Annotated in this window: 36 protein-coding genes; 12 read left to right on the top strand and 24 right to left on the bottom strand. The window is 71.6% G+C overall.

The genetic code is table 11. The annotated features are described in order from the left end of the window. The 4 genes from VF139_02810 to VF139_02795 form a co-directional block, all read right to left on the bottom strand. Positions 1-783: acetyl-CoA C-acyltransferase (locus tag VF139_02810; GenBank protein ID HEX6850312.1), on the bottom strand; the 783-nt coding region annotated here is incomplete at its 3' end. A gap of 4 nt (positions 784-787) precedes the next feature. Further along, positions 788-2,938, bottom strand: a complete 2,151-nt coding sequence (gene fadB, locus VF139_02805) for a fatty acid oxidation complex subunit alpha FadB (GenBank protein ID HEX6850311.1) — start codon at positions 2,936-2,938, stop codon at positions 788-790. Between the two features lie 71 nt (positions 2,939-3,009). Further along, positions 3,010-3,759 carry a hypothetical protein gene (locus VF139_02800; protein HEX6850310.1) on the bottom strand — a complete coding sequence of 250 codons (750 nt, stop codon included), beginning with the start codon at positions 3,757-3,759 and terminating at the stop codon, positions 3,010-3,012. 1 nt (position 3,760) lies between these two features. Continuing rightward, the gene (locus VF139_02795; GenBank protein ID HEX6850309.1) at positions 3,761-4,174 is read right to left on the bottom strand and encodes a bacteriohemerythrin; all 414 of its coding nucleotides are present in this window, start codon (positions 4,172-4,174) and stop codon (positions 3,761-3,763) included. 55 nt (positions 4,175-4,229) lie between these two features. Here VF139_02795 and VF139_02790 point away from each other — a divergent pair, with 55 nt between their 5' ends. Further along, entirely contained in the window at positions 4,230-5,627 is a 1,398-nt protein-coding gene (locus VF139_02790) for an RtcB family protein (GenBank protein ID HEX6850308.1), read from the top strand. Positions 5,628-5,914: 287 nt separating this feature from the next. Here the strand turns inward: VF139_02790 and VF139_02785 are convergent, their stop codons facing one another. From VF139_02785 to VF139_02720, 14 genes are all read right to left on the bottom strand, one after another. Further along, positions 5,915-6,886, bottom strand: a complete 972-nt coding sequence (locus VF139_02785; GenBank protein ID HEX6850307.1) for a sigma-54 dependent transcriptional regulator — start codon at positions 6,884-6,886, stop codon at positions 5,915-5,917. A 64-nt stretch (positions 6,887-6,950) separates the two neighbouring features. Next, on the bottom strand, positions 6,951-7,169 hold the full coding sequence (locus tag VF139_02780) for a hypothetical protein (GenBank protein HEX6850306.1): 219 nt from the start codon (positions 7,167-7,169) through the stop codon (positions 6,951-6,953). A gap of 7 nt (positions 7,170-7,176) precedes the next feature. Then, positions 7,177-9,834, bottom strand: coding sequence for an amidohydrolase family protein (locus VF139_02775; protein ID HEX6850305.1), 2,658 nt, complete (start codon positions 9,832-9,834; stop codon positions 7,177-7,179). After that, on the bottom strand, positions 9,831-11,519 hold the full coding sequence (locus VF139_02770; protein HEX6850304.1) for an amidohydrolase family protein: 1,689 nt from the start codon (positions 11,517-11,519) through the stop codon (positions 9,831-9,833). The genes VF139_02775 and VF139_02770 overlap by 4 nt, the downstream gene beginning before the upstream one ends. Positions 11,520-11,620: 101 nt before the next feature. Next, complete coding sequence (locus VF139_02765) at positions 11,621-13,285, bottom strand: hypothetical protein (protein HEX6850303.1); 1,665 nt, start codon at positions 13,283-13,285, stop codon at positions 11,621-11,623. Between the two features lie 190 nt (positions 13,286-13,475). Beyond that, positions 13,476-14,621: a PP2C family protein-serine/threonine phosphatase gene (locus VF139_02760; GenBank protein ID HEX6850302.1), complete on the bottom strand. Its 1,146-nt coding sequence runs from the start codon at positions 14,619-14,621 to the stop codon at positions 13,476-13,478. Continuing rightward, a complete protein-coding gene (locus VF139_02755; protein ID HEX6850301.1) occupies positions 14,618-16,723 on the bottom strand; it encodes a sulfatase-like hydrolase/transferase in 2,106 nt (701 codons plus the stop codon). Before VF139_02755 ends, VF139_02760 begins: the two co-directional genes overlap by 4 nt. Next, the gene (locus tag VF139_02750) at positions 16,669-16,995 is read right to left on the bottom strand and encodes an iron-sulfur cluster assembly protein (protein ID HEX6850300.1); all 327 of its coding nucleotides are present in this window, start codon (positions 16,993-16,995) and stop codon (positions 16,669-16,671) included. Before VF139_02750 ends, VF139_02755 begins: the two co-directional genes overlap by 55 nt. 4 nt (positions 16,996-16,999) lie before the next feature. After that, entirely contained in the window at positions 17,000-17,440 is a 441-nt protein-coding gene (locus tag VF139_02745) for an SUF system NifU family Fe-S cluster assembly protein (protein HEX6850299.1), read from the bottom strand. Then, positions 17,437-18,690, bottom strand: a complete 1,254-nt coding sequence (locus VF139_02740) for a cysteine desulfurase (protein HEX6850298.1) — start codon at positions 18,688-18,690, stop codon at positions 17,437-17,439. Before VF139_02740 ends, VF139_02745 begins: the two co-directional genes overlap by 4 nt. Next, positions 18,669-19,937: a Fe-S cluster assembly protein SufD gene (gene sufD / locus VF139_02735; GenBank protein ID HEX6850297.1), complete on the bottom strand. Its 1,269-nt coding sequence runs from the start codon at positions 19,935-19,937 to the stop codon at positions 18,669-18,671. The genes VF139_02740 and sufD overlap by 22 nt, the downstream gene beginning before the upstream one ends. Continuing rightward, on the bottom strand, positions 19,934-20,683 hold the full coding sequence (gene sufC, locus VF139_02730) for a Fe-S cluster assembly ATPase SufC (protein HEX6850296.1): 750 nt from the start codon (positions 20,681-20,683) through the stop codon (positions 19,934-19,936). The genes sufD and sufC overlap by 4 nt, the downstream gene beginning before the upstream one ends. 2 nt (positions 20,684-20,685) lie before the next feature. Next, on the bottom strand, positions 20,686-22,131 hold the full coding sequence (sufB, locus tag VF139_02725; GenBank protein HEX6850295.1) for a Fe-S cluster assembly protein SufB: 1,446 nt from the start codon (positions 22,129-22,131) through the stop codon (positions 20,686-20,688). A 9-nt stretch (positions 22,132-22,140) separates the two neighbouring features. Beyond that, positions 22,141-22,602 carry an SUF system Fe-S cluster assembly regulator gene (locus VF139_02720; protein ID HEX6850294.1) on the bottom strand — a complete coding sequence of 154 codons (462 nt, stop codon included), beginning with the start codon at positions 22,600-22,602 and terminating at the stop codon, positions 22,141-22,143. A 79-nt stretch (positions 22,603-22,681) separates the two neighbouring features. Here VF139_02720 and VF139_02715 point away from each other — a divergent pair, with 79 nt between their 5' ends. Together VF139_02715 and VF139_02710 are read left to right on the top strand one after the other, a co-directional pair. Then, positions 22,682-25,822: a hypothetical protein gene (locus VF139_02715; GenBank protein HEX6850293.1), complete on the top strand. Its 3,141-nt coding sequence runs from the start codon at positions 22,682-22,684 to the stop codon at positions 25,820-25,822. An 82-nt stretch (positions 25,823-25,904) separates the two neighbouring features. Then, entirely contained in the window at positions 25,905-26,390 is a 486-nt protein-coding gene (locus VF139_02710; GenBank protein HEX6850292.1) for a peptidylprolyl isomerase, read from the top strand. Positions 26,391-26,414: 24 nt separating this feature from the next. Here VF139_02710 and VF139_02705 read toward each other — a convergent pair whose 3' ends face one another. The 4 genes from VF139_02705 to VF139_02690 form a co-directional block, all read right to left on the bottom strand. Then, positions 26,415-27,659, bottom strand: coding sequence for an arginine deiminase family protein (locus VF139_02705; protein ID HEX6850291.1), 1,245 nt, complete (start codon positions 27,657-27,659; stop codon positions 26,415-26,417). Positions 27,660-27,836: 177 nt separating this feature from the next. Next, entirely contained in the window at positions 27,837-28,868 is a 1,032-nt protein-coding gene (locus tag VF139_02700) for an ABC transporter permease (protein ID HEX6850290.1), read from the bottom strand. Between the two features lie 3 nt (positions 28,869-28,871). Continuing rightward, on the bottom strand, positions 28,872-29,801 hold the full coding sequence (locus VF139_02695; GenBank protein HEX6850289.1) for an ABC transporter ATP-binding protein: 930 nt from the start codon (positions 29,799-29,801) through the stop codon (positions 28,872-28,874). Between the two features lie 11 nt (positions 29,802-29,812). Next, the gene (locus VF139_02690) at positions 29,813-30,415 is read right to left on the bottom strand and encodes a DUF2238 domain-containing protein (protein HEX6850288.1); all 603 of its coding nucleotides are present in this window, start codon (positions 30,413-30,415) and stop codon (positions 29,813-29,815) included. A gap of 21 nt (positions 30,416-30,436) precedes the next feature. Here VF139_02690 and VF139_02685 point away from each other — a divergent pair, with 21 nt between their 5' ends. The 6 genes from VF139_02685 (at position 30,437) to VF139_02660 (ending at position 37,226) form a co-directional block, all read left to right on the top strand. Next, positions 30,437-31,762: a hypothetical protein gene (locus VF139_02685; GenBank protein HEX6850287.1), complete on the top strand. Its 1,326-nt coding sequence runs from the start codon at positions 30,437-30,439 to the stop codon at positions 31,760-31,762. Positions 31,763-31,824: 62 nt separating this feature from the next. Further along, entirely contained in the window at positions 31,825-32,268 is a 444-nt protein-coding gene (locus tag VF139_02680; protein ID HEX6850286.1) for a DoxX family protein, read from the top strand. A 14-nt stretch (positions 32,269-32,282) separates the two neighbouring features. Continuing rightward, the gene (locus VF139_02675) at positions 32,283-32,738 is read left to right on the top strand and encodes a MarR family transcriptional regulator (protein ID HEX6850285.1); all 456 of its coding nucleotides are present in this window, start codon (positions 32,283-32,285) and stop codon (positions 32,736-32,738) included. Between the two features lie 17 nt (positions 32,739-32,755). Beyond that, on the top strand, positions 32,756-33,805 hold the full coding sequence (locus tag VF139_02670; GenBank protein HEX6850284.1) for a radical SAM protein: 1,050 nt from the start codon (positions 32,756-32,758) through the stop codon (positions 33,803-33,805). Positions 33,806-33,834: 29 nt separating this feature from the next. Further along, positions 33,835-35,181, top strand: coding sequence for an MATE family efflux transporter (locus VF139_02665; GenBank protein ID HEX6850283.1), 1,347 nt, complete (start codon positions 33,835-33,837; stop codon positions 35,179-35,181). A 26-nt stretch (positions 35,182-35,207) separates the two neighbouring features. Then, positions 35,208-37,226 (top strand): M13 family metallopeptidase, encoded by a 2,019-nt coding sequence (locus VF139_02660; GenBank protein ID HEX6850282.1) that lies wholly within the window; start codon positions 35,208-35,210, stop codon positions 37,224-37,226. A gap of 22 nt (positions 37,227-37,248) precedes the next feature. On the opposite strand, the gene VF139_02655 is transcribed toward VF139_02660, so the two are convergent. After that, positions 37,249-38,229, bottom strand: a complete 981-nt coding sequence (locus tag VF139_02655; protein HEX6850281.1) for a nitronate monooxygenase — start codon at positions 38,227-38,229, stop codon at positions 37,249-37,251. 6 nt (positions 38,230-38,235) lie between these two features. Here VF139_02655 and VF139_02650 point away from each other — a divergent pair, with 6 nt between their 5' ends. After that, positions 38,236-38,877 carry an RDD family protein gene (locus VF139_02650; protein ID HEX6850280.1) on the top strand — a complete coding sequence of 214 codons (642 nt, stop codon included), beginning with the start codon at positions 38,236-38,238 and terminating at the stop codon, positions 38,875-38,877. Here VF139_02650 and VF139_02645 read toward each other — a convergent pair. Beyond that, a complete protein-coding gene (locus tag VF139_02645) occupies positions 38,874-39,335 on the bottom strand; it encodes a hotdog fold domain-containing protein (protein ID HEX6850279.1) in 462 nt (153 codons plus the stop codon). The two genes, VF139_02650 and VF139_02645, sit on opposite strands and share 4 nt — an antisense overlap. 305 nt (positions 39,336-39,640) lie before the next feature. Between VF139_02645 and VF139_02640 the strand changes: the two genes are divergently transcribed. Both VF139_02640 and VF139_02635 read left to right on the top strand, forming a co-directional pair. Next, the gene (locus VF139_02640; protein HEX6850278.1) at positions 39,641-40,132 is read left to right on the top strand and encodes a hypothetical protein; all 492 of its coding nucleotides are present in this window, start codon (positions 39,641-39,643) and stop codon (positions 40,130-40,132) included. Beyond that, the coding region (locus VF139_02635) for a hypothetical protein (protein HEX6850277.1) at positions 40,129-40,925 on the top strand (797 nt) is incomplete at its 3' end. The genes VF139_02640 and VF139_02635, both read left to right, overlap by 4 nt.

Below are 40,925 nucleotides of genomic sequence, written 5' to 3'. Positions count from 1 at the left end.
GCAGCCGAGGGCCTTCGCCTTCTCCGCGGACATCACGAGCATCGCCGCCGCGCCGTCGGAGACGGCCGAGGCGTTCCCCGCCGTGATGGTGCCGTGTTTCGGGTCGAAGGCGGGCTTGAGGGCCGACAATCCCTCGAAGGTCGTGTCGGGGCGGATGACCTCGTCGTAGTCGTACGCCTTGAGGGCGCCCGCCTCGTCGTGCCCCTCCATCGGGACGATCTCGGCCTTGAAGGCCCCCGACGTCGTCGCGGCATGGGCCTTCTGGTGCGAGCGCAGGGCGAACTCGTCCTGCCGCGCCCGATCGATCTTGTGGATCCGCGCGAGGTACTCGGCGGTGAGCCCCATCATCCCCGCCGCCTTCGCGTTGTACTTCGAGCTTCTCGGGTTGAAGTCGATGCCGTGCATCATCGGGACGTGCCCCATGTGCTCGACGCCGCCGACCACGAACAGGTCGCCGTAGCCGGCGAGGATGTGCATCGCGGCGGTGTGGAGCGCCGTCATGGACGAGCCGCACAGGCGGTTGATCGTCTGCGCGGGGACTTCCTTGGGGATCGGGGTCATCAACTGGGCGAATCGGGCGACGTTGAACGCCTGCTCGAGGGTCTGCTGGACGCACCCCCAGAGGACGTCGTCGATCTCGGCGGGGTTCACCTCGGGGTTGCGGGCGAGCAGGCCCTTGATGACTTCGGCCGAGAGATTCTCGGACCTCACGTTTCGGAACATGCCGCCCTTGGAGCGGCCCATCGGGGTGCGGACGGCGTCGACGACGACGACTTCTCTCATGGCGCTACGCTCCGTGGAAGCCGCGCCCGGCGGCGGCGAGATCGTGCATCTGCTTCGTGGGGACGTACAGGCCGCCCAGGCGGCGGTGGTGCTCCGAGGCGTGGAGCAGCGCGTCGATCCCCGTGACGTCGGCCCAGTGGAACAACCCGCCGCGGAACGGCGGGAACCCGAGGCCGTAGAGGAGGGCGATGTCGGCCTCGACCGGCGACGCGACGATCTTCTCCTCGAGGCAACGCGAGCCCTCGAAGAGCATCGGCAGCATCGTCCGCTCGAGGATCTCGCCGTCGGTCGGATTCGACGACCCCTTCACGATCGATGCGACGATCGCCTTCGCTTCGGGGTCGGATTGCTTCTTGGGCGGCCCCTTCTTCTCGGGCTTCCAGGCGTAGAACCCCGAGCCCGTCTTCTGGCCGAAGCGGCCGGCCTCGACCATCGCCTCGATCGCGCTCTTCCCGTCGTGTCGCATCCGGTCGGGAAACGCCTGCGCCATCACCCTGTCGGCGTGCACGGCGGTGTCGATCCCCACGACGTCGAGCAGGAGCGCCGGGCCCATCGGCCAGCCCCACGTCTCCATCACCTTGTCGATGCGCTCGTAGTCGACCCCCTCCGCGAGCAGCCCCATGAACCCCGCGAAGTAGGGAAAGAGAAGCCGGTTCACGAGGAACCCCGCGCAGTCGCCGACGACGATGGGGGTCTTCCCCATCGCCTGCGCCCACGCGACGGTCGTCGCGATCGCCTCCTCCCCGGTCTTCTCGCCGCGGATCACCTCGACGAGGGGCATCTTCGGCACCGGATTGAAGAAGTGCATCCCGCAGAAACGCTCGGGACGCTTCAGCGCCGTCGCCAGGCGCGTGATCGAGATCGTCGAGGTGTTCGAGGCCAGCACGGCCGTCTCCGGGAGATTCCCCTCCACCTCGGCGAGGACCTTCTTCTTGATCTCCTCGTTCTCGACGACCGCCTCGACGACGACGTCCACGGTCCCGAAGTCGCCGTACGACATCGTCGGCGTGATCGCGGCGAGCACGCCGGCCATCTTGCCGGTCGTGAGCTTGCCTCGCTCGACCTGCTTCTCGAGAAGCTTGACCGCCTCGGCCATCCCCGACTCGAGCGCCTTGGGGGCGATGTCCTTCATCAGGATCGGCGTCCCGCGCGACGCCGACTGGTAGGCGATGCCGCCCCCCATGATCCCGGCGCCCAGGACCGCGGCGCGCTTGACGGGGCGTGCGGCCTTCGATGCCTTCTTCCCGACCTTCTTCACCGCCTGGTCGCCGAGGAACACCTGCACGAGCGAGCGCGCGGTCGCGCTCTTGGCGAGCTTGGCGAACGCCGCCGCCTCGATCGGCAGAGCCTCGTCGCGCGCCTTTCCCGCCCCCTGCTCGATCACCTCGATCGCCGTCACGGGGGCGGGGTAGTGCGGACCGGCCTTCCCGGCGACGAACGCCTTCGAGCCGACGAAGACCATCCCCGCCTCGATCGCGTCGAGCCTGAGCGGGGCCTTCTTCTCCTCGCGCCGGCGTTTCCAGTCCAGCTTCCCGTCCGCCGCGTCGTGGAGCATGCGCACGGCCGCGTCGCGGAGGGCCTCGGGGGCGACGACGGCGTCCACCGCACCGACCTTCAGGGCGGTCTCGGGGGCGTGGTGCTCCCCCCCCGCGATCCACTCGATCGCGTTGTCCGCGCCGACGAGGCGCGACAGGCGAACCGTACCGCCCCAGCCGGGGATGATCCCGAGCTTGGTCTCCGGGAGGCCCACCTTCGCCGACGTGGACATCACGCGGAACGAGGCGGCGAGGCACAGCTCGAAGCCGCCGCCGAGGGCGACGCCGTTGATCGCGACGACCGACGGCGCGTCGAGGTCCTCGAGCGCGTTGAGCGTCTTGTCCATCTCGAGCAGCCACGCGGCCATCTCGGCCTCGGGCTTCTTGAAGTGCTCGAGGAACTCCATGATGTCCGCGCCGACGATGAAGACGTCCTTGGCGCTGGTGACCAACACGCCGCGGAGGTCCTTCTCGCGGGCGATCGCGGCGACCGCCTCCGCGAGCTCGCGCAGGGAGAGCGCGTCGAACTTGTTGACCGACTCGCTCTTGAGGTCGAAGCGAAGCTCGACGAAGCCGTCGCCCAGTCGCGTCGCCTCGATCGCCATGCCGTTGTAGATCATGCGGAAGGCACCTCCACCGGCGCGGGTGGGGCCTGCGGACGCCGGAGGCGCACTATAGCGCCGGGGGCCCCTCAGCGCTGCGCCACGCGCTCGTGGAGAAACGCCCGCGCGGCGGCCTGCGCGTGCCGTTCCTCGACCAGGAACCGCGGGTCGGGGATCGCGGCGACGACCCCCTCGAGGATCGCCTTCGCCTCGGCCCGGCGCTTCCTGTCGATCTCCCAGAGCGCCTCGCCGAGGTACTGCCGGTTGACGAGGCTTCCCGGGGCGAGCTCGACCGAGCGACGCAGGTGCTCGAGAGCGAGTTGCTTGGAGGCCCAGCCGGTGAGGAAGGGGACCGACGGCGTCTGGTGGTGGAGCCGCCCGAGGACGCGGTCGCCGGCCGCGCCGTCGTAAAGCGGGTCGAGCCTCACCGCCGCGGCGGCGTGGTCGCGGATCCTGGCCGCGGCCCCCTGCCGCACCGCCGCGAGTTTCCCCTCGAGCAGCGCCCACTGGCCCCAGGCGTACGAGGCCCAGACGTGGGAAGGGAGTCGTTCGGCGTCGTCCTTCGCGAGGGCGACCGCGCGTTCGCCGGCCTCCCGGGCCTCGCGCAGCACCGTCTTGCGTTCGTCCTTCCGGTTCGGGTCGAGGGCGTATTCGCCCAGGAAGAACAGTGCGCGGCACAGCCGCCACTGGAGCGCGGAGGCGTCGGGGTGCGCCGCGGCGGCGCGTTTCACCTCGGCGACATGGGCCTGCGCGCGGTCGAGGTCGGCCCGGAGCGCCCACGAGGCATCGATCTCCGCGATCGGGAGGAGTGCCGCCAGCAGGAGCGCCGCGGCCGGCACGTCAGGGCATCTCCTTGCCGCGCGCGAGGAGGAAGCCGGCGAGCGCACGGTCGGCGCGGTCGATGTGCGAGACGAGCCACCCCTTGAGGGCCGACAGGACCTCGGCCGAGGCGGCCGCGTCCCCGGAACGCACGCGCGTCTCGAGGTTGCGCAGCATGTCGATCGCGGCGTCGTGTTCGCGCAGGTGCGTCGCGTACTCGGGGTAGGCCTGCTCGCGCATCAGGATCTGCTCGGAGGTGAAGTGGGCGTCGATGTAGTCGGTCAGGCTCTCGAGGTCGTCGGCGATCGTCTCCGGATCGCCGCCCCCGAGGATGGCGCCCTGAAGGCGCGCCATGCGATCGAGCTGCTCGCGGTGCTCCGCGTCGACGGTGGGGATGCCGATCTCGAGGGAACGCGGATCGCCGGCGTGGCTCACGGGGCCTCCTGATGGGAACCGTGGGATTGTAGCGGGTTCGCGTCAGAATGCCGGTATGAAAGCCCGCGAGCTCCTCAACCTCGGCGTCCCGCGAGGCGCCCCCCTGCACGCCGCGCTCGCCGCCGTTGGGGCGGCCCGGAAGTCCGGCACGGACGTGCGCGACATCCGGCGGGACGTCCGCGCGCTCGTCGAGGATCCGGAGTCGTTCCGGGACGACCCGGCCTACGGCGAGCTCGCCCGCGCGATCCTCAACCGCGCCGAGTCCCGCCGGAGCTTCGTGCCGCGGGAATCCCCGGCGCCCTGGCGAAGCTGGGGCCTCGACCTCGAGCCCGAGTCGCTGCGTCAGATGGCGAACGCGTGCGCCCTCCCCGTCTCGGTGAAGGGGGCGCTCATGCCCGACGCGCACCCGGGGTACGGCCTTCCGATCGGCGGCGTGCTGGCGACCCGCAACGCGGTGATCCCGTACGCCGTCGGCGTGGACATCGCCTGCCGGATGAAGATGACCGTCCTCGACCTCCCGCCCCGGCTGCTCGCCGGCGAGTCGCAGCGCCTGAAGAAGGCGATCGAGTCGGAGACGCGCTTCGGGGTCGGCGCCCACTTCAAGGACCGTCGCGAGCACGACGTCCTCGACGACGACTGGACCGTCTCTCCGGTCACGCGCGAGCTGAAGGACAAGGCGTGGTCGCAGCTGGGGACCTCGGGGAGCGGGAACCACTTCGTCGAGTTCGGCACCTTCGACGTTCCCGACGACGCGCTCGGGATCCCGCCCGGGACCTACCTCGCGCTCCTCACGCACAGCGGAAGCCGCGGCACGGGCGCGTCGGTCGCCGACCACTACAGCAAGCTCGCGATGACGAAGCGCGCGGAGCTTCCGCGCGAGCTGCTCCACCTCGCCTGGCTCGACCTCGCCTCGCACGAGGGGCAGGAGTACTGGGCGGCGATGGAGCTGATGGGGAAATACGCCGCCGCCAACCACGCGTGCATTCACCGCGCGATCGCGCGCCACCTCGGCGCACGCGTCGTCCTCGACCTCGAGAACCACCACAACTTCGCCTGGAAGGAGGAGCATTTCGGGGAAACGCTGATCGTCCACCGCAAGGGGGCGACCCCGGCGGGGGCCGGCGTGCTCGGGATCATCCCCGGTTCGATGGCGAGCCCCACCTATGTCGTGCGTGGCCTGGGCAACGCCGAGTCGATGCGGTCGGCGGCGCACGGGGCGGGGCGGGTGATGAGCCGAGCCGCGGCGAAGCAGCGGTTCGTGTGGGGGGAAGTGCGGCGCCTGCTCGACGAGCGCGGGGTGGACGTCATCTCGGCAGGGCTCGACGAGGTTCCCGGAGTGTACAAGGACATCGACGTCGTGATGGCGGCGCAGTCCGACCTCGTCGAGAAGGTCGCCCGGTTCTTCCCGAGGATCGTGAAGATGGCGCCGCCCGGGGAAAGGCCGGAAGATTGAAGGGGGCACCCCCGAGCCGCTCGCGGCCTTGGAGCAGTGCGCGGAGCGGGCGATCTGGCGATGCGCCGCACAGGCCGCAAGCCCTGCCGCGACCGGGACGAGGAGGCGAAGCGGGACGGACGCACGCGTTCGACGGGGTGGATGGGCCAGCGCATGGTCCGGACCGGGGCAAGACCCGGGCCCGGCGGGAACTCAAGGAAGTCGCGACTTGCGAAAGCACTCCCGTCCGCCGGAGGACAGGCCGGACACCCGGAGACTCAACAAGCTCGAGGCCACCGTGGGCGCGCTCAGTCGGTGTCACCGCGCCGCTGCCGCTGCCGCCGGAGCATCTTGTAGAGGCTGCGGGGCGCGAGCCCCGCGGCATGCGCCGCTTCCCGTACGCTCCCGCCGAAGCGGCCGAGCAGGTGACTTGCGTAGGCGGACTCGAACTTCCAGCGAGCGTTCTTCCAGTCCTCGTCGAGCAGCGCCCGCAGGCCGATCCGGCCGGCGGAGACGGGGTCGAGGTCGAGCACGGATCCGTCCACCAATCCGTCCAGACGGAACGAGAGCGCACGCTGCACCACCGACCGTAGCTCGCGAACGTTCCCCGGCCAGGGGTATCGCGAGAGGGCCTGGATCGCCTCCGGCGAGAATCCGCGGAACGGCTGATTCTGGCTCGAGGCAACGTGCCGGGCGAACCGTTCGGCGAGCAGCGGGATGTCCTCGCGCCGGTGCCGCAGCGGCGGGACCCGGATCTCGATGACCCGCAGGCGGTAGAGCAGATCCGCGCGGAAGCGGTTCTCGACGGACATCCGGTGCAGGTCGTGGTTCGTGGCGGCGATCACGCGCAAGTCGGAGCGCCGGGGCTGCTCGCCCCCCACGCGCAGGAACTCTCCCGATTCGAGGGAGCGGAGCAGCTTCGGCTGAGCCGACGGGCTCAGGTCGCCGACCTCGTCCAGGAACAACGTCCCCCGGTCGGCGAGCTCGAACGCGCCGCGCCGGAGGCTCCGGCCGTCGGTGAACGAGCCGGGCTCGTGCCCGAACAGCTCCGACTCCACCAGGCCGTCCGGGATCGCGGCGCAATTGAGGGCGATGAAGGGCCCCGGCGCGCGGCGGGACCGGTCGTGGATTCCGCGGGCGACGAGCTCCTTGCCTACGCCGCTCTCGCCGACCACGAGGACGGGGGCGTCGACCGACGCCGCTCGGACGATCTGCTCGCGCACGGCGGCGGCGGCGCGACTAATCCCCAGGAACTCCGAGGCCGGAGCAAGGACCGTCACGATGTTCCCCTCGACGGGAACCATACGGGCCGCAGGGGAGTCGTGCGCTCCGATTTCTGTGCGGCTAGCTTCCGCACCCTCCGCCACACTCCGGATGCCGCGTCGCGAACACGTCGATCGCCTCGGGGACCTCCAGCAGCGTGCGCGTCGCGTCCACGTCGCAGGTCCCTTCGTCGCAGGTGTAGGTGTAGACGTTCCACCCCTCGCGCTTGGCGTAGGCGGTGAGGGTCTGGTAGTTGAGGCACCGGCCGCAGCGGACGGACAAATCGCGGATGTCCAGCATCGGGACCTCAGCGCGCCCCTGGGCGCGGGCGCGAGGCATACCTGCGGTAGAGGCGGTCGTGCCGGTTGTCCTCCAGGGAGGCCGGGCGGCCGTCGATCCAGGCGGCCCCGACTCGCGTTCGGATCTCGAGCGGGTCGCCGTCGGTGAGGATGAGGCTCGCGGACTTGCCGACTTCGATCGAGCCCAGGGTGCTCGCGACGCCGAGGATCTCGGCCGCGTGGAGCGTCACGGCGCGCAGCGCGTCGTCCTTGGGGAGGCCGAACGCCGCGGCCATGGCCGCGTGGTAGGGGAGGTTGCGCGCGGTCCACGCGCCCCCCCCGCCGCCCCCGGAGGCGATCGCGACCCTCACGCCGGCGGCGCGGAGCTTCGCGGCGGCCGCGTAGGCCGCGTCGTAGGGGTCGTCTTCGCGCGCGGGGAGCTGCAGGACCCCTTCGAGGAGGACCGGCACCGCGCGTGCGGCGAGGGCATCGGCGAGACGCCACGCGTCCCCGGAGGAGGGGGACGCGAGCACGATGCGGATCTGCTCCTTGCCCGCCCAATCGAGCGCCGCGCGGATCTGGCGGGCCTGGGAGGCATGCACGACGACCGGGAGGCGGCCGTCGACCACGGGGAGCATCGCCTCGAGCTTCGGGTCGACGTCGATCCGTCGCCCGTCCGGCGCCGCTCCCTTCGCGCGGGCATAGGCGCGTGCGTCCTCGAAGAGCCGGCGCAACGCGGTCAGGCGCAGCTCGCGCTCGCGGCGCTGGTCGTCCTCGGACGGAGCGCCCGGCCCGCGGCGTACGGCGTACGACGGCCAGCGGACGTGCATCGCGACCGGGCCCGAGGCCTCGAGATCCTCCCACGTCCACCCGTCCAGCCGCATCCACGCGGAGCTCCCGCTGACGATTCCGCCCTCGGGGACGCCGAGGGCGTGGGTGATCCCGTTCGCGCGCGCGACCCCGAGGAGCTCGGAATCCGGATTCACCGCGATCGCGGTCGCGACCTCCGGATTGAGATCGCCGATCTCTCCGACGTCGACGCTTCCCGCGACCGAGGAGATCTCGACGCGTCCGAGCGACGAGCTCGCGTCGAGCAGGCCGGGGTAGAGGTGCCGGCCGCGGCCGTCGACGACGGTCGCACCCGGCAGAGGCGGGAGCCCGGCGCCCACCGCGACGATGCGCCCCTCGCGGAAGGAGACGGTGCCGTTCTCGATCGGCGGGCCGGAGACCGGATGCACCGTGGCGCCGACGATCGAGACGCCGCCGCCGCGCGACGCCAGGCGGTCCTTCCACGCGGGTGCGGGACCCGGTCCGGGCTGCGCCCCCGCGGGGATCGCCGTCGCCGGGGGCTCGGGCGCGCGCCCGAGCGCCTTCGCGACGGCCTCGGCGCGCGCGGCCTCGACCGCCGCGCGCGACGCCACGTCCGCCGTCCGGTCGAACTCCAGGCGGCCGTCGACCCAGGTCTGGTCCGCGACGGCATAGACGCTGAGCGGATGGCCCGACCAGACGACGAGGTCGGCGTCCTTGCCGACCTCGAGCGTGCCGACGCGCCGGTCGATCCCGAGCTGGCGCGCCGGGTTCAGGGTGACGAACGCGAGCGCGTCCGCCTCGGGTACCGCGCCGTATTTCACCGCCTTGGCCGCCTCGAGGTTCATCCTTCGGGCGAGCTCCGACGAGTCGGAATTGAAGCTCACGAGGACCCCTCGGTCGCGCATCAAGGCGCCGTTGTACGGGATCGCGTCGTAGGCCTCGAGCTTGAAGGCCCACCAGTCGCTGAAGGTCGAGGCGCCCGCGCCGTGCGCGGCGATCTCGTCGGCGATCTTGTACCCCTCGAGCACGTGCTGGAAGGTCGCGATGCGCACCGAGAAGGTCTCGACGAGGCGCACCAGGGCGAGCATCTCGTCCTGGCGGTAGGCGTGGCAGTGGATGAGGCGATCCCCCTCGAGGATCTCGGCGATCGCCTCGAGCTGCAGGTCGCGGCGCGGCGGGACGCGTTTCGCGCGCTCCCCGGCGGGGAGCGCGTTCCACGCCGCCCACGTCGCGGCGTAGTCCCGCGCGGCGAGGAATCGCTCGCGGATCGACTCCATCACGCCCATGCGCGTCGCGGGGTAACGCACCGCGCCGCCGGGGGCGCGGAAGTTCGACCGCTTGGGGTTTTCCCCGAGCGCGAACTTGATCCCGGCCGGGGCCCCGTCGACGAGCATCGCCGCGGGTGTGGACCGCCACCGCATCTTCACGACGGCGTTCTGCCCGCCGATCGCGTTCGCGGAGCCGTGCAGGAGGTTCGACGTCGTCACGCCGCCGGCGAGCGCGCGGTAGACGTCGGGATCGTCGGGATCGACGACGTCGGCGATGCGGACCTCGGCGGTGACGTTGTTGGATCCCTCGTTCACGCCGCCGCGGATCGCCGTGTGGCTGTGCGCGTCGATGAGTCCCGGCGTCACGTGGCGCCCTCCCGCCTCGACGACGAACGCCCCGGCCGGGGCGGGGAGCGCCCTCCCGATCGCCGCGATCTTCCCCTCGCGGACGAGCACGTCGGTGTTCTCGAGCACCCCCGCGGGGCCCTGCGTCCACACGGTCGCGTCCTTCACGAGCACCACCGCCGGAGCCTTCGCCTCCGGGGCGAGAGTCTGGGCCGAGGCGTCGGCGGCGAGCGCGACGACGAGGAATCCGGCGGCGGCCCTCATCGCGCACCCCCTTCCGGTCCCTTGGTTCGCTTCCCGCCGAGGTCGACGGTGCGCGATCCGAACTCGGCGGTCCCTTCGAACTCGTCCCCGGTCACGACGACCGAGGCCTCGGTCGCCGGACGCCCCCCCTGCGGAGGGAAGACCACGGTGAGGAGGTTCCCCTCCAGCACGACGCGCTCGAACGTGACGGTGCCCCGCTGCGTCTCGGCGGTCCCGCGAAGCGCGCCGGGTGTTCCCTCGATCGTCCACGTCCGCGTCGCGGCGCCGCCGCCGAAGTCCACGATGACCGACCAGGTGCCCCGGGGATCGACCTTCGCGCTCGGGTCCCCCTTGGGCTTCCGCTTCTCCTCGAACGTCACCTCGCGTCCGTCGAGGAACATCCGCCGGATCGTCGTGCCCTTCGCGAAGGGCGGCCCGTCCGCGAGGACGAGATTGGCGATCTTGCCCGGCTCGACGGTGCCGAGCTGGCGGTCCACGCCGAGGATCTCCGCGGGCACCGTGGTCAGCGCGGCGAGCGCGACGTCGGAAGGGAGCCCCGCCTCGACGAACGCCCGCAGGTTCGCGCCGAGCTCGGACGGATTGCGCAATCCGCGGCTGGTGAGCGCGAACCGGACGCCGGCCTCGTGCAGGCGCCGCGGTGCGCCGGACGCGTCGTTGTATCGCGTCAGGTCCCGGAGGGTCAGGGCGAGCGCCTCGTCGGCGTCCGCGGCCTTCGGGCGGTCGGGAACCGCGGCGGGGAACAGGATCGGCAGCCCGGTGGCCCGAACCGCCGCCGCCAGCTCCGCCTCGAATCCCGTTCCGGCGACGGCGACGTCGAGGTCGAACTCGCGCGCGAGCGCGCCGGCGATCAGGACGTCCGCGGGGTCGTCCGCCTGCACGATCGCGCGTCGCCTCCGCTCGAGGACGGGGCGCAGCGCCTCGAACGCGGCGACGTACTCCGGGCGGGAGCTCGCGCGCGGATCGCGGGCGTAGAGGTCCTGCCAGGCCGCGAAACGGCGGGCGTCGAGCAGCGTCTGGCGGATCGCCGCCACCGCGCCCATCAGACTCGTCGGGTAACCCTCGCCGAACGAGCCGGACTCGAACGCGACGTGCTGGGCGGCGCCGGCGCGGACGACGAGCTCGGCCACCGGCCGATCGTCGGCGAGGAGGACCACGGAGCTCTCGCCACGGAACAGACCTCGACTCGGCTGCACGAGCACGGCGCCGACGCCCTGGCGGCGCCAGGGCTCCGTCGTGAACTTCGCGTCTCCCGCGAACGGCTTGAGGGCGTCGATCGCTCGGAACTCGGCCCGCACGCGCGGGACGGCGTGGGCGGGGCCGGCGGCCGTGAGGCTCCCCGACGGAGGCTCCGCCGCGCCGAAGTCGTCGTGGGCATCGCCCGGGGGAGGGCGACGGGCGGGCTCGGGCTCGTTCTGGCCGAGCGTCGAGCCCGCATCGAGGAACGCCGCCCAGACCCACGTGCCTTTCCCGGCGATCGGGACGGCGTCGGCGGGAACACGCACCTCGCGACCCGCGGCCTCGATGCGCCCGTCGCGGACGACGACGGTCGCGTTCTCGAGCGTGCGGCCGGGGGCGACGAGCACCGTCGCGCCTTCGATCGCGTAGACGAGCGGGCGCTCCGCGTGCACGGGTCGGGGAGAACACAGCAGGGCGGCGACGATGCCGCCGGCGACGATGCGTTGCATGAGGGCCCCTCGCAGCCTTCCGACGGGGAAAGCCGCGAGAGTCTAACGAAGAAAAGGCCCCGCGCGGGAGGGGAACCGCGCGGGGCCGAGAGGGGGGGCGATCAGCGGGGGCGGATGGCTCGATCCCCGGCGGACGCGGACGGCCGGGTCGACCGCGACGGTGCGGAGCCCGGTCCCGAGGCGTCGTGAGCGACGGTGACCGTCGCCGTCGCGGTCGTCCCCGCGGCGGGGCCGTCGGCGATGGCGTACGTGACCGTGTAGACGCGTCCGGGTCCGCCCGCGGCGCGCTCCGCCCGGAGCGCGAACGCCAGGTCGGAGGCTTCGGTCTCGGCGCCGCGGACGTCCCCGACGCTCTGGCCGTCGCCGTCCCCCGGCGCGTCGTCCGGCTCGCTGCTCACGATCGATCGCAGGACGAACGACGGGGAGGGGGAGCACGTTCCGCCGGCGACGACGACGCGCGCGCGCACCTCGGTCAGCTGGTGGTTGGGGGGCCAGAGCGTGTTCGGCGAGATCGACACCGCGATCGACGGCGGGGTCGGGTCGACGACCGTCCACGTCGCGGCGTCTTCCGCCTGGAGCCCGTCGCGATCGGTCACGCGCAGGGTGACCACGTTCGTGCCGACGGGAATCGTCGCGTCGATCTGCATGCCGGTTCCGAGCAGGCGCTCGTCGTCCGTGCCGAAGGCGAGGAACCACTCGAAGACCGCGAGGTCGTCCTGGGTTCCGGGGGTCGAGTCGGGATCCGACGACGCGCTGCCGTCGAGCGTGACGACGGCGCCCGACGCGTCGGCGCAGGGCACCGCGCCGTCCGGCCCGGCGTTCGCGACCGGCGGGTGGTTCTCCTCCTGGGCGGCGATCGTCTGCCAGTCGGGGTTCGTGTTCGTGGTCCCCTCCGCGGTCAGCGCGGACGCCGACTCCGCGACGAGGTCCGCGATGTGGATCTGGCGCGTCCCGTTCCCGTCCACGCGGCTGAAGGCGATCTTGTCCCCGTCGGGCGACCACGCCGGGGCGTCGTCTCCCGCCTGCGATCCGGCGAGGAGCGTGGGGACGGAGCCGTCCGAGAACATCGTGTAGATGCGCGTCGCGGAATCGCCGCGGGTGCTCACGAACGCGATCCGCCCGCCGTCGGGGGCGAAGGACGGATCCATGTCGTCCGCGTCCGCCCGACGGGTCAGGTTCACGGCGGAGGCTTCGCCCGAGGAGCCCGCGGGCTGCGCGTAGATCTCCAGGTCGAAGTCGCGGTCGGTCTCGTAGGCGATCGTCGCGCCGTCCGGGGACCACGCGGGGTGGAGCTCGTTGCCCCAGTGGGCGGATACGTTGCGCGCGCCGGTCCCGTCGAGGTTCATCACCCAGATGTCGTACGCGAAATCGGCGGGCATCCAGCGCGCCCACGCGATCCGCGATCCGTCGGGGGACCAGCAGGGATGGAGGTCCGCTCCCGCGCGCTGCGTGAGGTTCCGCGCGCCGGTGCCGTCGGCGTTCGCGACCCAGATCTCGAGGTCGCCGGTCCGGCCGCTCTGGAAGGCGACCATGGCGCCGTCCGGGGACCACGCCGGATTGCGGTCGGCGGCGCCGAAGAACGGCGCGAGGACCGTCGGCTGCGAGCCGTCGGCGTTGGTCGTCCAGATGTCCACGTCCCTCGTGCGGTCGCTCTCGAACGCGACCTTCCCGTTGGCGCCGGGGAAGGCGGCGTGGACGTTGCCGACCAGGGCCAACCCCAGCCCGGCTGCCCCGAGTCGGCGAAGGATGGCGTTCCCGTGACCCATCGTGACCTCCCGTGGCCGCTTGACGCGGACGCGACGGGGAGGAGCAGCACGGCCGGTGCCAGCACGGCACGGAATCGCAATCGGCCGCGACATCGCGGGTCGCGCGCCGACGCCGCCGAAAGACGGTGACGAAAGGGGGTTCGCGGCGCTCCGGAACCGCAATCGGGCGACGTTTCGCGTCGCCTGCGGCTCAAGCGACGGGATCGGCCTCGTGCGAATCCGAAATCACGGGTTCGGGGGCGTAACGCAGGACGAGCACCGACTGGTCGTCGCGCGGCTTCCCCGGACCCTGAAAGGCGGCGACCGCTTCGAGAATCGCCCGGCCGAGCGCCTCGGGAGGAAGCGCCCCGTCGCGACCGACGATCGCGTGGAGTCGCGCGTCGCCGAACGCCTCGCCGTCGGGGTCCTCCGCCTCGTTCACCCCGTCGGAGTGCACGACGAGGGTGTCGCCGGGGGAGAGCGTGACGGCGGACTCGGCGTACCGCGCGCCGTCGAACATGCCGAGCGGGATCCCGTTCGCCGGGAGCGTCTCGACGGCTCCGCCGCGGATCACGAGGGCGGGGTTGTGCCCTGCGTTGAGGAAACGGACGCGGCCGGAGCGTTGGTCGACCTCCGCGTAGAACAACGTGGCGAACCGGTTCTCGAGGCCGTCGCGCACGAGGATGGCGTTCACCGCGCGCCCGAGGCCGTCGAGCCCGGCGTGCGAGGGCGCGAGCGCGCGAAGGGTCGCCTGGAGCTTCGCCGCGAGCAGGGCGGCCGCCATGCCCTTCCCGGCGACGTCCCCGAGCGCGAGACCGAGGCGGCCCTCCGCGACGGGCACGTAGTCGGCGAGGTCGCCGCCGACGTCGTTCGCGGGGACGGAGGCGCTCCAGACCCGCCACGCGCCCAGGCGCGGGTGCGCGCGCGGGAGGAGCGACAGCTGCACCGCGCGCGCGAGCTCGATCTCGTCGCGCGCGACCAGCTTGTCCTTGAGTTCGAGCGCGAGGAGCGCGAGCAGGCCCAGCACCGCCAGCGGCCAGAACGACAGCGTCAGGTCCACGCCCTCGCCGACCCGGACGCGGGAGGTGTTCAGGAAGGCGGCGATCGCCAGGCACGCGGCGAGGAGCACGCGCCGGTTGGGGGACAGGCGCAGCAGCAGGGCGCGCAGCAGGTAGAACGACGTGAGCCACGCGCGCCCGAGCGCGTGGGCCTGCTCGATCTTCCGCTTCTGCGCGTCGGTCAGGTAGAAGCGCCGGAGCGTGGCGACGTCGTCGCGGATCGAGCGCGTGATCCCGGGTCGTCGCGCGTCGTCGAACACGGTGCGCAGCAGCGGCGTGTCGGGATCTCGCCTGCTCATCGGGGTCGCTGCAGCATCGCCTGGACCCGTCGGACTTCCGCCTCGAAGACCGGGCGGGGGACGACCTCCTGCAGGCGCGCGATCGTGGCGCGCGCCGCCTGGGGATCCCCCGCCATCGCGAGCATCACGGCGAGATCGCCGTAGGCGGCGGCCTGGTCGGGGAACATCCCGATCTCGGCGCGGTAGGCCGCGATGGCGTTCTGCGGATCGCCCAGGGCGGCGAGGGCGCGGCCGCGCACGAGCGCGGCCCCGCGGAGCAGCGAGGGATCCTGCTGCGTCCTCGCGCGGAAGGCGGCGACGATCCGGGTGATCTCCTCGAGCGCCTCCTTCGGGCGGTGCCGTGCGAGCAGCACCTGCGCGTACAGGATGCGCGGCGGGAATCGATCGGGCTGCTCGGCGACCGCCGCCTGCGCGAGCCGCTCCGCCTCGGCGACGTTCCCGCCGAGCAGCGCCGCCCGCGCCAGCACCTCCGTGGCGCCCGCGAGCTTCGCGTCCACCGCGACGCGCGCCAGCGCCTCCGCCTCGGCGAGTTTCCCGGCACGCAGCATCGTCGTCGCGGCGCCGAGGGCGAAGACCGGGTCGCCTCCCGAGCCGGACAGGGCGCGGTCCCACGCCTCCACCGCGCCCTCGACGTCGCCGAGGGCGTCGCGCGCCCGCGCGAGCGACTCCCATCCGTCGGTGAGGCGCGGGTTGCGCGCCAGCACCGGCTCGAGGACCTTCGCCGCCCCGGCGGGGTCCCCTTCGGCGAGGGTGCGCATTCCGAGGCGAAGGGCGTTGGCGTCGGCGACGCGGTCCTTGGGGTCGGGGAGGTCGTCTCCCTCGCCCGGCGCCGAGGCTCCTCCGAGGTAGCCGAGGGAGGCGAGCTTCGCGCGCGCCTCGGCGTCGAGGGGGGATGGAGGCTCGGGCACGACCCGCCGTTCGCGGGCGAATGACGCGAGCGTTCCGCCGGATTCCCGCGCGGCGAGGTCGTTCGACTCTCCGGGGTCGGCCTCGAGGTCGTAGAGCTCCGGGCGCGGGGCTTCGATCCAGTGCCGGCGGCCGTCGATCGCGGAGGCGAGGTCGCTCCAGCCGAAGTGGAGGCGGGGGTAGGCCGTCTCCGAGAAGACGGGGACGGCCGGACGCCCCGGATCGAGGAGCGTGCGCCCCTCGCCTCCCGCAACGGCCGCGAGCAGGGTCGGAGCGATCTCGGCGAGCCCCGCGGGCACGGCGTCGGTCGTCCCGCCGCGCTCGCCCGCGGGGAGCTTCACGAAGAGCGGGACCTGCAGGGTCGTGCGGTACACGAACAGGCCGTGTTCGTCCTCGCCGTGTTCGCCGAGTCCTTCGCCGTGGTCGGACAACACGACGACGATCGCGCGGTCCCACGCCCCCTCGCGGCGCAGGGCGTCGAACAGGCCGCCCACGATCGCGTCCGCCGTCGCGACCTCGCCGTCGTACGGGTGGGCCGCGTAACGCTCGCGAAAGGGATCGGGGGGCGCGTACGGGGCGTGCGGCTCGTAGAGGTGGACGAAGAGGAAGAAGGGACGGCCCTTCACCGTGGCGAGCCACCGGTCCGCCTGGCGCAGCGTCTCGAACCCGGAGCGTTGCGACTCGCCGGGATTCGTACCCGCCTCGATCGCGTCGTCGTAGACGTCGAAGCCGTCCGCGATCCCCGACGCGCCGCGCAGCACGAACGACGAGACGAAGGCCCCGGTGGCGTACCCGCGCTCCTGGAGGCGCCGGGCGAGCGTCGGGGTCTTCTTCGGGTCGAGCGCGTAGCCGAGGTTGTCGCGCACGCCGTGCTCGGCGGGGAGCGCCCCCGTGAACAGGGAGGCGTGGGCCGGGAGCGTCAGCGGCGCGTGCGTGTAGGCGCGCTCGAACCGGATGGAGCCCCGGGCGAGTGCATCGAGCGCGGGGGTGGCGACGCCGCCGTATCCGTAGGACGGCAGGCGGTCGGAGCGCAGCGTGTCGATGGAAACGACGACGATCGGCGCGTCGGGCCAGCCCGGAGCCGGGGAGCCGCAGCTCAGGAGCGTGGCGCAGCCCGCCAGGGCGGCGACGAGCGAGGGCCTCAGAAGAAGCCCAGCTTCAGGCGGGCCACGTCGCTCATCATGTCCTTCGTCCACATCGGCTCCCAGACGATGTCCACCTTGGCGTCGGTGACGCCGCCGACGGAGCGTACCTTCTGTTCGACCTCGAGGGGAAGCTCCTGGGCGGACGGGCACATCGGCGAGGTGAGGGTCATCTTCACCGTGACGCGGCCCTCGGGGGAGACCTCGACGCCGTAGATGAGGCCGAGCTCCCAGATGTTCACCGGGATCTCGGGATCGAAAACGGTCTTGATCTGCTCGATCGCCTGCTGCTCGATCGCGAAAGGATCGACGCCGGTCTGGCTCATCGCGTCACTCCGTCGAGGCGCTGTCGCGCTTTTCGAGGGCCGCCATCAGGGTGTGCCAGGCGAGCGTGGCGCACTTGACCCGCACCGGGAACTCCCGGACCCCCGAGAACACCGCGAGCTTGCCGAGCTCCCCCGCGCCCGCGGCGCCGTCGGTGAGCAGGTGGTGGAAGGTCTCGAACATCGCGCGGGCCTGCGCGACCGTCTTCCCCTTCACCGCGTCGGTCAGCATCGACGCGGAGGCGGTCGAGATCGCGCACCCTTCCCCCTGGAAGGCGACGTCGCGGATGACGTCTCCGTCCACGGCGAGGTAGAGCACCAGCGTGTCGCCGCACAGCGGGTTCCGCCCGTTGGCGAGGTGGCTCGCCCCCTCGATCGCCCGGCGGTTCCGCGGGCGCTTCGAGTGGTCGAGGATCACCTCCTGGTAGAGGTCGCGAAGGTCGTTCATCCGCGGAATACCTCGATCGTCCGGCGCAGCGCGCGGCCGAGCGCGTCGGCCTCCTCGACGGTGTTGTAGAAGGCGAACGACGCGCGGACGGTCGCCGGCACGCCGAAGCGTCGCATCAGCGGCTGCGCGCAGTGGTGCCCCGCCCGGATGCACACCCCGTCGAGGTCGAGCACGGTGCCCACGTCGTGCGGGTGGATCCCGTCGACGACGAGCGAGAAGACCGGGACGCCTTCGGCCGGCCGGCCGACGAGCCGCACCTCGGGGATCTCCGCCAGGACCGCGAGCACGCGCTCGGTGAGGAGCCGCTCGTGCGCGGCGATCGCGTCCCATCCCACGCGCTCCACGTAGTCGATCGCGGCGGCGAGCCCGAGCGTTCCCGCGATGTTCGTCGTCCCCGCCTCGAACTTGAACGGCGTCGCGGCGTAGGTCGTCTTCTCGAAGGTGACCGTGTGGATCATGTTCCCGCCCCCCTGGTAGGGGGGCATCGCGTCGAGATGGGACGCCTTCCCGTAGAGGACGCCGATCCCGGTCGGGCCGAACAGCTTGTGTCCGGAGAAGGCGTAGAAGTCGCAGTCGAGGTCCCGCACGTCCACGGGCAGGTGGGAGATCGTCTGCGCGCCGTCGAGAACGACCGGCACGCCGTGCCGCTTCGCCATCGCGACGAGCGCCTTGGCGTCGTTGACGGTGCCGAGCGCGTTCGAGACGTGGATGACCGACAGCACCCTGGTCCGCGGGGAGAACAGGCGCTCCGCGGCCGAAAGGTCGAGCGTGCCGTCGTCGAGGACCGGGATGACGCGAAGCCTCGCCCCCTTCTCCTCGCACGCCATCTGCCAGGGAACGATCCCGGAGTGGTGCTCCATCCCCGAGACCAGGACCTCGTCGCCCGGGGAGAGCCGGGGGGCGCCGAAGCACCGCGCGACGAGGTTCATCGCCTCGGTCGTTCCGCGCACGAAGACGATCTCGCGGGGATCGGCGGCGTTCAGGAACCGCGCGACGCGCGCGCGGGCCGCGTCGTAGCGCTCGGTCGCCTCCTGGCTGAGGAGGTACACCCCCCGATGGATGTTCGAATACTGCTCGGTGTAGAAGCGCCTCTCGGTTTCGACGGCCTCGACGGGCTTGTGCGTGCTGTTCGCGTTGTCGAGGTAGACGAGCGGCCTTCCCCGCACCTCGCGGGAGAGCATCGGAAAGTCGCGGCGGACCGCCTCGACGTCGAGGACCGCCTCCGGCGTCACACCCGGCCGTACGCGCATCGGTCGCAGCTCCCGGTGAGGTGCGGCAGGCGCCGCTCCATCTTGGCGACGATCCGCTCGCGCACGTCCGAGCGGTCGATCTTGTCGAGGACCTCCGCGGCGAAGGCGTGGATCAGCAGCTCGTGGGCCTCCGCGCGGCGGATCCCGCGCGAGCGCAGGTAGAACAGCTGCTCCTCGTCGAGGCGACCGATCGTCGCCCCGTGCGTGCACTTCACGTCGTTGGCGTAGATCTCGAGCTGGGGGCGCGTGAACGCCAGCGCCTCGCGCGAGAGGATCAGGTTGCGGTTCGACTGCTTGGCGTCGGTTTTCTGGGCGTCCTGCCGGACGAGGATGCGGCCGTTGAAGATCGACCGCGCCTGGCCCGCGAGGATCGCCTTGTACATCTCCCAGCTCGGACAGTGCGGCTTCGCGTGGTCGAGGGTCGTGTGGTTGTCCACGACCTGGCGGCCGTCGGCGAGCGTGAGGCCGTAGAGGTGGCACTCGGCGTTCTCGCCGTCGAGGACCGCGCCGACGTCGTTGCGCACGACGGCGGCGCCGAAGCTCACGTTGTGGGAATGGAAGCGGCTGTCCCGGGCCTGCCGCGCCTGGAGGGTCGCGACGTGCCACGATTGCGCCGCCTCGGCCTGGATCTTCTGATGGTCGAGCTTGGCGTTCGGGCCGAGCGCGATCTCGGTGACCGCGTTCGTGAGCGTCTCTCCGTCTCCCAGGGACAAGAACGTCTCGATCACGTCGGCCTCGGCCCCGTCTCCCAGGCGGATCGCGACGCGCGGGTGGGTGGCGCGGGGCTTGGGCCCCGAAGTCGCCACGTGCACGACGTCGATCGGGGCGGAGACCCTGGCTCCCGGAGCGACGTCGACGAACACGCCCTCGTCGAACGCCGACGTGTTCCAGGCGGCGAACGGGCGGTTCTCCCAGGGGGCGACGGCGCCGAGCAGGTCCTCGGGGGCCTCCGCGATCGGCCGGACGGAGACGCCGACGAGCGCGGAGAGGTCGGTCCGCTCCTGGTCCAGGCGGCCGTCCACGAGCACCACGCGCGCGCCGGGACCGGGGAACAGCCCCGTCGCCTGGAGCTCGGTCGTCGCGATCGGGGCGCTCGGGGTCGCGGCGAACGCGGCCTTCGCGATCGCCGAGACCGAGGTCTGCCGCCACTCCTCGTCGCGCGTCGTCGGGAACCCGAGCGCCTCGAAGCGCGCGCGCGCGCGGTCCCGCAGCGACGCGACGGCGTCGGGGGTGGCCTTCACCGTCATCGCGCGGCCTCTTCGAGCCAGCCGTACCCCTTCGCCTCGAGCTCCCGCGCGAGCCCGGCGTCCCCGGAGCGGACGATCCGCCCTTCGGCCAGCACGTGCACGCGGTCGGGAACGATGTAGTCGAGCAGGCGCTGGTAGTGGGTCACGACGATCGTCGCGCGGTCGGGGGCGCGCAGCAGGTTCACGCCGTTCGCCACGATCTTCAGCGCGTCGATGTCGAGGCCCGAGTCGGTCTCGTCGAGGATCGCCAGGCGCGGCTCGAGGACCGCCATCTGGAAGATCTCGTTGCGTTTCTTCTCGCCCCCCGAGAACCCCTCGTTCACGGAGCGGTGGAGGAACGTCTCGTCCATCTCGACGAGCTTCATCTTGTCGCGGACGAGCGCGAGGAAGTCCATCGCGTCCATCTCGTCGAGTCCCTGCTGCTTGCGCTTGGCGTTGAGCGCGGCGCGCAGGAAGTAGAGGTTGCTGACGCCGGGGATCTCGACCGGGTACTGGAACGCGAGGAACACCCCTTCGCGCGCGCGGTCCTCCGGGTCGAGGTCGAGCAGGTCCTTGCCGTCGTAGAGAACCGAGCCCTCGGTCACCTCGTAGACGTCCCGCCCCGCGAGCACGCCCGCCAGCGTGCTCTTGCCGGAGCCGTTCGGTCCCATGATCGCGTGGACCTCGCCGGCCTTCACCTCGAGGTCGACGCCGTGGAGGATCTCGGCGCCCTCCACGCGCGCGTGCAGGTTTCGGATCTTCAGCATCGCTAGCCCACGCTCCCTTCGAGCGAGACGCCCAGCAGCTTCTGGGCTTCGACGGCGAACTCCATCGGGAGCTCGCGGAACACTTCCTTGCAGAAGCCGTTCACGATCATGTTGACCGCGTCCTCGGTCGAGATCCCGCGCTGCTGGCAGTAGAACAACTGGTCCTCGCCGATCTTGGAGGTCGACGCCTCGTGCTCGACGACCCCGGTCGGGTTGGCGACGTCGATGTACGGGAAGGTGTGCGCGCCGCAGCGGTCGCCGATGAGCATCGAGTCGCACTGGGAGTAGTTGCGCGCCCCCTCGGCCCCCTTGAGGATCTTCACGGCTCCGCGGTAGGTGTTCTGGCCGTGTCCGGCGGAGATCCCCTTCGACACGATCGTCGAGCGGGTGTTCTTGCCGACGTGGATCATCTTCGTGCCGGTGTCGGCCTGCTGGCGGTGGTTCGTCAGCGCGACGGAGTAGAACTCGCCCACCGACTCGTCGCCCTGGAGGATGCACGAGGGGTACTTCCACGTGATCGCCGATCCGGTCTCGACCTGGGTCCAGGAGATCTTCGACCGGAAGCCCGCGCACTTCCCGCGCTTGGTCACGAAGTTGAAGATCCCGCCCTTGCCGTCCTTGTCCCCGGGGTACCAGTTCTGCACGGTCGAATACTTGATCGTGGCGCGGTCGAGGGCGACGAGCTCGACCACCGCGGCGTGCAGCTGGTTCTCGTCGCGCATCGGGGCGGTGCATCCCTCGAGGTAGCTGACGGTGGCGGCCTCGTCGGCGATGATGAGCGTGCGCTCGAACTGGCCGGTCTTGGCGGCGTTGATCCGGAAGTAGGTCGAGAGCTCCATCGGGCAGCGGACGCCCTTCGGGACGTAGCAGAACGAGCCGTCGCTGAAGACCGCGGAGTTGAGCGCGGCGAAGAAGTTGTCGGTCGCGGGGACGACCGAGCCCAGGTACTTCTCGACGAGCTCCGGATGCTCCTGCACCGCCTCGGAGAACGAGCCGAAGAGGATGCCGAGGTCCTCGAGCTTGTCCTTGAAGGTCGTCGCGACCGACACGCTGTCGAAGACGGCGTCGACCGCGATCCCGGCGAGCGCCTCGCGCTCGCGAAGGGGGATGCCGAGCTTGTCGTACGTCGCGAGGAGCTCCGGGTCGACCTCGTCCAGGCTCTTGGGTCCGGCGTGGGACTTCGGGGCCGAGTAATACACGATCGCCTGGTAGTCGATCGGGGGGTAGGTCACGTGCGCCCAGCGGGGCTCTTGCATCGTGAGCCAGTGGCGGTAGGCCTTGAGGCGCCACTCCAGGAGGAACTCCGGCTCGTTCTTCTTCGCGGAGATGAGCCGGATGACGTCCTCGTTGAGGCCGGCGGGCACGGCGTCGGCCTCGATCTCCGTGACGAAGCCGTACTTGTATTCGAGGTTGGCGAGTTCCTCGACGCTGCGGGACTCGGTCTTCACGGCACCCTCCTAGACGCGCGTGTCGTGCAGCGCGGGGGCCTCGACGCGGAGCAGGCCCGATCGCGGGGAGGCCGCGATCATCTCGAGGAGCGAGATGCCGTCGAGCGCCTCCCGCACGACGGCGTTGATGCGCTGCCAGTTGACGCGGGTGGGGCAGCCCTGCTCCTGCTCGCAGGAGCCCGCGCCCTGGGCGCAATCGGTGATGTGGATCGGCCCCTCCAGGGCCTCGACCACTTCGCGGATCATGATCCGGTCGGGGCGCCGGCCGAGCCCGTACCCGCCCTTCACCCCGCGATGCGAGACGACGAGCCCGGCGCGGACCAGCGTCTTGAGAATCTTGCTGGCCATCGGGAGGGGCAGGCCGGCCCAGCGCGCGGCGTCCTTGGCGGTGTGGATCTCGTCCATCGGGCGGGTCGCCATGTGCGTCAGCAGGACGATCGCGTAGTCCGTCTGTCGCGTGATTCGAAGCATGCCGGCGTCTCCGGCCGGAAACCGTACTACCAAGGTACTGTTTCCGCAAGAGGCCGAGTGGCGGTATAGAAGCGCCGCCATGAAGCCATTCGTCCCCGTCGCCCTGCTCGTGACCTTCCTCTCGACCCCCGCCGCGGCCCCCGAGCCCGGCCCCGCATGGGATTCGGTCGCCTACGGGTCGCTCGTCGATCGCACCCAGCTGACTCATTCCGGGGAGCCGGTCGGAGCCTTGCTCGACCGGCTGGGGGGACGACCGTTCCCCGCGCCGGGGGAGCGGCGCGCCGACCTGCTCGCCTACCGCCTTCTCGACCCGTGGCTGGAGCCCTACGCCTTCGTCCTGGCGGACGCGCTCGAAGCGACGGGGCCGGCCGCGTCGAAGCCGTGGCGTGAGATCGGGGCTGCGTGGGAGTCGGGGGCGGGGGCCGAACCGGCGTGGGTCGAGCTCCTGCGCGCGCGCCGGTTCTTCCTCCTCGGCGACGGCGCGGGGAAGATCCGCGCCTTCGTGCCGTGGCCGGAGGGGGAGGGGCCGGCAGGCGCCGCGAAGCCGCTCCCGGACGATTCCGCGGCGGCCTCGCGTGCGGCCTGGGATGCGGCGTGGCCGGTGGTGCGTCACGCGCTCGCCGCCGAGCGGCGCCGGATCGGGGAAAAGCCGCTTCAGGTCGAAGCGTACGCGTACCGCCACGATCGCGCGCGCACGCGGTTCGATCTGGCCGCGCGGGCGTGGACGGAGACGGTGAGCTCCACCGCCGCGCGAAGCGGGCGGCCGCCGCTCGACCTCGTCGCGTTCGCGTCGGTGCTGTCCCGCGCGGCGCGCATCGAAGGGGCGCGGCTCGAGCCCGACGGGACGATCCGGTGGTTCACGAGCGATGCGGTCGCCCCTCCGGAGCTCCTCGGCCGGCCGCTCACCCTGGGAGACGCGGCGGTCGCGTACCGCGCGGTCTTCCACGGGGGGCTCGCGGAGCCTTACATGAGCCTCGATCGCGGGCGGGCGCCGTGGATCAGCGCCGTCAACTACGGCGGACGCCTGCGCGACACGACGCTCGGGCTGGTCTCCCTGCTCTCGGACGTGCGATTCAAGACCTTCAGCCTCGGCGTCGATCCCGTCGCGGGACGGGACGCGCGCGAGGAGGCGCGTGCGGCGGTCCCGGGATTCGCGACCCACCTGGAGCGGATGGCCGCCGACCCCGGCTCGGGGGAGGTCGCGGGACAGCAGACGCGCTTCTGGTTCTACCCCGACGAGGTCGACCTCGCCCTCTCCGAGAATCTCGACACCTTCGCGATCCGCCGCGCGCGCATGGCCGCCGCCTCCGAGCGCGTGGAGAGCGCGGTCGACCTGGACGCGGCGGGGAGCGAGCGGCCTTGGACGAAGGCGACGACGGCATTCCTGAACGCCAACCGCGCTCCCCTCGGCCGGCTGTTCCCCGAGATCGCGTCGCTCGACGAGGTCGCGAGGCTGCTCGCGATCTTCACGTGGCTGCGCGCCGCGAAGGCGGAGGGGCTGGTGGTCCCCGACCTCGATCTCCTGCTCGACGTCGAGATTCCCGCCGAGCCGACCGCGCGCACCTTCCCGCAGCTTCTCACCTGGAACGCGCTCCCTCCGGCCGGAGGCGCCGGCGCCGTCGAGGTCGTCGACCAGGCGGAGGTCGGCGCGGCGCTCGAGCGCCTGCTCCCCCGAGCGGGGACCGAGCTCGCGCCCGCCCTGGCGCTGTCGCGCGCGGCCGCCTGGCTCGACGGCCGCATTCCCGAGGACGCGGCGCTGCTCGCGGAGATCGAGCGGGCGCGCAACGGCTCGGCCGGACCGGAGGTCCTCGAGAACCTGCGCTTCCGCGCGCAGCGCCTGGCGATGCATCGGCTGGTCCTCGGCAAGGTCCCCGAATCGCCTCGCTCGCGGGTCGCCGCGCGTCGCGCGGCGGGGGAGCCGATGCGGGTCTTCAGCGTGGGGATCGGCGGCATCGACCTCGGCATGGAGTCGGCCCTGGCGAGAGCGTCGCGGCGGAAGCTGGGGTTCGGGGACGAGTCGCCCGCGCGCCCGGTTGCGCCGGCGGCGACGCCCCGGGTCTTCGCCGGAACGGAGTCGCCCGCGATGCGCACCGGCGTGCGCGTCCCCGACTCGGCTGTCGTCCGGAACGGAACGTGGAAGGGACCCGACGGCCGGGAGCACGCCTGGACCCTCGTCGTTCAGGGGCCGTGGGGGAGCGAGGTGCGCTCGCGACGGCGCGTGGACGACCCGAAGGGAGGTCCGGCGGTCTTCGAGCGCGTCGAGGGGGGGCGGTTCCACTCGTATCGGGTCGAGCGGGGGGAGGCCGGTTTCGCCGCGGTCCCCGCGATCGCTCCGGCTCCGCTCGACGCGTCTCCTGCGGCTCGGGATGCCGGGGAGCTCCCCGCGGGTCTGGCGCTCCTCGAGATCCTGCGCCCCGCCGATCCGCCGTCGGCGGAGCCCGCAACCGTCTCCCTGCGCGTGCGCGGGCCGGGGACCCGCGACGTCGCCGCGAACGCCCCGCGCGGCGCCCTGCAGCGGCTGGTCCTCGGACGCGCGATGGACCCCGCGGCGGGGAAGCCGCTCTCCGGGCTCGAGTCGTCGAAGGGACTGCTCGCGGGCGCGTCGACGCTCATGGTCGTCGAGGATCCGCGCGCGATCCGCGAGCCCTGGTCGGGGGCCCGCGCGGCGATTCCCGGCGAGGAGGACCCCTTCGTCCTCGCGCGCGCCTTCGGGTCGTACTGGGGCGACGCCCCGGTCGTGGTCGGCCTCGAGGCGGCGCGATCGCCCGAACGCTGGGTGCGGGCGAAGCCGGCCGCGGGGACCCGCGTCGTCGTCGCCGCAGAGGCGTTCCCGGGAGCGCGACGGGACCTCGCCGCGATCGCGCGCGGGGTGTTCGGGGCCCGCGCCACCGACGCCGCCGACGGGAGCGAAGGGACGCTCGTCGTCGTCTCCGCCGAGGCTCCGGGGGCGCTCGCCGCCCGGCTGCGGGAGGCGGCGGACGCCGGTCGCCTCGCCGGGCGCGCGGTCGCGGTCGTGTCGCTGGGAGGAGCGCTCCGTCGCGACGTGGTGCGAGCGCTCCTCGATCCCGGCGGCGCCGCCGCCGTCGGCCTGTTCGAGACCGAGCCGATCGCCGTCGAGCGCGCGCTGCGATCGGTCGCCGCGTGGGTCGATGCGCGCGACCGCGCGCCGGAGGGAGCGCGCGCGGAATCGGTCGCGGGGCCGTTCGTCTGGATCTACTGAGGTAACGGCCGGGATTCGGGGGTCGGCGGGGTTGGCGGGGGCTCGGCGAAAGCGTACCCTGCGCCGGTCGAAAGGAGGCCGCATGAAGGCCATGCGCGGCAATGTCGTGAAGCTTCACTACATCCTCACCGACGATTCGGGCGAGGTGATCGAGAACAGCCGTCCCGGCGACGATCCCATCGAATACCTCCACGGATTCGGCGGGATCATCCCGGGCCTCGAGCGGGCTCTCGAAGGAACCGAGACCGGACACCGCGCGACGGTCCGCATCGCCCCCGAGGATGCCTACGGCAAACACGACCCGGCCATGATCTTCGAGGTCGGCAAGGACCAGCTTCCCGACGGAATGCCCCTCGAGGTGGGCATCGAGGTCGAGTCGCGCACGCCGGACGGGACGATCTCCCTGGTCGTCACCGAGGTGCGCGAGAACGGGGTCGTGCTCGACGGCAATCACCCGCTCGCGGGAAAGACCCTCCAGTTCGACGTCGAGATCATGGGGATCCGCGCGGCGACGCCCGAGGAGATCGCGCACGGTCACGTGCACGGCGCCCACGGCCACCATCACTGAAAAAGGGGTCTGACCCCTTTTCGGCTATTCGTCGCGCAGCAGCGGGTGGGTCATGCAGTGCGGTCCGCCGCGGGCGCGCGAGAGCTCGTGGCTCGCGAGGACGATGCAGCTCTTGCGGTGGTCGTCGAGGTCGATCTCGGCGCGGCCCAGCAGGAGGTCCTCCGCGGCGACGATCGACCAGCCGCGGCGCTCCAACTCCTCGATCGTCCCCTGGTTGCGCTCGTAGAGCACGATCACGCCCGGCGCGACCGCGAGGGCGTTCGCCCCGTCGGTCCACTGCTCGCGCTGCTGCAGGACCGGATCGTCCCCGCCGCAGGGGATCGGCTCGAGGCCCACCCCGCGACGCGCGAGGCTTCCCAGCAGGTCCTTGCGGTGGGTGAACTTCGGGGACTTCGCCCGGAGGTCCATCTCCCAGACCTGGGCACGCTCCGGGCCGTCGTCGCAGATCACGGGCGGATAGGCAAGGCACGCGTCCCGGTCCACCGGGGTCATCAACGTGTCGAGGTGCATGTAGGCGCGACGCTTGGGGAGCTCGACGACCAGCAGCCAGCGGGGCGCCCGGTCGTTGCCGCGAAGCGACTGCGCGAACGCCTGGATCCCGTCGCGGTTGGTCCGCTCGGAATTCCCCACGGCGATCACGTCCGGTGAAAGGACGAGGACGTCGCCCCCTTCGAGGTACGCCCCCGCCGGCCCTCCGGTCGCGGCCGGGTCGTGCAGGACGGGGGAGGAGGAGAGCTCGGGATGGAACCGGAAGATCGCCCGCGCGAGGTCGCTTTCGCGCCGGCGCGCGGCCGTCGCCATGGCTCCGAAGACGACGCCGTCGCCCAGCACGACCTGGGGATCCCTCTGGAAGCACCAGTTCGGCACCGGCACGATCGAGAACAGCTCCTGGGCCTCGATGCCGCGCCGGATCGGCTCGCGCCGCATCCCGCCGACGACGGCCGCCGCGAGCCGGGCCGGAGCCATCGCCGCGACCGTCCGCCGCGTTCCCGGGTCCGCGCCGTCGAGCACGATCTCGAGCGCCCACGTGCGGCACGCCGGGTCGGCGAGGGCGTCGGTCAGGAGGTCCTCCGCGTCGAGCACCTCGACGCCGAGCAGCTGCAGCACCCGACGGAAGCGCCCGTGCTCCTCGCGCGCGCGATCCCCGTAGAGGATGTCGTCGAAGAGGAGCTCCTCCATCATGGCCGGGACCATGTGGTCCACCTCGGGGCCCGGTTCGTGGACCAGGACCCGGCGCAGCCGACCGACCTCGCTACGGACGTTCAGCATGACCGTCGGATTGTATCCGGGCATCCTCGAATCCCGTGCACGCCGCGACCGGCAGGGGCGGGTACTTCGGGAACGCGGGGTCGGTCTCCGAACGGCCGCAGCGCCAGAAGGTCGAGCCCCTCGCGTTGTCGACCCGGCGGCTCCACGCGCACGACGCGCACAGGCCGGGGTCCGGGCTCACTGCCACCGGAACAGGCGCACGGCGGCGAGGAAGGCGACGATCCCCCAGGCCGCGAGGATTCCGAGCTCGCCCGCGACCGCCGTCCATCCCGCGCCCTCGAGCATCACGGCCCGCAGCGCGTCGTTGAGCGCGGTGAGGGGCAACGCCTGGACGAACGGCTGCACGAGGTCCGGAAAACGCGACGGGGAGAAGAACACTCCCGACGCGAGCCACATCGGAAGCATCACGAAGTTCATGAGCCCCGACACCCCCTCGATCGTCTGCGCGCGGCTCGCCACGAGCAGGCCCAGGCCCGCGAAGGCGAGCGAGCCGACGAGACACAGCGAGGCGATGAGCGCCAGCGATCCGCGCAGCGGGACGTCGAAGACCCAGTGCCCGAAGCCGAGGATCACGACGACCTCGAGCACGAGGAAGATCAGCCGCCCCGCCATCTGCGCGAGAAGGTAGTGGCTGCGCTTCATCGGCGACGCCACGTAGCGCTTGAGCAGCCCCTTCGAGCGCGCGACGACGATGCCGAAGCCGATGCCCCACATCCCCGTCCCCATCAAGTTCATCCCGAGAAGGCCGGGGACGAGGAAGTCGATGTAGCGCGACCCCTTCTCGGTGAGGTGCTCGTCCCGCGCCGAGAAGGCGTCGCCGCGTCCGGCGCCGCGCTGGAGCGCCGAATCGACCGCCAGGCGCGCCAGGCGGCTGTCCTCGCGCGTCGGGTCGAACCGGTACGAAGGGGGATTCCCCGGAACGACGACGATCGCCACCTTCCCGGCGGCGAGCGCCTTCGTCGCCTCCGCGGGGGGATACGTCGACGGTTTGAGCAGCGGATCGGCGGCGAGCGCCTTCGTCGCCTCCGCCGCTCCGGGTCCGGCCTCGACCCCCACGCCCATCGGCGCCGGTCCGCTCGACCGGAACGCGATGCCGAGGGCGACGGTCAGCAGCACCGGGAACACGAAGATCCAGAAGATCGCCTCGGGCTCGCGCCACATCAGCCGGATCTTCGCGAGGGTGAGCTGGACGATCGGGTGGTCGCGCACGGATCAGGCCTCGCGCAGGTGACGGCCGGTGAGGGCGACGAAGACGTCCTCGAGGGTCGCGTGATGCGTCGTCAGCCTGGAGAGCGGGAGCTTTTGCCGCTCGAGCTCGGCGAGGATCGCGGGGACCGCCGTGTGCATCGTGAGCACGGTGAGCGACGTGACGCCGTTCTCCGAGCGCACCGCCTGCACGTCCGGAAGGCCGCGGAGCGCCTCGACGTCCGGAGACGCCTCGTCGCACTCGATCTCGACGACGTGTTCGGCGCCGAGCGAGGCGATCAGCTCGCGCGGGGTGCCGAGGGCGATCACCTTTCCACGATCGACGATCGCCACCCGGTCGCACAGGCGCTGGGCCTCCTCCATGTAATGCGTGGTCAGGAGCACCGTCCCGCCCTTCTCGCGGAACCCGCCGACGATCTCCCACACCTGGCGGCGCGACTGGGGGTCGAGCCCGGTCGTCGGCTCGTCGAGGAACAGGATCTCCGGGTCGCACACGAGCGCGCACGCGAGCGAGAGGCGCTGCTTCTGCCCGCCGGAGAGCTTGCGGACCCAGGCGTCGCGTTTCTCCTCGAGGCCGACCGCGCGCATCGCGTGCTCGGGGGCGTGCCCCCGGCGGTAGAAGCTGCGGAACAGCGTGAGGACCTCGATCACGGTGAGCTTGTCGGCGAGCTCGGTCTCCTGGAGCTGGATCCCGATCCGCTCGCGCAGGCGGTCGCCCCCTTCGGCCCAGGTCGACCCGAGGATCTCCACGCGCCCCGCGTCGGCGGCGTTGAGTCCCTCGAAGATCTCGACGGTGGTCGTCTTCCCGGCGCCGTTCGGGCCGAGCAGGCCGAAACACTCCCCCCGCCGCACCTCGAGGTCGACGCCCGCGACCGCGACGAGGTCGCCGTAGCGCTTGATCAGTCCTTCGCAGCGGAGGGCGGGGCCGGAGCTCACGGAGCCGGATCTTAGCAGGCGAGCTCCCGGTCGTGGCGGCGGGAGAGAAGGGCCAGCGAGAGGACCGCGCCCAACCCGCACAGCGCCATGTCCCACTGCGTGTCCCAGGGATCCCCCTGGGTCCCGAGGAAGGCGTCGGCACCCTGGCCGAGGGCGAGCGCCGCCCACCACTCCAGCATCTCGTAGAACGCGCTGAAGGCGAGACAGACGCACACGACGAGGAAGGGGAGCCAGCGGCTCCCGCGCAGCGGCGAGCGTCTCGAGAGGATCTCGCGCGCGAGGATCGCCGGCACGAACCCCTGCGCGAAATGGCCGAGGCGGTCGTAGGGATTGCGGGCGAGGTCGAGCGCGTCGCGCACCCAGTCCCCCGCCGGAACCTCGGCGTAGGTCCAATGGCCGCCGACCACGAGCACGAGGGCGTGAAGGAAGAGCAGCCGGTAGAGCAGGGGCGTGAGCGGGAAGGACTTCCGCGTGGCGACCAGGATCGGAAGGGCGATCAGGACGGGGGCGGTTTCCAGCAGCCACGTCGGGTAGTCGTGGGGGCCGATCACCGAGACCGCGAGTGCAGCGAGGGTCAGGCCGGCAAGCAGGGAGGGCTCGCGGGACGAGGTCATGGCGGGAGTATGCTCTAGGTCATGAGACGCGTCGCCGTCGTCCTCGCCCTCTCCCTCTCGTTCCCCGCGCAGGCCCGCGAGGTTCGCATCCCGGGGGAAACGCTCCCGCCGTCGATCCGCGCTCTCGGCGCGATCGACGCCGTGACCGCCCTCGCCCTCTCCGCGGACGCGTCGCTCGCGGCCGCGGCCGCCGCCGACCCCGAAGGCAAGCAATCCTCGACCGTGCGCCTCGCCGACTCCGCGGCGGTGCGCGGGGAGATCGCCGTCCGCGGGGTCGTCCGGGCGCTGGCCTTCGACGCCGGAGGGACGGAGCTGCTCGTCCTCGCCGACCGCCGCACCAAACGCAGCATCGGGGAGACCTTCCTCGCGCGCGTGGACACCGCGACCCTCAAGTCGATCCGCGAGATCGTCCTCCCGCGGGATGCCCGCGACCTCGTCCTGATGGACGACGCGACCCTGCTCGTCGCCTCCGACGGCGAGCTGCGGACGTTCGTCCTCCCCGCGTTCACGAGCGGTCCGCTCTACCGCCTCGACGGAGCCAACCGCGCGGTCGCCCCCGTTCGGGGAACCCGCCGCGTCGTCGTCGGCCGCGACGACGGCCTGTGGCTCGTCGACCTCGGCGACCCGCAGACGCGCGACGGCCTCCCGGTTCGCGAGCGCGTGTCGACCCCCTCGCAGGTCGCGGACGTGGTCGTCGCCCCCGACGGCGAGGCGGCGTTCGCTCGACTGGTCGACGGCCTGGTCCTGCGGTTTCGCGTGCGCCCCCTCGCCATCGTCGGGCCGGAAGGGAGCGCGTCCTGGATCGGCTGGGTTCCGGAGGCGGAGGAGGAGTCGCCGGCTTCGGTCGCGACTCCCGATCCGGAACCGCCCGCGGTCGACGCGCCGCGGGTCGCCGAAGCTCCGCCCGTCCCGCCGGCCGTCCCGCCGGTCCTCCCTCCGGCTGTCGCACCGGCCGTCCCGGCAGCCGTCGCACCGGCGGCCGCGGTCGAGGCTCCCGAACCCGCGCCGGCGCCTCCTCCTCCTCCTCCTGCGAGAATCGAGAGCCCGTCCCCCCCGATCGTCCCGCAGGACGCGCGGATGGAGGGGCGGATCACGGGATCCGCGAGGGGCTCCGTCGTCGCGGTCGTCGTGTTCGGTCCGGACAACATCCTGCGCGAGGCGGCACGGGCGAGACCCGACGAGAACGGGCACTGGTTCGTGAAGGGTCTTTCCGCCGGGACGTACCGCGTCCTGCTCGACGCGGGCGGGGGGCGCGTGCTCGAGACGAGCCCGCCGTTCCGGACGGTCGTCGTCGGCGCGGAAGGGATCGCGGGGGTCGAGGCGATCGAGGCGGTGCGTATCCGTTGAAACCGGCCGGCATCTATTCGTTCGAGTTTGAACTATTCGATCTCGAACGAAAGGGGCCCGCCGTGCGATCCTGGATCTTCGACACCCGTCCCGATCTCGTGCTCACCTTGGTTCGGCTCGTGCTGGCGGGGGTCTTCCTGCCGCACGGCCTCCAGAAAACCGTCGGCTGGTTCGGTGGTTACGGCTACACCGGAACGATGCAGTACTTCACCGGGAAGATGGGGATCCCCGCGCCGCTCGCCTTCGCGGCGATCGCGGCCGAGACCTTGGGGCCGATCGCTCTGGTCCTCGGGCTCGGGGGACGGGTGGCCGCCGCGGCGATCGTCGTCGTCATGGCGGTCGCGGTCGCGACGACGCACCTGCCGCACGGGTTCTTCATGAACTGGTTCGGAAACCAGAACGGCGAGGGGTTCGAGTTCCACCTCCTCGCCGTCGCGCTCGCCCTCGTCGTCGTGCTCCGCGGGAGCGGCGCGTATTCCGTCGACGCCTGGATCGCGGGGCGCTGATCGAAAGGGGATCCGTGGGGACGCACTACTCGGGAACGAAGGTGGAGATCCGGGCGCTCGACGCCTACATCAAGCTGATGCGGGCGGCCGACTCGGTCCAGTCGGGGCTCGAGCGGGCGCTCGAGGCCGAGAATCTGACCGAGGGGCAGTTCGGCGTCCTGGAGATCCTCCTGCATCTCGGCCCTTCGGCCCCCGGGATGCTCGCGCGGAAGTTGTTCCGGAGCGACGGGAACGTGACGGTGCTCCTCGACAACCTGGAGCGCCGCGGATGGATCGAGCGCCGCCGCGACGCCGCCGACCGGCGGCGCCAGTCGATCCACCTGACCGCGGCGGGGAGGGCGGAGATCCGCAGGCGGTTCCCGCCGCACGTCGCGCGGGTGGTCGCCGCGTTTTCGCACCTCACCGCCGCCGAGCAGGAGGAGCTCTCCCGCCTTTGCCGGAAGCTCGGTCGGGGGATCCGCGACGCGTGAGCTACGATTCCGGGCCCATGCCCGCCCCACACCTGCGAGGATCGACCCCCGAGGAGCTCGTCCGCGCGTTCGGCGACGTCGGGCTCGATCTCCGCTCGGCGCGGAGGGTGCTCGAGCGCCTCGTCGCGGGCGATCGCGACGACCTCGAGGGGATCGAGGGGCTCTCGCGCATCCGGCGCGAGGCGTTGCTCGCCCGCGGGCGGCGCGATCGCCTGGAGGTGCTCGATCGGCGGGCCAGCTCCGTCGATCCGTTCGTGAAGTACCTCTTCCGCGCCGGGGACGGGAAGGTCTTCGAATCGGTGCGGATCCCCCTCGAGAAGCCGCGCTGGAGCGTGTGCGTCTCCTCGCAGGCCGGGTGCGCCATCGGATGCGCGTTCTGCGAGACGGGGCGCCTCGGATTCGAGCGGAACCTGGAGAGCTGGGAGATCGTCGAGCAGGTCCTGGCGATCCGGCGCGAGGGGCGCGAGCGGCCGGTCACGAGCGTGGTCTTCCAGGGGCAGGGGGAGCCGTTCCAGAACTACGAGAACGTGCTGCGCGCCGCCGCGATCTTCCGGAATCCGAACGGGCTGAAGATCCGGGGGGAGGCCGTGACGATCTCGACGGTGGGGATCCTCCCCGCGATCGAGCGCTTCACCGAGGAAGGCCACGTCCACCGGCTGATCCTCTCGATCACCTCGGCGTTCGACGGGAAACGCGAGGCGCTGATCCCGACGGGGCGGCGGTGGCCGGTGCGCGAGCTCGCGGCCGCGATGCGCCGCCACCGCCGGCGGCACGGCGGCGTCATCCACCTCGCGTGGGTGCTGATGGACGGGGTGAACACCGGCGACGACGAGGCGCGGGAGCTGGAGCTGCTTTTCCGCGGCGACCCCGTGCGCGTGCACGTCATCGAGGTGAACGATCCGACGGGGCGTTTCCGCGCTCCCGGCGACGCGGAGCGCAGGCGGTTCCTCGCCGCGCTCGGGGCGCGCGGGCTCCCCTTCGTGCGCCGCTACTCCGGCGGACCCGACATCCACGCCGCCTGCGGGATGCTCGCGGCGACGGCGCGCGGCGGGAGCCCGGTCGCGTGACGGGTCCGGAGCGCCCTTCCGTCCTTCGCATGGCGGCGCCCCTGGTCGTCTCCTTCTGGATGCGGGCGCTGTTCTCCTTCGTCGACGCGCTGTACGCGCGCTGGCTGGGGCTGGGCGACGCACCCGTCGCGGCGATCGGCCTGTCGTTCCCGTTCGAGTTCCTGATGATCGCGGTGTGGGTCGGGTTGAGCACGGGGCTCACCTCGAACCTCTCGCGCGCGATGGGAGCGCGCGAGAACGAGAAGGTCGAGCAGCATCTCCGGGTGACCACGCGCCTGGTCTGGGGGTGCGTCCCCGCGTTCGCCGCGATCGGCGGGTCCCTGTGGTTCCTGGCTCCGGTGCTCGCCCCCGACCCCGCGGTCGCCCGGCAGTTCGCGATCTACGGCACCGTGCTGATCGGCGGCTCGGCGTTCTCGATGTTCTGGTCGGTGATCCCCGACTCGATCGTGAAGGCGCACGGCGACACCAAGGCGACGATGTGGGCGGGGATCCTCTCGAACGTCGTGAACGTCGTCCTCAACACGCTGTTCACGTTCGCCTTCGGGTGGGGGATCTTCGGGATCGCGTTCTCGACGGTGCTCGGGAGGTTCGCGGGGTTGTGGTACGCGCTCCGCAAGGCGGCGGCGCACGAGGCGCGGCGCCGTGCTTCCGCCGAGCCGTGGGTCCCGGGGCTCGACGCGAGCCCGTACCGGGCGACCCTTGGCCTCGCGGTTCCCTCCGCGCTCGCCTACACGCTGATGGCCGTCGAGGGGCAGATCGTGAACTCGCTCCTGGCCGGTCTCGAGCACGGCACGGAGGCGATCGCGGCGTGGGCCGTGTATTACCGGGTCTTCCAGTTCGTCGCGATGCCCGCGATCGCCACGGCGGTGGCGATGCTCCCCTACGCCGCGCGGCGGTACGGGGCCGGGGACCTCGCCGGGATGCGCCGCGGCCTGCGGGAGTCCCACGTCGCGGGAGTGGCCTACGCGGCGGCGACCCTCCCGCCGCTCTGGTTCTTCGCCGAGCCGATCGCGCACGCGTTCCTGCAGGCGCCGCTCGCGGTGGAGCTCGCCCGGGGGGCGCTGCGGCTGATCCCCCTCGGCGTCGTCGTCTCGCTCCCGTTCTTCCTCGTGCGCCCCGCCTTCGAGGGGATGGGGCGGGGCCGGCCGGGACTCGTCGTCGCCGCGCTGAGGTACGTCGCGCTGACCGCCCCCTCCGCCTGGCTCGGGATGCACGCGGCGCGCGCCGCGGGGGTTCCCGAGCTGCTGGGGCTCGTGGCGGGGCTTCTGGCCGCGACCACGATCGCCTCGGGGCTCTTCCTCCTCTGGATCCGCTCCTCGCTGCGGGAGGCCGACGACTCGCCGGTTGGCGGAAACCCGGCGGGCGTGGTTTCGTAGCGGGTCTGGCGAACAGGAGGAGCTTCATGTTGCTGACCTTCATCCTTGCGGCCGGTGCGGTCGCGACCCCGGCCCCCGATCCGCGATTCGCGGAGGCGGCCAAGACCGTCCTCTCGGTGATGGACCCCGCGGCGGATCCCTGCCAGGACTTCTACCGATACGCCTGCGGCGGCTGGCTCGACACGACGAAGCTCCCCGCGGACCAGAACCGCTGGAGCCGTTCCTTCAGCGAGATCACCGAGCGCAACCGCGAGCGGTCGCGCGGGATCCTCGAGGATCTGCTGAAGTCGCCCGGGGACGCCGACGGTCGGCGTCTCGCGGACTTCTACGGCGCGTGCATGGACGAGGCCGGCGTCGAGAAGGCGGGTCTCGATCCCGTGCGGCCGTTCCTCAAGGAGATCGACGCCCTCCAGGACAAGGGGGGGCTGATGCCGCTCGTCGCGCGGCTTCACCGCGCGTCGATGCCGGGGTTCTTCGGCCTGGGGGTCGCCGGCGACTTCAAGAACCCCGACGTGAACATCGGGTTCGTGGGGCAGGGCGGGCTCGGGTTTCCCGACCGCGACTACTACCTCAAGGACGACGAGAACTCGAAGAACCTGCGCGCCGACTACGAGGCGCACGTGGCGCGGATGTTCGTGCTCGCGGGAAGCGAGCCGGCGGCGGCGGCGAGGACCGCGGCGTCGATCCTCGCCTTCGAGACCGAGATCGCCAAGGTCCAGAAGCCGCGCGTGGAGCTGCGCGACCCGAACAAGACCTACAACAAGCTCGACCGCAAGGGGCTGAAGGAGATCACCCCCGAGCTCGACTGGGATGCCTACTTCAAGGCGACCGGCTACCCGGAGGTGCAGGACCTCAACGTCCAGTCCCCCGACTACGTCAAGGGGCTGCGGGACGTCCTGGCGAAGGCCGACCTCGCCGTGATCCGGGACTACCTGCGCTGGGGGGTGTTGCGCTCCAGCGCCGCGCTCCTCCCGAAGGCGTTCGTCGACGAGAGCTTCGCCTTCTACGGAAAACGGCTCGGCGGCCAGCAGGAGAACCAGGCGCGCTGGAAGCGCTGCGTCGCCGCGACCGACGGCGCCTTCGGCGACCTCCTCGGGAAGAAGTTCGTCGAGCGGTACTTCGCCGGCGACAGCAAGAAGATCGCGCGCGAGATGATCGACCGCATCGAGGCGGCCTTCTCGGCGAGCCTTCCCGGCCTCGCGTGGATGGACGACGCCACCCGCGGTCGCGCCCTCGAGAAGAAGGCCGCCCTCGGGAAGAAGATCGGCTACACCGAGAAGTGGGAGGAATACCCCGGAGTGAAGACCCGCAAGGACGATCTCTTCGGGAACTCGCTGGCCGTCCGGGAATACGTCTTCGACCGGGAGGCGAAGAAGATCGGCAAGCCCGTGGACCGCACGCGGTTCGCGATGACTCCGCCGACCGTGAACGCGTACTACACGCCGCTGCTCAACGAGATCGTCTTCCCGGCGGGGATCCTCCAGCCACCCTTCTTCTCGAAGGACTTCCCGATGGCCATGAACTTCGGCGGAATCGGGATGGTGATGGGCCACGAGCTCAGCCACGGCTTCGACGACTCCGGGCGGAAGTTCGACCCGAAGGGGCGCCTCGCCGAGTGGTGGGCCCCCGAGGTCGCGACCAAGTTCGAGGAGCGGGCGTCGTGCGTCGCCGACCTGTACTCGAGCTACGAGCCGCAGCCGGGGCTGCACATGAACGGCCGGCTCGGGCTCGGCGAGAACATCGCCGATCTCGGCGGGATCAAGCAGGCGTACAACGCCTACAAGGCCTGGGAGAAGGACAACCCCGGCCAGGCCCCCGCGGTCCCCGGTCTCACCAACGACCAGCTCCTGTTCGTCGCCTTCGCCCAGGGGTGGTGCACGATCGCGACCCCCGAGCAGGAGCGCAACCAGATCACCGTCGGTCCGCACTCCCTGCCGAAGTACCGAGTGATCGGTCCCGTGTCCAACTCGCGCGACTTCTCGGCCGCCTTCCAGTGCGCCGAGGGGACGCCGATGAACCCCGTCCGCAAGTGCGAGGTGTGGTAAAGGGGTCAGGCCCCTTTTTCTTCTAGTTCCGAAGCGCGGCGGCGAACCGGCGGACGATGGCGTCCGCCGGTTCGATCGCACGGATCCCCTCGACGCTCCGTCCCGCCTGCCAGTAGTCGCGGTAGGCCTGCCCCTTCATCGACGCCTGCTTGAGCTCGCGCAGCGAACGCAGGGCGTAGATCGTCCGCATCCATTTCTTGGTTCGCCGCCCCCGCAGCATCCAGCGCGCGATCGGCCCGGCCTTCGTTCCCGTCTTCGCCACGAACGGCGTGTTGATGATCGCGCAGGGGACCCCGCTGAGCCGCTCGGTGAGGACGATGTCCTCCGCGCGCGCCGCGACGATCGCCTGCTTGTAGTCGGAATGCGCGGTGCACTCGGACGTCGCGATGAACCGCGTTCCCAGCTGCACCCCCGCGTAGCCGATCCGCAGCATGCGCGCGAACCCGGCTTCGTCGCCGACGCCCCCCGCCGCCACGAGCGGGACGCCGAGCGGCGCCAGCTCCTCGTAGAGCGCCTCCGGGGCGCGTTGCCCCGCGTGCCCACCCGCGAGGCGGTTCACGCAGATGAGCCCGTCGACCCCACCCTCGAGCGCCTTCTCCGCCCACTTGCGCTCGGTGACGTCGTGGTAGACGACACCTCCCGCGGCATGCACGCGCGCGACGACCGACGCGGGGTTGCCGAGCGCGGTGACGAAGAACCGCACGCCGGCCTCGAGCGCCTCGTCGATCCAGCGCCGCATCCGGTCGTCGTAGGTCTTCGAGGCCCGCTCGAGGATGGCGTTGAATCCCACGGGCTTCGCGGTCATGGACCGGATGCGTTTCAGCCCCTCGACGAGCGGCAGGCCGTGCACGTACACCATCGACATCGGCTGCACGATCCCGATGGCCCCCGCCTCGGAGACCGCCGCGACGAGCTCGGGGTTCGAGCAGGGGTACATCGCGCCGCAGATCAGCGGGACCTCGATCTTCGCGTCGCGGGTGAGGGGCGTCTCGAGGGCGCTCATGCGCCCATGCTAGCCGCCGCCCTCCCGACGGGGCCCGACGCGGTGCAGAATGCGCGCAACGAAAGGGGGAAACCGATGACCCTGGACGGCGCCCCGAATCCCTACACGCCTCCCACGGCGCCGCTGGATCTCCCGCCGTCGGACGGGTCACCCGCGATCCTCAAGTCCCGAAGGTTGACCCGCTTCGCGGGGGCCTTTCTGGAGGGGCTCGTCACGGGCATTCCCGGAGCGATCGCGCTGTTCGCGATGGGGGCCCTCGGCGACCCCGCCGCGATCCGGCCGTTCCAGCCCGCCTACGTCGTGAACCTGCTGATCTCGCTCGGCTTTTTCGCGTTGAACGTCTGGCTCTGGTCCACGCGCGCCCAGTCGATCGGGAAGGCGCTCGTCGGCATGAGGATCGCCGCCCTCGACGGAAGGCCCGCGACGCTCAACCGGCTCCTGATCCGCCAGGTGCCGCTGTTCCTGCTCGGGCTGTTGGCGGGATTGAGCAGCAACCCGCTCGCCGCGGGTCTCCTCGGCACGGTGATGCTCGTGGACGTCCTCGCGATCTTACTTCCGGACCGACGGTGTCTCCACGACTACTGGGCGGGGACGATCGTGGTCGAGGCCAGCCCCGTGAACGACCCGACCTTGGTCGAGAGGGCCTAGGCCTTCGGCCCGATCCTCCAGCGCACGCGCACCCGCGCGACGACGTCCCCGTCGGCGTCGGTGATCGGGGCCTCGACGACGTGCTCGCAGGGCGTCCGCCAGTCGGGGATCTCCGTCGCGCAGCGGGCGACGAGCCGCCCGCGCGCCTTCTTGAGGTAGTCGATCTCGAGGTGGGTGACGATCCCGCGCGCCTCGTCGGGAAGCCCCGCGTTGAGCGCGAGCCCGCTCGCGAGCTCCCCGAGGTTCACGAGCGCGATCGCGTGGATCGAGTTCAGGTGGTTGCGCACCGAGCGGCGATCCGAGATCGCGACCACGGCTCGACCCGGCTCGACCTCGAGGACCTCCGGCCGGATCGTCCCGGAGTAGGGGACCATCCGGGAGAGCATCTTCGAGAAGATCCACCGCCCCATCGGGCGGGGGGACCACGAGCGCCACTGAACCAGGATGGGGTTCGCCATGCGGCGAAGGGTACCGCGATGGAGGGCGCCCCCGCTCGCCTCGCGAAACGCGGTTCGGTTCAGGCGCTTGGAACGTATTCAGGGGTCGCAGGCGGAGGCAACCGGGTACTCCGCCCGCCTGCGCCGGACGCAATGGAAGTATTTGAGGAGTTGGGTCCAGTGGAAGCCCCAGCACGGCGGCCGCTCTTGCGCGCTGACGAGAAAGCCCTTCGCGCGTGCCGTCGCGTGGGTATCGTTCGACCAAGTTCGGGCGTGGCTCTGCGGTGGAATCCCTCCGCGGTCGGCTCACGCGAGGGGAGGCACCGATGAAGCGCGGGGTGGGATCGTTGTTGGCGGCCTTGTCGATCGTGAGTGCTCAAGACCTGTTTGCGTGCGGGGATCGATTCATCTTCTCGGGCTCCAACAGCAGGCTGGAGCGTGCCGCGACCCCGGGCGTCCTCGCCAATGTACTCATCTATCGGGACGCGGAAACCGACCCGACCTCCGTGATGTTCGACCCGGCACTTCCCGAGGTGCTCGCGGAGGTTGGCCACACTCCCAGCGTGGCCGATCGGCCGGACGAACTGGTGGAATCCGCCCGTGGCGCGGACGTCGTACTCGTCGAGTATCGCTCCGCACCGGCCGTTCGCGAATCGATCCGCGCGAGCGGCGGCGGATCGATCGTCGTACCGGTCCTCGACCGAGCCGCGCGAAAGAACCTCTCGGCGGCGAAGCGGGAGTTCGGAGTGGTGCTCAACGTACCCGCGTCGGCGGCCACGTTGATCCGTGCGATCGACCGTGCCCTGGCGGCGAGATGAGTTCGCGGATGCCGGCGCGGGTCGCTCGCTCCGTAGCCCTCGGCGTGCCGATGTTGCTCGTGGGGGCGATCGCTCATGCCCAGGCCTGGCTTCCTCCGAAGGGTTGGGCCGCGATCACCTTTACGACCGGGGTGAGCGACGTCGGGAATCACCTCTTCTCGAGTACGGAGCTCGGAGCGGGATTCGAGAACGGCACCAACGAATACGACCTCGGCGACATCGACACGAGGCTCGCGTCGGTGGGATTCCAGTACGGCATCAGCGACCGGTTCGCGATCGGGGCGGACGTCGCGTTCGTCAACTCACGGTACGTCGGCGACTTCCCCGAGAACCCGGAGATCGACAACGGCGAGTGGCACGGTTCGCTGGCGGACTTCCGGGCCGCGGCCCGCTTTCAGGCCTATCGGGGGCGCGTCGTCGTGACGCCCTTCGCGGGCGTGGTGATTCCGACACACGACTACGAACACCACGGGCACGCCGCGGCGGGCAAGGGCCTCTGGGAGGTCCCGGTCGGTGCGAGTCTCGGGGTACCGTTCGGGGAGGATCGGACGTGGTCCTACCTCGTCGGGACCGTCGCATATACCGTCGTCGAGCAGGTCGAAGGCCTCAGTGTGAACCGGAGCAGCGGGATCGTCGAAGCCGGGTTCTTTCCCACGGACAAACTGGTCCTTCGCGTACAGGGGGGATGGCAACAGACTCACGGTGGAGTCGATTGGCTGGAGATCGACGACGCGAATTTCGGCTTCCACGACGCCGCGGCCGATTCGGATTTCTGGTCGGCAGGCGCCGGCGT

This window comes from Candidatus Polarisedimenticolaceae bacterium (genome assembly GCA_036376135.1).
Taxonomy (GTDB): domain Bacteria; phylum Acidobacteriota; class Polarisedimenticolia; order Polarisedimenticolales; family DASRJG01; genus DASVAW01.
The sequence above is the reverse complement of the archived record's forward strand: the minus strand, read 5'-3'. Positions and strand labels throughout refer to the sequence as shown.

Bases quoted from the DNA above. Each gene is read 5' to 3' on its own strand.
- VF139_02660 (HEX6850282.1), top strand. From the start codon at position 35,208: ATGTTGCTGACCTTCATCCTTGCGGCCGGTGCGGTCGCGACCCCGGCC.
- VF139_02710 (HEX6850292.1), top strand. From the start codon at position 25,905: ATGAAGGCCATGCGCGGCAATGTCGTGAAGCTTCACTACATCCTCACC.
- VF139_02720 (HEX6850294.1), bottom strand. From the start codon at position 22,602: ATGCTTCGAATCACGCGACAGACGGACTACGCGATCGTCCTGCTGACG.
- VF139_02665 (HEX6850283.1), top strand. From the start codon at position 33,835: ATGGCGGCGCCCCTGGTCGTCTCCTTCTGGATGCGGGCGCTGTTCTCC.
- VF139_02770 (HEX6850304.1), bottom strand. From the start codon at position 11,519: ATGCAACGCATCGTCGCCGGCGGCATCGTCGCCGCCCTGCTGTGTTCT.
- VF139_02640 (HEX6850278.1), top strand. From the start codon at position 39,641: ATGAAGCGCGGGGTGGGATCGTTGTTGGCGGCCTTGTCGATCGTGAGT.
- sufD (HEX6850297.1), bottom strand. From the start codon at position 19,937: ATGACGGTGAAGGCCACCCCCGACGCCGTCGCGTCGCTGCGGGACCGC.
- VF139_02655 (HEX6850281.1), bottom strand. From the start codon at position 38,229: ATGAGCGCCCTCGAGACGCCCCTCACCCGCGACGCGAAGATCGAGGTC.
- VF139_02765 (HEX6850303.1), bottom strand. From the start codon at position 13,285: ATGGGTCACGGGAACGCCATCCTTCGCCGACTCGGGGCAGCCGGGCTG.
- VF139_02645 (HEX6850279.1), bottom strand. From the start codon at position 39,335: ATGGCGAACCCCATCCTGGTTCAGTGGCGCTCGTGGTCCCCCCGCCCG.
- sufC (HEX6850296.1), bottom strand. From the start codon at position 20,683: ATGCTGAAGATCCGAAACCTGCACGCGCGCGTGGAGGGCGCCGAGATC.
- VF139_02775 (HEX6850305.1), bottom strand. From the start codon at position 9,834: ATGAGGGCCGCCGCCGGATTCCTCGTCGTCGCGCTCGCCGCCGACGCC.
- VF139_02690 (HEX6850288.1), bottom strand. From the start codon at position 30,415: ATGACCTCGTCCCGCGAGCCCTCCCTGCTTGCCGGCCTGACCCTCGCT.
- VF139_02650 (HEX6850280.1), top strand. From the start codon at position 38,236: ATGCTAGCCGCCGCCCTCCCGACGGGGCCCGACGCGGTGCAGAATGCG.
- VF139_02715 (HEX6850293.1), top strand. From the start codon at position 22,682: ATGAAGCCATTCGTCCCCGTCGCCCTGCTCGTGACCTTCCTCTCGACC.
- VF139_02705 (HEX6850291.1), bottom strand. From the start codon at position 27,659: ATGCTGAACGTCCGTAGCGAGGTCGGTCGGCTGCGCCGGGTCCTGGTC.
- VF139_02750 (HEX6850300.1), bottom strand. From the start codon at position 16,995: ATGAGCCAGACCGGCGTCGATCCTTTCGCGATCGAGCAGCAGGCGATC.
- VF139_02685 (HEX6850287.1), top strand. From the start codon at position 30,437: ATGAGACGCGTCGCCGTCGTCCTCGCCCTCTCCCTCTCGTTCCCCGCG.
- VF139_02790 (HEX6850308.1), top strand. From the start codon at position 4,230: ATGAAAGCCCGCGAGCTCCTCAACCTCGGCGTCCCGCGAGGCGCCCCC.
- VF139_02670 (HEX6850284.1), top strand. From the start codon at position 32,756: ATGCCCGCCCCACACCTGCGAGGATCGACCCCCGAGGAGCTCGTCCGC.
- VF139_02745 (HEX6850299.1), bottom strand. From the start codon at position 17,440: ATGAACGACCTTCGCGACCTCTACCAGGAGGTGATCCTCGACCACTCG.
- VF139_02780 (HEX6850306.1), bottom strand. From the start codon at position 7,169: ATGCTGGACATCCGCGATTTGTCCGTCCGCTGCGGCCGGTGCCTCAAC.
- VF139_02740 (HEX6850298.1), bottom strand. From the start codon at position 18,690: ATGCGCGTACGGCCGGGTGTGACGCCGGAGGCGGTCCTCGACGTCGAG.
- VF139_02760 (HEX6850302.1), bottom strand. From the start codon at position 14,621: ATGAGCAGGCGAGATCCCGACACGCCGCTGCTGCGCACCGTGTTCGAC.
- fadB (HEX6850311.1), bottom strand. From the start codon at position 2,938: ATGATCTACAACGGCATGGCGATCGAGGCGACGCGACTGGGCGACGGC.